The following is a 56,451-nucleotide window of genomic DNA, read 5'->3' as shown; positions in this document are numbered from 1 at the left end:
GCGATGGGCTTGTCGATGTCGACGGTCGGGACGTTGTGGTCCTCCGTCGCGATGGTGAGGTCGGGGCGCCGCAGCGGGCGGCCGGCGAGCCGCAGTCCGTCGAACGCCTGAGGACTCGTGACCTCGTGCACGAGGTGCAGGTCGATGTAGATCAGGTCCGGCTGCCGCGCCGAGCCTTCTCCTTCACCGCGCACGACCACGTGCTGATCCCACACCTTCTCCGCCAGAGTTTTTCCAGCCATCTTCTCCACCTGTCGTACGTGACGAACGCGGATTCCGGTTCTCGGGGCTGTGACCGGGCCGCGTATGGTGCCGTCCCCGCCCGCCGGTCCATGGGCTATGATTCCCATTATGCGAGACGGAGGTATCGACCTATGAGACAGCATAGCGGCATCGGGGTGTTGGACAAAGCGATGTCCGTGCTGCACGCGGTGGCCGAGCAGCCGTGCAACCTCAACGAACTGTGCACCCGCACGGGCCTGCCCCGCGCGACAGCACACCGGCTTGCCGTGGGCCTCGAGATCCACCGGCTGCTCACCCGGGACAGCGACGGCCAATGGCGTCCGGGACCGGGCCTGGCCGAGCTGTCCACCGGCGCAGGCGACCCGCTCGTCGAGGCCGCCTCGCTCATTCTTCCTCGGCTGCGCGAGATCACCGGTGAAAGCGTGCAGCTGTACCGCAGGGAGGGCACCCAGCGCGTGTGCGTCGCGGCCCTCGAACCCCCGACGGGTCTGCGCGACACCGTCCTCGTCGGCGCCCGCCTGCCGATGACCGCCGGGTCCGGCGCGAAAGTTCTGCTCGCATGGGCGGATGCGGCTACCCAGCGGGCGATCCTGCCGGACGCGGCGTTCGGCGAGCGCGTCCTCGCGGAGGTCCGCCGTCGCGGCTGGGCGCAGAGCGCCGCCGAACGCGAACCGGGTGTCGCCTCGGTGGCCGCGCCCGTGCGGGACGCGGCCGGAGCGGTCGTCGCGGCAATCTCGGTGTCCGGCCCCATCGACCGCATGGGCCGCAAACCCGGCGCCCGCTGGGCGTCGGACCTCCTCGCCGCCGCGGAAGCACTCCACAAGCGGCTGTGACGATTCCGCGGTCCGGGTTCGGCCGGGCGACGGCGGCGCGGTGGTGACATCCGGGCATGACCCATGACACAGTGCTGCCCATGGGCATCAAACAACGCGCACAGATCACCATGACCGACGACGAGATCGGCGAGTTCCTGAGTCACAGCCGGATCGCGAACATGGCGACGGTCGGGCCGTCGGGCACACCGCATCTCATCGCCATGTGGTACGCGCTGATCGACGGTGAGATCTGGTTCGAAACCAAGGCCAAGTCCCAGAAGACGGTGAACCTGCGACGTGACGACCGCATCACCGTGCTCGTCGAGGCGGGCGACACCTACGACCAGTTGCGCGGGGTGTCGATCGAAGGCCGCGCGAAGATCACCGACGATTACGACACCCTGTTCGCGGTGTGCCGCAACGTCTGGGAGCGCTACACCGGTCCGTACACCGCCGAGATGCTGCCTGCCGTCGAGCGGATGATGCACAAGCGCGTCGCGGTGCGGGTGGTGCCGGACCGGATCCGCTCGTGGGACCACCGCAAGCTCGGAATGCCGGCGATGCCCATCGGCGGCACCACGGCGCAGTACCTGTAGGGGTCGGGAAAATCGGGCGACAGGGACGCCCGGCCACGATAGATTCGGTCGAAGTCCAGACGGGCCGACCGGAGGGAGATGTCATGAGCGACACGTCCAAGGATCGGATCAAAGAGGAGTTCCGCGCGGCGCTCGAACGCAAGAACAGCCGCGCGAACGGGGGCACCGCCCACCTCGACGCGGGATCGAAGGCACAAGCCCCGCACGCGAACGCCGACCATCACCGGGAGTTTCGACGCAAGAGCGGATAGCCGGCTCCCACAACGAGAGAAGGACCCTCCGAGCATTGCTCGGAGGGTCCTTCGCTGTACCCCCGATGGGATTCGAACCCACGCTACCGCCGTGAGAGGGCGGCGTCCTAGGCCGCTAGACGACGGGGGCCTGGACTTGCTTGTGCAGTTGAACTTCAGAGAAGAAAACCCACCGATCCGAGGATCGCTGGGTAGTTCATGGTACCCCCGATGGGATTCGAACCCACGCTACCGCCGTGAGAGGGCGGCGTCCTAGGCCGCTAGACGACGGGGGCCTGAGAACTTCTTCTCCGGTTGCTTCCCGGAGGAAGCTCAGCCAGCTTAGCTGGCCGAGATGCTGTGGGCAAACCACCGCATCTCAGCTGGGGTACCAGGACTCGAACCTAGAATGGCTGAACCAGAATCAGCTGTGTTGCCAATTACACCATACCCCAATGGCTTGTTCCTTCGGCCTGCCCTGCGGGCGTTTGCGGCCTCCGTTCCGAACCGAGAAGAAGATTAGCACCAACCCCACCACGAACTACAAATCGCCTGGTCAAACCCCTGAAACGCCCGTCCGGACCGTCCGCGGGACTACCCTGCGGGCTCGGTCCGCCACTCTCTCGCCGGAGGGCGGCGGACCGAGCCGCGCCAGCAAGGCGTCAGGCGATACCGGCGCGGGCCGCGCGCAGGCGTGCCAGGGTCACGTCCCGGCCGAGCAGTTCCATCGACTCGTACAGCGGCGGACTGATGTGCGATCCCGACACGGCCACCCGGACCGGAGCGAACGCCTTGCGGGGCTTGAGACCCAGCTCGTCGATGAGAGCGGCCTTGAGCGCCTCCTCGAGGTTCGCGCTCGCCCACTCCCCCACGCCGTCGAGCGCGGCAACGGTGGCGTCGAGCACCGGCGCGGCGTCGGCACCGAGATTCTTGGCGGCGGCCGCCTCGTCCACCGTGAAGTCCGATTCGGGGACGAACAGGAACTTCAGCAGGTCCCACGCGTCGGACAACACGACGATGCGGGTCTGGACGAGTTCGGCCGCGGCGGAGAACCGCGCATCGTCGACATCGGCCGTGATGTGGCCGTGCCCGACGAGGAACGCCTTCAGCCGCGCCGCGAAGTCCGCGGGGTCGAGCAGACGGATGTGCTCGGCATTGATCGCGTCGGCCTTCTTCTGGTCGAAACGCGCGGGATTCGAGTTGACCTTCGAGATGTCGAACGCGGCGACCATTTCGTCGAGCGAGAACACGTCGCGGTCGTCGGCCAGGCCCCAGCCCAGCAGCGCGAGGTAGTTCAGCAGTCCCTCGGGGATGAACCCGCGGTCGCGGTGCAGGAACAGATTCGATTCGGGGTCGCGCTTGGACAGCTTCTTGTTGCCCTGACCCATCACGAAGGGCAGGTGCCCGAACCGCGGCGTGAAATCGGCCACACCGATCCGCTGCAGCGCCTCGTACAGCGCGAGTTGCCGCGGCGTCGACGACAACAGATCCTCGCCGCGCAGCACGTGCGTGATGCGCATCAGTGCGTCGTCGACCGGGTTGACGAGCGTGTACAGCGGGATGCCGTTGCCGCGCGTGAGCGCGAAGTCCGGGACCACGCCCGCCTTGAACGTGGTCTCGCCGCGCACCAGGTCGTTCCACGTGAGGTCGTGGTCGGGCATGCGGAGCCGCACCACCGGCTTGCGTCCCTCGTCGAGATAGGCCTGCCGCTGCTCCGGCGTGAGGTCGCGATCGAAGTTGTCGTAGCCGAGCTTCGGATCGCGACCGGCTGCCTTGTGCCGCTCCTCGACCTCCTCGGGAGTCGAGAACGACTCGTAGGCCTCCCCGGCCTCGACGAGCTTGGCGACGACGTCGAGGTGCAGATCCCGCCGCTGCGACTGCCGGTACGGCTCGTACGGTCCGCCCACCTCCGGACCCTCGTCCCATTGCAGACCGAGCCAGCGCAGGGCGTCGAGGATCGCCTGGTACGACTCCTCGGTGTCGCGGGCTGCGTCGGTGTCTTCGATGCGGAACACGAAGGTGCCGCCGTGGTGGCGCGCAAATGCCCAGTTGAACAGGGCGGTGCGTACCAGGCCCACGTGGGGGGTTCCGGTCGGGGACGGGCAGAATCGAACGCGTACTTCGCTGCTGGTCATGGCTCACTCTGGTCGAGGGATGAAAAGTCCCTACCAGGCTAGTCCTCCGCGCTCCGGCGGCAGAAGCGAAGTGCGGCGTCAGGCGCCCTTCGCGACGACGGGATTGGTGAGGGTGCCGATCTTCTCGACCGTCACCGACACCGTGTTGCCCGGCTCGATGGGACCGACACCTTCCGGCGTGCCGGTGAGGATGACGTCGCCCGGCAGCAGCGTCATCACCGCGGACACCCATTCGATGAGCTTCGGAATGTCGTGGACCATCAACGAGGTTCGGCTGCGCTGACGCTGCTTCCCGTCGACCTCGGCGGAGATCTCCAAATCGGAGGCGTCGAGGTTCGTCTCGATCCACGGACCGAGCGGGCAGAAGGTGTCGTGCCCCTTGGCGCGGGCCCACTGACCGTCCTGCTTCTGATGGTCGCGGGCGGACACGTCGTTGGCGATCGTGTAGCCGAGCACCACGTCGAGTGCCTTCGCCGCGGGAACGTCCTTGCAGGGCCGGCCGATGACGACGGCGAGCTCGGCCTCGTGGTGCACGAGGGAGGTGCTGGGCGGGATGACGATCGGCGCGCCGGGCCCGACGATCGAGGTGTTCGGCTTGAGGAAGATCACAGGCTCCTCGGGCACCTCGTTCCCGGATTCCGCGGCGTGCGCGGCGTAGTTGCGTCCGACGGCGACAATCTTGCTCGCGAGGATCGGGGCGAGCAGACGCACGTCGGCGAGCGGCCAGCTACGGCCGGTGAAGGTGGGTGTCCCGAAGGGGTGCTCGGCAATCTCCTTCGCGATCGCGGCATCTCCCTCCCCTTCGATGCTGACGAAGGCGACACCGTCCGGACTGGCAATTCGACCAAGGCGCATGACGCGCAGTCTATCGGTGTGCCGACGCTCACTCGGCGACAGCGCCGCTCCGGGTGTACCGTGAGCTCACTATTTCACACTTCGAGATTCTATTCCCAGATAGTGAGACTGCGATGGATGTTGTCGCCGAGATCGGCCGGAAACGGTGGGTGATCCTGGCCCTGGGTGTGCTCGCACAGACGGTGCAGGCCACCGTCGTCAACGGCACGGCCTTTCTGATCCCCACCCTGCACACCGAACACGGATGGGACCTCGCGCAGGCCGGAACCCTTGCCGGCGCACCGGTTCTCGGCGGCGTTCTCACACTCGTCGCGTGGGGTGCCGTGGCCGATCGGTACGGCGAACGGCACGCGCTCGCCGCGGGCCTGGGCGTCGCGTCCGTCGCGATGGCAGCCGCCGCGACCACCACGGCGCCTGTCGTCCTGGCGATCCTGCTGGCGGTCGCGGGTGCGGGCGCGGTGAGCGCCAACTCCGCGAGCGGACGCGTCGTCGTCGGATGGTTCCCACCCGCGCAGCGGGGACTGGCGATGGGCATCCGGCAGATGTCGGTTCCGCTCGGTGTGGCATTGGCCGCGATGGTGATTCCCCCACTCGCCCGCGACCACGGAATCGGTTGGGCGCTGGCCTTTCCCGCGATCATGTGCGGCATCGGAGCGATCGCCTGCGCGGTCGGGATCGTCGACCCGCCCCGGCCGGATCGGGATACCGCCGCCGACACGGGCCTGCTCGGGAGTCCCTATCGCGGCTCGTGGACGCTGGTCCGCATCCACGGGACCTCGATCCTGCTGGTGATCCCGCAGTACCTGGTGTGGACCTACGCACTCGTGTGGCTGGTCACCGACCTGGACTGGAACGAGACGAGCGCCGGGCTGGTGATCACGGCGGCGCAGTTCCTCGGCGCGTTCGGCCGCGTCGCCGTGGGTGCGTGGTCCGACCGGGTCGGCAGCCGTCTGGGACCGCTGCGGATCGTCACGATCTCCGTCGTCGCGTCGATGGCGGCGCTGGCCGCCGCGGCGTGGTTCGCCTCCCCCGTCGCGATCGTGATGCTGCTGGTGGCGTCGGTGACCACGGTGGCCCCGAATGGACTGGCCTTCACCGCGGTCGCCGAGTTGGCCGGGCCGTTCTGGGGTGGTCGCGCGCTGGGCATCCAGAACACCGGGCAGTTCCTCACCGGCGCGGCCGTCGGACCCGCCTTCGGTGCGTTGATCGGCGCAGTCGGTTTCCCGATCGCATTCGCGATCGCCGTGATCGCGCCGGCAGCGGCGGTGCCGCTCGTGCCGCGCGACGAGTGACGGGGATGTCCTTCCGGCGGTGGTCCCGCAGGAAGGACACACGCGTCAGAGTGCTGCTGCGATCCGGTCGCCGACCTCGGTGGTCACGACCGGGCCGGTGACGCGCGCGGCGAGGTCCGCCTCGACCGCCGCCTCGACGCGGGCCGCGTCGTCCTCACGACCGAGGTGACGCAGCAGCAGGGCCGCCGACAGGATCGCCGCCGTCGGGTCCGCGATGCCCTTGCCCGCGATGTCCGGGGCGCTGCCGTGCACCGGCTCGAACATCGACGGGTTGGTGCCGGAGGCGTCGATGTTGCCGCTGGCAGCCAGACCGATGCCACCGGTGACCGCACCGGCGAGGTCGGTGATGATGTCGCCGAACAGGTTGTCGGTGACGATGACGTCGAAGCGGCCGGGATCGGTGACCATGTAGATGGTCGCGGCGTCGATGTGGCAGTACGCCGTCTCGACATCCGGGTACTCGGCGCCGACCGTTTCGATCGCCCGGGTCCAGATCGCGCCGGCGTTGGACAGCACGTTCGTCTTGTGGATCAGCGTCAGGTGCTTGCGGCGGGTCTGCGCCAGCTCGAACGCGTAGCGCACGACGCGCTCGGCGCCGAACCACGTGTTGATCGACACCTCGGTGGCGATCTCGTGGGGCGTGCCGACGCGGATTGCGCCGCCGTTGCCGGTGTACGGGCCTTCGGTGCCCTCGCGGACCACCACGAAGTCCATGTCCGGGTTGCCGGCGAGCGGCGAGGCCGAGCCCGGGTACAGCCGGGACGGGCGCAGGTTCACGTGGTGGTCGAGCGCGAACCGCATGTTCAGCAGCAGGCCACGCTCCAGGACGCCGGGCCTGACCGACGGGTCGCCGATCGCGCCGAGCAGGATCGCGTCGTGTTCGCGGATGGCGGCGAGATCCGCCTCCGGCAGCAGTTCGCCGGTGGCGTTGTACCGGCGCGCACCGAGGTCGTACTCCGTGGTCTCGAGGTCGGGCACGAGCTTCCGCAGCACCTTCAGTGCTTCGGCCGTGACCTCGATACCGATGCCGTCACCGGGGATGACCGCAAGCTTCATGGGCTCTACTCACTTCCTTGTGCGACGGTGGCCGCGACCGTGCAGACGGTCGCGGCCACCGGGGGGTGAAGCAGGGAGGATCAGGACAGGTCGACCTGCGCGACGCGGGCGTCGAGCTGCTCGACGATCTGCGCGACCTCGGCGTCGCCGACGACGCGGTCCACACGCAGGATGACGGTGGCGCCCGAACCCTCGACGTCCTGGCTCAGCGCGGCGGCCTGGATGTCGATGGACGCGTTGCCGAGGATCGTGCCGAGGATGCCGAGCACGCCCGGACGGTCCTCGTAGTGCACGACGATGTTGTGGCCCTCGGCGCGCAGGTCGAAGCTGCGGCCGTTGATGTTGACGATCTTCTCGATCTGCTGCAGGCCGGTCAGTGCGCCCGCGACGGCGGTGACGGAGCCGTCGGCGGCCACAGCACGCACCTCGACGGCACTGCGATGTGTCTGCGCCTCGGTGTGCTTGTCGACCTCGACGCTCACGCCGCGCTGCTCGGCGAGCTGCGGGGCGTTGACGAACGTGACGGCCTCGTCGCTGCTCGCGGAGAACAGTCCGCGCAGAGCGGCGAGTCCGAGGATGTCGACGTTCTCGGCGGACAGCTCACCGCTCGCGATGACCTGCACGTTCTGCACGGCCTCGGGCGACAGGGTGCCGGCGAGCAGGCCGAGCTTGCGGACCAGCTCGAGCCACGGCGCGACCTCTTCGCCCACCGGGCCGCCGGAGACGTTGACGGCGTCCGGCACGAACTCGCCGGCCAGGGCCAGCAGCACGCTCTTGGCGACGTCGGTGCCGGCACGATCCTGCGCCTCGGAGGTGGATGCCCCCAGGTGCGGGGTCACCACGACGTTGTCCAGGTCGAACAGCGGCGAGTCGGTGCACGGCTCGGTGTTGAACACGTCGAGGCCGGCGGCGCGGACCTTGCCGGAGACGAGCGCGTCGTGCAGCGCAGCCTCGTCGATCAGGCCACCGCGGGCCGCGTTGACGATGATGACCCCGTCCTTGGCCCGGGCCAGGCGCTCGGCGTTGATCAGGCCGGCGGTTTCCTTCGTCTTGGGCAGGTGCACCGAGATGAAGTCGGCACGCTCGACGAGTTCGTCGATGTCGACCAGCTCGATGCCGAGCTGCGCGGCGCGCGCGGCGGGCAGGTAGGGGTCGTACGCGATGATGGTGGTCTCGAACGCGGCGAGACGCTGCGCGAAGAGCTGGCCGATGCGGCCCAGGCCGACGACACCGACGGTCTTGCCGAGGATCTCGGTGCCGTTGAAGCTGGAGCGCTTCCAGGTCTTCTCACGCAGGGTGCGGTCGGCGGCCGGGATCTGGCGCGCGGTCGACAGCAGCAGCGAGACGGCGTGTTCGGCGGCCGAGTGGATGTTGGAAGTCGGGGCGTTCACAACCATGACGCCACGCTCGGTGGCGGCGGGGATGTCGACGTTGTCCAGGCCGACACCGGCGCGGCCGACGATCTTGAGCTTCGTCGCGGCGGCGAGGACCTCGGCGTCGACGGTGGTGGCGGAGCGGACGAGCAGGGCGTCGGCGTCGGGCACAGCCGCGAGCAGCGCGGGACGGTCCGGGCCGTCGACCCAGCGCACCTCGACACCGTCTCCGAGCGCATCGACGGTCGATTGCGCGAGCTTGTCGGCGATCAGGACAACGGGACGGCCATTCTGGCTCACGTGCGAACTCCCTGTGGTTGATTGTTGGCGGGTGTCGACGACGCGCGCATCCCCTCGGCACGCGACACAGCCGTGACAGCGTCGAGTTTAGTGCCCCCGGCCCCGGTATGGGCGCACCGGCCCGGAGTTGTCCTACCAGGTGGTACGAAACGTCCCGGCCGTGTGGGGCGAGCCCGAATCGCACGTCAGCGGTGATTTCGGTTACACAGGCCGCGTATGACCGAGAAGCCGGGTTCGCGAAAATACCGTCGCGCGGTGCAGGATTCGGGACCGGTCCATCGATTGCCGTTCCCGCGCTACACTATTCATCGTTCCATCTCGTCCGCATCGCCGGATGCCCGCCGGTGTTCCCGAAAGGCGGTCACCGCGGCCCGCACGGTCGGATGAAAGTGCGACGCGTCGAACCGGTCTCCCACCCCGAACCGCACCAGCTTGTCCTTGATCGGTCCCTTCATCGCCGCGAACGCCAACCGGATACCTTTGTTCGCGAGATAGCGGTCGAGATCGACGAGTTCGTCGACTGCCGTGGTGTCGAGGCCGGTGATCGGCTCGGCCGCGATCACGACCCACTCGACGGGTGTCGGCGCGTGCGCGACCAGTTCCCGCACATGACGATCGAGAAGGTCGCCGTTGGCGAAGAACAGCGGTGCGTCGAACCTCACGAGCACCAGCCCGGGAATCCGATGCCCTTCGGGATGGCGAGTGATGTCGTGGAGGCCCGGAACCCCGTCCAGTTCCACCAGTTCCGTGCGATAGGGCTGCCACGCCCGCACGACGACGGCGAGCAGGGAAAGCCCGATGGCGACCAGGATTCCTTCGAGCACACCGACGAGCCCGACCCCGAGGAACGCCGCAACGGCCAGACCGGCCTCGACGCGGCTCATCCGCCACATCGTGACCACGCCCTTCACGTCGATGAGCGCCGCCGCCGCGACCAGCACAACCGCGGCGAGGGTCGCCTTCGGCAGATACGCAGTCAGATCCGGCACCAGCAGCACGAACGCCAGCACACCGACGGCACCGACGACACCGACCAGCTGGGTGCGGGCCCCGTTCTGCTCCGCGACGGGAGTGCGCGACGAACTCGCGCAGATCGGGAATCCGCCGAACACGCCGCTTGCGATGTTCGCGACCCCGACCGCCCGCATCTCCTCGCTGCCGTCCACATCGGCGCCGCGCCGGGCGGCGAACGTCCGGGACAGCACCCCGGTGTCGGCGAAGGCGATCAAGGCGATCGCCACGGCGGGGCCGAGCAGAGCAGCCACGTCGCTCCATCCCACCCCGCCGAAGGACGGCGCAGGCAGCCCGCGGGGCAGCGCTCCGACCATCGCGATGTCCTCGTCGAGACCCACCACGGCGGACAGCACCATCGCCCCGACCACCGCGACGAGCACGCCGGGAATCCGCACCCGCAGCACCCGGCACGTCACCATCACGACCAGGGAGCCGACGCCCACCACGGCGGCGATCGGGTCGATGCCGCCGGTGACCACCTCGCGGGCGATCGCGCCGATCCGGGCGATGCCACCGTCCGCATCGACCTCGATGCCGAGCAACGTGGGCAGCTGACCGATCACGACGACGAGCGCGATGCCGTTGAGGTATCCGATCCGGATCGGTTTGGACAGCAGGTCGGTGACGAAACCCAGGCGCAGGAAACCCGCGACGAGCAGGACCGTCCCGACGAGGACGGCGAGCACACCGGCCAGCGCGACGGCGCGCTGCGGGTCGCCGCCGGCGGCGGCGAGCGGCACCACGGCTGCCGCGATCAGCGGGGCCAGCGACGAGTCGGGTCCGAGCACGAGAACCCGGGACGGCCCCACGAGGGCGTACGCGAGCAGCGGCACGATCGTGGCGTAGAGACCCGTGTACGCGGGCAGGCCCGCCGCGGTCGCGTACCCCATCCCGGCGGGGATCAGCAGCCCGATCAGCGCGAGGCCGGCGGTGACGTCATACCGCAGCCACTCACGGCGGTAGGTGCGGGCGGTGACGACCCCGGGCAGGCGGCCGAGGCCCAGACTCCACGACATCGGCACATTATCCACCGGCACACGTTGTCCACCGGCACTCGACCGCTCCCGCCACGAACGCCACCGGCCCGGCACCCGAGAACGGGTGCCGGGCCGGCGACAGATGAAACCTGCTTACGCGGTCTCGGTGATCGGGCGATCGACCCAGCTCATCAGGTCACGGAGCTGCTTGCCGACGACCTCGATGCCGTGCTCGGCGTTCTCCTTGCGCAGGCCCTCGAGCTCCTTGTTGCCGTTCTCGACGTTGGCGACGAGACGCTTGACGAAGGTGCCGTCCTGGATGTCCTTGAGGATGTCCTTCATGCGCTCCTTGGTCCCGGCGTCGATGACGCGCGGGCCGGAGAGGTAGCCACCGAACTCGGCGGTGTCGGACACCGAGTAGTTCATGCGCGCGATGCCGCCCTCGTACATGAGGTCGACGATGAGCTTGAGCTCGTGCAGGCACTCGAAGTACGCCATCTCCGGGGCGTAGCCCGCCTCGACGAGGACGTCGAAGCCGGTCTTGACGAGCTCCTCGGTGCCACCGCAGAGCACGGCCTGCTCACCGAACAGGTCGGTCTCGGTCTCTTCCTTGAAGTCCGTCTTGATGACGCCGGCGCGGGTTCCGCCGATGCCCTTCGCGTAGGACAGAGCCAGGGCCTGGCCCTCGCCCTTCGGGTCCTGGTGGACGGCGATGAGCGCGGGCACGCCCTTGCCGTCGACGAACTGGCGGCGCACCAGGTGGCCGGGGCCCTTGGGGGCAACCATGCCGACGGTGACGAACTCCGGAGCCTTGATCAGGCCGAAGTGGATGTTCAGGCCGTGGCCGAAGAACAGCGCGTCGCCGTCCTTCAGGTTCGGCTCGATGTCGTTCTTGAAGATCGACGCCTGCGCCGTGTCGGGGGCGAGCAGCATGATCACGTCGGCCCACTCCGAAACCTCGGTGGGGGTTCCGACGGTCAGGCCGGCCTCTTCGGCCTTGGCGCGCGACTTCGAGCCTTCCTTGAGACCGATGCGCACCTCGACGCCCGAGTCACGCAGGCTCAGCGAATGCGCGTGCCCCTGGCTGCCGTAGCCGATCACCGCGACCTTGCGGCCCTGGATGATCGACAGATCGGCGTTGTCGTCGTAGAAAAGCTCGACTGCCACAGTTCCTACCTCTTTCAGCAATTGGGGTGTGTTCAGGCTAACGGGTGGCCGTGATCGACTTGGGACCACGTCCGACGGCGACGACGCCGGACTGCACGATCTCGCGGATGCCGTACGGCTCGAGCATCCGCAGAAGTGCGTCGAGCTTCGAACGGGTGCCGGTGGCCTCGATGGTCAACGACTCGGGCGAGACGTCGATCACCTTGGCGCGGAACAGGTTCACCGTCTCGATGACCTGGGTGCGGACGCTGGCGTCCGCACGGACCTTGATGAGCAGGAGCTCGCGCGCCACCGACGCCTCGCCCTCCTGCTCGACGATCTTGATGACGTTGACCAGCTTGTTGAGCTGCTTGGTGACCTGCTCGAGCGGGAACTCGTCGACGGTCACGACGATCGTCATGCGGGAGATGTCGGGCACCTCGGTTCCCCCGACGGCGAGGGATTCGATGTTGAATCCGCGCCGCGAGAACAGCGCCGCGACACGGGCCAGCACGCCCGGCTTGTCCTCGACGAGAACGCTGAGGGTGTGACTCGTGCTCACTGACGATCCTCTCCTGCTGCGGCATCGGTGGCCTGCTCGCGGTTCATGGCCTCGTGGATGACGGCCGGCTCGGCGGCCGACTCGTCGTCGTCGAACAACGGGCGGATGCCACGCGCCGCCATGATCTCGTCGTTGCTGGTACCGGCGGCGACCATGGGCCACACCTGGGCGTCCTTGCCGACGATGAAGTCGATGACGACGGGGCGGTCGTTGATGGCCTGCGCCTGGCGGATGGCCGGTTCGACGTCCTCTTCCCGCTCGACCCGGATGCCGACGCAGCCGAGGGCCTCGGCGAGCTTGACGAAGTCCGGGATGCGGACCTCCCCGTGGGTGCCGAGTTCGGTGTTCGAGTACCGCTGGTCGTAGAACAGTGTCTGCCACTGACGGACCATGCCGAGGTTGCCGTTGTTGATGAGCGCGACCTTGATCGGCACGCCCTCCACGGCGCAGGTGGCCAGTTCCTGGTTGGTCATCTGGAAGCAGCCGTCGCCGTCGATGGCCCACACCTCGGCCTCGGGCTTGCCCATCTTGGCGCCGAGGGCGGCCGGCACGGCGTAGCCCATGGTGCCGAGACCGCCGGAGTTCAGCCAGGTGCGCGGCTTCTCGTAGTCCACGAATTGCGCGGCCCACATCTGGTGCTGTCCGACACCGGCGCAGTAGATCGCGTCCGGGCCGGCGAGCTTGCCGACAGCCTGGATGACGTACTGCGGCGACAGCGTGCCGTCGGTGGGACGGTCGTAGCTCAGCGGGTAGGTACGACGGATGTCGTCGAGGTACGCCCACCACTGCGCGTAGTCGAGTGTGGTGCCGGTGGCCAGATCGGCGCGGATCGCCTCGACGAGTTCGACGAGGACCTCGCGGCAGTCACCGACGATCGGGACGTCCGCGTGCCGGTTCTTGCCGATCTCGGCGGGGTCGATGTCGGCGTGGATGACCTTCGCGTCCGGCGCGAACGAATCGAGCTGACCGGTCACGCGGTCGTCGAAGCGGGCGCCGAGGGTGACGAGCAGATCGCTCTTCTGCAGGGCCGCGACCGCAGCGACGGTGCCGTGCATACCCGGCATACCGCAGTTCAGGCGGTGGGTGTCGGGGAATGCGCCACGGGCCATCAGGGTGGTGACGACGGGAATGCCGGTCAGCTCGGCGAGCTCGAGCAGCTCGGCGGACGCATCGGCCTTGATGACGCCGCCACCGACGTACAGCACCGGGTTCTTGGCCTCGGCGATCAGGCGCGCGGCCTCGCGGACCTGCTTGCCGTGGGGCTTGGTCACCGGGCGGTAGCCGGGCAAGTGCATTTCCGGCGGCCAGCTGAACGTGGTCTGCGCCTGCAGGATGTCCTTGGGGATGTCGACGAGCACGGCGCCGGGGCGGCCGGACGCGGCGATGTAGAAGGCCTCGGCGAGGATGCGCGGGATGTCGGCGCCGTCGGTGACGAGGAAGTTGTGCTTGGTCACCGGCATGGTGATGCCGGAGATGTCCGCTTCCTGGAACGCGTCGGTGCCGATGAGCCCGCGGCCGACCTGGCCGGTGATCGCGACGATCGGGACGGAGTCCATCTGGGCGTCGGCGAGGGGGGTCACGAGGTTGGTGGCGCCCGGGCCGGAGGTGGCCATGCACACGCCGACCTTGCCGGTGGCCTGCGCGTATCCGGTCGCGGCGTGACCGCCGCCCTGCTCATGACGGACGAGGACGTGACGCACCCGCTTGGAATCGAACAGCGGATCGTAGACCGGCAGGATCGCACCACCGGGGATGCCGAAGACCGTGTCGACCTCGAGCTCCTCGAGGGCGCGGACGACCGACTGGGCTCCGGTGACCCGCTCGGGGGCGACCTGGCGGCGGTTTCCGGGCTGCGCTGCGGCGGCCGCGGGAGCCGGGGTGGACCCCGGCTTTCGCGGCGAGGGTTGAGGCCGTGCGGTTGGTGCGCTCACTGCGAATTCCTCTGATTCTGGCTCCGGGCAACAAAAAACCCTCGTCAGCATTTGCTGTACGAGGGTGGCGCGTCGTGGGCGAGTTGCAGTATGCGGCTCAGGCGACGACGCGCCGGCCGATTACGAGCAACTCATTCTGATTCACGCGCTAGACGGTAGGCGCGCGCGAGGCAGACAGTCAACTTGGTTCGGTCATCTGTCCCAGAATGTGAGATGCCTCGGCTGCAGTGCGAAGATGGTGAGGTGTCATCTCCCCAGCAGCCCGTGCCACCGTCTTCATCATCCCACACGCCGGAAACGACGACGCGCGTCATTCGGATTTCCCGGCTGTCGCTGCTCGCATGCGGCTTTCTGCTCCTCGCGGTGGCCTCGCCCGCGATGGCCTGGCCCGCGGCGTTCTCGTGGATGCTGGTGATCCCGTTCCTCGTCCTCGCGTGGATCCTGCGCGTACGCACCGTCGTCGGACCCGACGGCATCACCGCCCGCGCCACGTTCTCGACGACGCGCATCGGATGGGACGCCCTCGCGGGAATCCGCTTCCCCAAGCGCGGCTGGGCCCGCGCGACCCTCACCGACGGATCCGAAGTACCGCTGCCCGTCGTCACGTTCGGCCGGCTCCCCGAGCTCGCCGAGGCGAGCGGCGGGCGTATCACCGATCCGTACGCCGCGGCCGACGCGGCCCGCGCCGCCGAGGCAGCCGCCCGCGCCACCGAGTCGGATGACGCCACGAAATAGCACAACGGTAAATTCGTCAGTGCCGCACCCCGGCCCCTGCCCAGCCCGGCAGCCGGCCCGACCGCAGGCGCAGCCACCCGCCCCGTGAAGGAAGCCAGCACATGCCCCCGTTGAGGTCACGCACCACCACCGTCGGACGCAACGCCGCCGGTGCCCGCTCCCTGTGGCGCGCCACAGGTCTGACCGACTCCGATTTCGGCAAGCCGATCGTCGCGATCGCCAACTCCTACACGCAGTTCGTCCCCGGACACGTCCATCTGAAGGATGTCGGTGAGATCGTCGCCGACGCGGTCCGGGCCGCCGGGGGCGTCGCCCGCGAATTCCACACCATCGCGGTCGACGACGGCATCGCGATGGGCCACGGCGGCATGCTGTACTCGCTGCCGAGCCGCGAAATCATTGCCGACTCGGTCGAATACATGGTGAACGCGCACACCGCCGATGCGCTGGTGTGCATCTCCAACTGCGACAAGATCACCCCGGGCATGCTCAATGCTGCGATGCGCCTGAACATTCCGACGATCTTCGTCTCCGGCGGTCCGATGGAAGCGGGCAAGGCGGTCGTCGTCGACGGTGTCGCGCACGCCCCCACCGACCTGATCACCGCGATCTCCGCGTCCGCGAGCGAGTCGGTGAGCGACGATGGCCTCGACGAGGTCGAGCGCAGCGCCTGCCCGACGTGCGGGTCCTGCTCGGGCATGTTCACCGCGAACTCGATGAACTGCCTCACCGAGGCGCTGGGCCTGGCGCTGCCGGGCAACGGTTCGACCCTCGCCACCCACGCCGCCCGCCGCGCACTGTTCGAGAAGGCCGGCACGGTGATCGTCGAGGCGGCGCAGCGCTGGTACCGCGACGAGGACGCGTCGGTGTTGCCCCGCAACGTCGCCACCCCGGCGGCATTCCGCAACGCGATGGCACTCGATGTCGCGATGGGCGGTTCGACCAACACCGTGCTGCACACGCTCGCCGCCGCGCAGGAAGGCGAGGTGGACTTCGACCTCGAGACCATCGACGCGATCAGCCGCAAGGTGCCGTGCCTGGCGAAGGTCTCCCCGAACTCGGACTACCACATGGAGGACGTGCACCGCGCCGGCGGCATTCCCGCGCTGCTCGGTGAACTCCGTCGCGGCGGCCTGCTCGAGACGGACGTCCACACCGTGCACACCGCGAGCTTCGACCAGTGGCTCGACGACTGGGACATCCGGTCGGGCAAGGCCACCGACGAGGCGCTCGAACTGTTCCACGCCGCACCCGGCGGGGTCCGCACCACCGAGCCGTTCTCGACGGACAACCGGTGGGCGTCGCTGGACACCGACGCCGCCGGCGGGTGCATTCGCGACATCGAGCACGCCTACACCGTCGAGGGTGGTCTGTGCGTGCTGCGCGGCAACCTCGCCGTCGACGGCGCGATCCTCAAGACCGCCGGCATCGACGAAGACCTGTTCAGCTTCGAGGGCCCGGCCCTCGTGGTCGAGTCGCAGGAGGAGGCCGTGTCGGTCATCCTCGGCAAAGAGGTGCAGCCGGGCGATGTGGTGGTCGTGCGGTACGAGGGCCCCGCGGGCGGTCCGGGCATGCAGGAGATGCTGCACCCGACGTCGTTCCTCAAGGGCGTCGGCCTCGGCAAGGTGTGCGCACTGATCACCGACGGCCGCTTCTCCGGCGGCACGTCGGGCCTTTCCATCGGGCACGTCTCCCCCGAGGCCGCGTCGGGCGGTGTGATCGGTCTCGTCGAGAACGGTGACCGCATCCGTATCGACGTCGCCACCCGCACCCTCGAGGTGCTCGTCGACGACGAGGTGCTCGCCGAGCGCCGCGCGAAGATGGAAGCCTCGGAGAACCCGTGGCAGCCGGTCGGCCGCGACCGTGTCGTGTCGAAGGCCCTGCGGGCCTACGCGGCGCTCGCGACCTCCGCCGACAAGGGCGCTGTCCGCCAGCTCCCGTAGCTCGTCCCGTGCGTGGTTTCGGTAGCCCCGGCTACCGAAACCACGCACGAGTCAACGGACGAACAACCAGAGGCAGACGCCGCCGGCAACGCCGAGCAGCAGCGCCACGAACGACCCGATGAACGGGCGCGTCGCCCAGCCGCGTGCCCCGTCGACCGCGATCCGGCCGGGACCGGTCAGCACGATCGCCACCGCCGCCGCCCCGAGCAGCACCTCGTACTCCACGCCGGACTCGTCGGTCGCGAAGTACTGCAGTCCCGGTTCGAGGTGGTGTTTGAACAGCACCGCGTTGATCATGATCGCGACGACCGCGGTCGCCGCGAGCGGTGTCAGCAGTCCCAGCACCAGCAGGCCACCGGCCGCAACCTCCCCGATGGAACCGAGGATCGCGAGCAGCGCCGGATGCTGGTACCCGGCGTCCGTGACGGTCGACTCGAAACCGTCGAGTCCGGGACCGCCCCAAAGCCCGGTGAGTTTCTGCAGGCCGTGCACGAGCATGGTGCCGCCGACGACGAGCCGCAGGACCAGGAGACCGAGGTCGAGGGTGCCGCGGCGCGCCTTCGGTGGTTGCGCAGTGGTGGCCGGTTCCGATTCCACGTACGTCCCCGGCGCGACCGGCGGATCCGGCCGGTGGATCTGCTCGGTGGGCCGGGAATCGAAACCCCCGGCGGGCCGGGAATCGAAAGCTGCGCTGTCCAGGTCGAGATCGTCGTCGGATTCGAGCATCGACGAACGCGGACGGTTCAGTTCCAGCGTCGGATTTTCGTACGGCTCCGGCTCCGGTACGTGGTCTTTCGCCTTGTCGCTCACATGGTCCAGGGTAGGTCGCGCGGCGAGGAGCACCCGGGAACCGAGGAGACGCTCGGCGTGCCGGTAACGTTTGCGGCATGACGAGGGGTGCGCGGTTGAGGGGTTCGCGGCGACTGCCGGCATTGGTACTGGCGCTCGGCCTGTTCGCCACGGTCACCTCGTGCGCCCGGTTCGACGATGCGGCCTCGACACCGTTCACTCCGGAACCGTCGTTCGACGGTGGCGCCGACATCGGCCCGCTCGAACAGTCACCGTCCTCGTCGACGACCCCGTCCGTCCCGCCGGTCCCTCCCGGTCCGTGTGTGGACCCGGATCCGGCGGTCGTCGCCACGTGCCTCGACACCACCGGTGGGCTCGTCACCGTGCCGGACGGCAGTTCCGCGTTCGTGGCCGAGCGCCGCACGGGGCGGATCCTGCAGGTCGCACCCGGCGCGAAGCCGGTGGAGATCGCGACGATCCCGGTGGACGGCTCGGGCGACGGGGGCCTGCTCGACCTGGCGCTGTCCCCCACCTACGGCGAGGACCGTCTGCTGTACGCGTACATCACGACACCTGCCGACAACCGGGTGGTGCGCATCGCCGCCGGCGATGTCCCCAAGGATGTGTTCACCGGCATCCCGCGGGGCGCGAACGGCAACGCAGGTGCCCTCGAGTTCGTCTCCCCGACCGATCTTGCCGTCCTCACCGGCGACACCGGAAATCCCTCTGCGGCAATGAGTCCCGCGTCATGGGCGGGGAAGTTGCTCCGGGTGCCGTTGCCCGCTCCGGGTGGCCCGGCCCCCGCCCCGACGGTGGTGCTGTCGGGCATCGGAACCGCCGGCGACGTGTGCCGCGACCCGATCGGCAATCTGTGGGTCACCGACCGCACCCCGCTCGAGGACCGGTTGCAGCGGGTCGGGTCGGACGGGTCCGTTGCTGCCGCGCCGGTGTGGACGTGGCCGGACCGCCCCGGTCTCGCCGGATGCGCCGCCGGCCCCGATGCGGTGGCGATCTCGCTCACCGCCGGCAAAGCCGTGTCGGTGATCGCCACCGACCCGGGTACCGGCGCGGTCACCGCGGCCCCGGTGCTCGCGGTGCAGGATCGGTACGGGCGCCTGGGTGGCGCGTCGGCGGGTGCCGACGGATTGCTGTGGGTCTCGACCGTCAACAAGGACGGTGGCGAGCCGGGACCGAACGACGACCGCGTCGTGCGCATCCAGTTCCCTGCGGGCGGCGGCGGATTCGACTGACGCCGGGCGACCGGGGGTACTGCGAGCAGACTGCTCGAGGCTCCCTGACGTCGCGACGGGAAGCGCATCGGCGACGTCTCGGCCGCCCATAGCCACACGTCACCAAGACCCGAGCATCCAGGGTTCAGAACGCCAAGACGTGATCCGGGTCGTCGAGCGCCGCCCGCATCCGTCCGAGACCGCCGACCCGATCACCCCACCCAGCCACGCCACCGGGTCGATGGACAGGTTCTCGCCGCCTGCCACCCGCGCCTGGTCGCTTTCGACACCGTCGGCGAGCACCCGCTGCGATCCCCTGACCTGCTGCTCGATTGTCCGGAGGAACTCGACGAACCGGACCACCACGGTCTCGATCGCATGCTTCTGCTGGGCACCCAACTCGGCTATGCGCTCGTTCGTCGCGGCGACACACGATTCGGTTTCCTCGTACCGCTTTTCGTAGCGACTGCGCGCCGACTCGATCCGGCCATCGGCCTTCTTCAAATCCCAGACGCCCCTGCCGCCCAGTGCAACTCCCCTACCACCTGTCAGAGCACCGGCAGCGATGAGCGCCACCGGGATGAGCGGCAAGACCATTTCGTCCCCTTACTTCCCCTTCGTCGCAGCTACTGTGCCATCACGGGAGGACGTCGGCGCCGACTGCGGTGAACCTCTCCGCGATCGCGGCACGGTGGTTCTCCTCCTCGAGTTCGAGGACCTCATCCGGCCTTCCGTCCCCGACGGCCGCGAGTGCTTTCCCCGCATGCAACTACGGAACCTCGCCGTTGTTCGTATCCCCGGCCGGTTCCCGCAGCCACCGTCGCCGGTGTTCGCGCAGCTCGGTGTCCCGGCGGGCACGGTAGTGCGCCAATGCCGCGGCCAGCAGATCCCCGAGATGGTGCCGGTGGTTGACCCGCGGTGTCCGGTCCGGGTCGATGTGCGGGGCGGGATTCAGTCGGTGCGGCCCGGATACTCCGACTCTGTTGGTGCGACTCTCGTTTGCCAGCCGCCGGGTCCCTCGTGCACCAGCGCGTGGCAGGCGTCGCAGGCCAGGTCCTCGTTGCTGATGTCGGTGGGACCGTCGGCCTTCCACTCGGTGATGTGATGCACCGCGGTCAACGTCGCCGGTGCATCACGGCCGGGCCGGGTGCAGCCATGCGAGGCGACGATCAACGCCAGCCGCTGATCGGCCGAGGCGAGGCGTCTCGCACGTCCGAGGCGCAGCGGTGCGGGTGTCGCGGGCCGCAGCCTTCGCCAACGCGTCCCGGTCCAGGGACTCGGATTCGACATCCTCGAGCGGTGAGTCCGGGTCGTCCGGGTTGTTCATGCCCGGCCGGGCCAGTTTCGCCAGCACCGGTTCGAGCAGTGCGCGGGTTTCCGGATCGAGGAGCCCGGAGATCGGGGTCATGAGGTCGACACCCTGTTTGCCGATCCGCAGGCCGCGGCGGCGGCTTTCCTTCTCGTCGGGGGCGTCCCCGTCCGGGTTCAGATACGCGAGCAGATGCGCGCCGATCTTGGCGACCTCCTCGGGGGGTGACCGAGCAGGCAGCGTCGGCGGCGGAGATCCGCAGGGTGCCGATGAGGAAGTCGTTGATCGAGCGGCACCCGGGATCTTCGGGAACCCGTCGTTCGACCGCCTCGACGACCGCCCGGTGCCCGACCGCGGTGGCCTTGCGCAGGACGGTTTCGAAGCGCTGCTGGGAGAACTCGACCAGGTCGTCGCGGGAGAACCCGGTCATGTCGTCGTCGAGCAGGCCGTCGACGATCGCGTCGAGGGCGGTCAGCCGCACCTCGAGGATCTCTCCACCAGCACTGTTCGAAAGCATGTTCGAACCATAGCGGGAGGGTCTGACCGAAATGCCGAGAGCTCAACGACCCGCGTCGGCCGGACTCACCGGCTGCGTTCGATCGGATTGCCTCAGCAGGCCTGCAACCATCGGCAGGATCAGCACCGTGATCGCGCCCGCCGCGACGAGGATCGAGGCAGTGGCATTCGTCATCTCCCCCGCCGCGACTGCGACCCCCGTGACGGCCACGATGAGAGGCAGCCCCGTTGTCGAGTACAACGCGATCTGCAACTGTTCGGAGGTGTCGAAACCCGCGCCACGGTCCAGCCGGGTGGACACGAACACCGGCACGCCCCGAACAAGGATCAGCAGCACGAGGAACGCCCCGAGCACCCCGGGCGCGCCGACGACCGCGCGAACGTCGATGGCCATTCCGGATGTGACGAAGAAGATCGGAATGAGGAACCCGTAGGCAAGTCCGTCGAGTTTCGTCTCGAGCAGGGCGTCGCCGGTCGGAATCGCCCGACGCAGGATGAATCCCGCCGCGAACGCGCCGAGGATCACATCGAGGTCGAACACGACCGCGAGGGTGATGAGGCCGACGAGCAGCAACATCGTCAACCGGACCGACGTCTGGGCGGTGGTCATCGAGGTTCGGCGTACGAACGCCAGGAACTGGGATCCTTCCCGCAGGATCCGTGGGGGCAGCAGCGCCACGATCACGGCAACCACCGCGAACGCCGCCAGCACCAGCAGGGATCCGAGCGCACCGCGTGCCCCCAGCAGCGTCGCCATCGCGATCACCGGCAGCAGTTCGCCGACGGCACCGTGGTTGAGCACCGACCGCCCCAGCGGAGTGTCGACGAGCCCGCGATCCGCGAGGATCGGCAACAGAGTGCCCAGGGCGGTCGACGTCAACGCAATCGCCACGGCGATCTCGGCCCGCACGAGACCGGCCGCGCCGAGTGCCGCGACGGTCACCAGCGCCAGCGCCATGCACACGCACCACGTGATCAGTGCGCGACGACCACCGCGACCGCGCAGCTCAGCGGGGTCGATCTCGTAGCCGGCGAGCAGGAACAACAGGCCGAGGCCGAGTTCGCGGAGCATGTCGATCCCGCCGTCGACCTCGGCGAAGCCGAGCGCGTTGGGCCCGATGACGATCCCGGCGACCAGCAACAGCACCACTTCCGGTACCAGCCGGCGCGGCACGGCTCCCGCGATGAGTGGCGCGACCACGGCCGCCACGACGATCCAGAACAGGGAAGTGGCGACTGCGGCGTCCATGAACCGCTACGTTAGCGGCTCAAGATCAACTGCACGCGGCGATCACGAGTTCCTTGACCCGCGCCGGGTCGGCCTGGCCGCGCGTGGCCTTCATGACGTCGCCGACGATCTTGCCGGCCGCCTGGACCTTGCCGGAGCGGATCTTGTCGGCGATGTCCGGATTCGCGGCAAGCGCCGCGTCCACGGCGGCCTGCAGCGCCGAGTCGTCGCGCACGACCTCGAGACCGCGAGCGGCGACGACCTGCTCGGGTTCGCCCTCACCGGCGAGGACCCCGTCGACGACCTGCCGGGCCAGCTTGTTCGTGAGCTTGCCGTCGGCGACCAGCGCGATGACCTTCGCGACCTGCTCCGGCGTGATCGGCAGGTCAGCGAGCTCGACCTCGCGCGTGTTGGCCTGCTGCGTCAGGTACGCGACCCACCAGGAACGCGCCTCCGACGCGGGCGCACCGGCCTCGGTCGTCGCGATCACCAGGTCGAGAGCACCGGCGTTGACGAGGTCGCGCATCTCCTCGTCCGAGACACCCCATTCCTTCTGGATGCGGGCGCGACGCAGCCACGGCAGCTCCGGCAGGGTGCCGCGCAGTTCCTCGATCCACTCGGCGCTCGGCGCGACCGGCTCGAGGTCCGGCTCCGGGAAGTAGCGGTAGTCCTCGGCGGTTTCCTTGCGGCGACCGGGCGAGGTGCTGCCGTCACCTTCCTGGAAGTGGCGGGTCTCCTGGATCACTTCACCTCCGGCGACGAGGACCGCGGCCTGGCGGCGCATCTCGTAGCGGACGGCGACCTCGACGGACTTGAGCGAGTTCACGTTCTTGGTCTCGGTGCGCGTGCCGAACTCGCTCGCGCCGATCGGGTTGAGCGAGAGGTTGGCGTCGCAGCGCATCGACCCCTGGTCCATGCGCACGTCGGACACGTCGAGGGACTTCAGCAGGTCCCGCAGCGCGGTGACGTAGGCGCGGGCGACCTCGGGGGCGCGCTCACCGGCACCGACGATGGGCTTGGTGACGATCTCGACGAGGGGAACACCGGCCCGGTTGTAGTCCAGCAGCGAGTGGCTCGCACCGTGGATACGTCCGGTGGCGCCGCCGACGTGCAGCGACTTGCCGGTGTCCTCCTCCATGTGAGCACGTTCGATCTCGACGCGCCACGTAGTGCCGTCGTCCAGCACGACGTCGAGGTAGCCGTTCGTCGCGATCGGCTCGTCGTACTGCGAAATCTGGTAGTTCTTCGGCTGATCCGGGTAGAAGTAGTTCTTGCGCGCGAACCGGCCCCACGGGGTGATCGAGCAGTTCAAAGCCAGGCCGATGCGGATCGCGGATTCGACCGCAGCCTGATTGACGACGGGCAGCGATCCGGGCATACCCAGGCACACCGGACACACCTGCGTATTGGGCTCGGCACCGAAGGTGGTCGGGCAGCCGCAGAACATCTTGGTGGCGGTGTGCAGTTCGACGTGCACCTCCATGCCCATCACAGGCTCGAACTTCGCGAGCACGTCGTCGTAGGCGAGCAGATCATCGGACATGGCGGCAGTCATGGGCTCGATTTTAGACGGCGGGCCCCGACGCCCTCACCACCACTCAGCCGAACAGAACCCGCATCTCCTGGTATCGCTCCTGCGGCACCAGCTTGTGGTGCGCGAGCGCCTCGTCGAACCCCACTCGGGCAATGCGGGTTCCGTGCAACGCCACCATGTGTCCCCAGTCCTCGTCGGCGACGAGATCGGTGACGGCCATTCCGAGCCGGGTCGCGAGAACACGGTCGAACGCGGTGGGCACTCCCCCGCGCTGGATGTGCCCGAGCACGGTCGCGCGGGTCTCGATGCCGGTGCGTTCCTCGATTATCGGGGCCAGGATCTCGGCGATACCGCCGAGCCGCGGACGGTCGAATCCGTCGAGCCCCTTGTGCGAGTGCGCCTCGGTCATGTCCGGCAGTGTGAAGCCCTCGGCGACGACGACCATCGGGGCGCGACCCCGGTCGCGCACACTCATCGCCCACGCGCAGATCTGGTCGATGCTCTCCGGTTGCTCGGGAATGAGGATGGCGTGCGCGCCGCCCGCGGTCCCCGAGTGCAAGGCGATCCAGCCGGCGTGCCGCCCCATCACCTCGAGCACCATGCAACGTTTGTGCGAGTTGCCGGTGGTACGCAACCGGTCGATGGCGACGGTCGCGATCTCCACGGCCGTGTCGAAACCGAAACAGTAGTCGGTGCGGCCGAGGTCGTTGTCGATCGTCTTGGGGACCCCGACGATTCGGATTCCCTCTTCGAACAGCCGTTTCGACGCTGCGGCCGTCCCTTCCCCGCCGATCGCGATCACCGCGTCGACCCCGAGCTTGTCGAGGGTGCGGGCGATGTTCTGCGCCCCGCCCTCCGGTGTCTGATACGGCCCGAACCGGCTCGTGCCGAGGATCGTGCCGCCCTGGTTCGACAGACCCCGCACCGAACTGCGATCGAGCGGCACCGCGTCGCCCTCGACCAGACCGCGCCAGCCGTCGAGGAATCCGACGAACTCCTGGCCGTGCACGGTCTCGCCCTTCAGAACCGCGCCGCGGATCACCGCGTTGAGTCCGGGGCAGTCGCCGCCGCTGGTGAGTATCCCGACCTTCGTCATGTACACCTCCGCTGCAGAGCATCCGTGTCGCACCTGTCATCCTGCCCGCAACCGGCGTGAGCGTCATCTCGATCGGCAACCTCGCCCGCTGCGAAGTCTCACATCCCGACTGCGGCTGTGCTGAGCGGAACGCAACGCGGACTAACGACGAGGCAACACACCGGTCACCGCGGCCCAGGACACTTTCTCCGATCCCACAGGAGGTTGCCGTGTCCTATGTCCCGCCGGCCGAACTGGCCCGTGCAATGGTCGACGCCGGCCATAGCAAAGTCCTCACGTCCACCCGTGACACCCTGATCCGCGCGTTCATGGGTGGTGCGCTGCTCACGCTCGCAGCGGCGTTCGCGGTGACCGTGACCGTCCAGACCGGCAACGCCCTGCTCGGAGCAGCCCTGTTCCCGGTGGGTTTCTGCCTGCTCTATCTGCTCGGCTTCGACCTGCTCACCGGGGTGTTCACGCTCGCGCCGATCGCCTACCTGGACCGCCGACCGGGCGTGACCATCGGCGCCGTTCTGCGCAACTGGGGACTGGTGTTCGTCGGCAACTTCGCGGGTGCATTCACCGTCGCCGTCATCATCACGTTCGTCCTCACCTACGGGTACTCCATCCCACCCAACGACGTCGCCGAGAAACTCATGCACATCGGTGAGGGACGGACCCTCGGCTACGCCGAACACGGTGCCGCCGGCATGGCGACACTGTTCCTGCGCGGCGTGCTGTGCAACTGGATGGTCTCGACCGGCGTGGTCGCGGCGATGATGTCGAAGCATGTGACCGGCAAGGTGCTGGGCATGTGGATGCCGATCATGCTGTTCTTCTACATGGGTTTCGAGCACTCGGTGGTCAACATGTTCCTGTTCCCCTCCGGTCTGCTGCTCGGCGCCGACTTCACCATCGCCGACTACCTCGTGTGGAACGAGATCCCCACGGTCCTCGGCAATCTCGTCGGCGGTCTGGTGTTCGTCGGCCTCGCCATCTACACGACCCACGTCCGCGCCCGGCCGAAGCGGGCTGCAGTCGAGATCGCACCCGCACGAGAGACCGAAACGGTCTGAGCATCACCCGGGCACTACCAGCCCCGACTCGTAGGCCACCACAACTGCCTGCGCCCGGTCCCGCAGATGCAGCTTGCCGAGCACCTTGCCGACGTGTGTCTTCACCGTCTGCTCGGCGACGAACAACCGCTCTGCGATCTCCTGATTGGACAGGCCCTGAGCGATCAACTCGAGCACTTCCGTTTCCCGCGGGGTCAGCACGTCGAGTGCGGTGCTGCGACGCGGAGTCCGGCGGCGGGTCACGTCGGCAATGAGGCGGCGGGTGACCGTCGGCGCCAGCAGCGCCTGTCCTTCGGCGACGACCCGCACGGCCCGCACCAGTTCGTCCGCGGGCGCGTCCTTGAGCAGGAACCCGCTCGCGCCCATCCCGAGGGCCTCGTACACGTAGTCGTCGAGATCGAATGTGGTGAGCATCAAGACCTTCGAGCGTGGCTCGCGCCGGTCCGCGAGGATGTGGCGGGCCGCGTCGAGTCCGTTCATCTCGGGCATGCGTACATCCATGAGCACGACGTGGGGCCGTAGCCGCGCGACCTCGCGCACCGCGACCTTCCCGTCCTGGGCGTCCCCGACGACGCTGATGTCGGGTTGCGCGGCGAGCAGCGCGCCGAAGCCCTGGCGGACCATCGCCTGATCGTCGGCGATGAACACGGTGATGGGTGCATGCGGCTCGGTCATCGCCCCCAGCCTAGGCGGCGGGAACGCGCGGTAGCGACGCCGACACCTCGAATCCACCGTCGGGTCGCGGGTGCGCGTACAACCGGCCGCCGACCGACGCCGCCCGATCGGCCATGCCGCGGATACCGTTGCCGCCGCCGAGGTCCGGTTGCACCGCGGGTCGGTCTCCGTCGTCGTCCTCGGCAGCGCCGTTGCGCACCGTCACGTCCACCCGGTCCGGGCCGCACACCACCTGCACGGACACCTCCGACCCCGGCGCGTGCCGAGCGGCGTTGGCGAGTGATTCCTGCAAGATCCGGTAAACCGCGAGTCCCGCACTGTCGGACACCGACGCGGTGTCTCCCTCGACCCGGGCGGTGAGGTCGACCCCGGCGCGACGGGATGCGTCGAACAGTTCGTCGAGCCGGCCCAGTCCCGGCTGCGGGGCGTGCTCGGGCAGCGTGCCGTCGCTGCGCAGCACACCGAGCATGCCGCGAACTTCGTTGAGCGCCTCGCGGGCGAGCGCGCCGATCGATTCGAACTCTGCCCGGACCTCGTCGGAGACATCCGGCAGCCGGTACGGGGCGCTCTGCGCCTGCACCACGACGAGGGACATGTGGTGGGCGACGATGTCGTGCAGGTCGCGGGCGATGCGCGCCTTCTCCTCGAGCACCGCTCGACGAGCGCGTTCGAGTTCGCTGATCTCCTCCTCGCGGGCCAGCTGACGGCGGGACAGCACGAGCCAGCGCACGAGCAGCGCGAACGCCGCGATGGCGGTGATCCCGATCGCCCAGCCCCACCCGTCGTTGCCGGGAACGTACGCAAAGAACAACAGCACGGTTGCGAGCCAGACGACGAGCACGATGCGCATCTCCTCGCGCAGGCACACCGTGGCGAGCAGCGCGAGGAGCACGAGGATGTGCACGACCTGCCAGGGGTAGTCGTAGCCCGGGATGCGGTCGAACGCCCACGGCACGATCATCGCCGCGACCGCGGAGATCGCCCAGCCGAGCGCCGGCTGTGCGCGCACCAGCAGGAACGGGAACACGGCCAGCCCGGAGATGATCGGCATGAGCGGCGCCGGCACATCGTGGGTGAGCTGGAGTGTCGGCCACGCAATCGAATAGAGGATCAGCGTGGTCACGACGATCGCGATGTTCCACCAGCGGCCGCGCCCGTACCGGACCGATAGTGTCACGCCGTGATGGACACCTTCATGTACCAACGACTTCACGGTCTCCACGCTAGATTCCGCGGCGCCGACTGTCGTCATACCGTGGAGTGAGATCCGGCCCCTACCCCGGGACTACCCAGCCTGCCGCGAACCGGTCCGTCGTGGGATCCGGACACCGGTGTCGCATTCCTAGCGTCGGTGTTCATGATCATCCGATCCGCGAATGCCCGGGCCGCAACGACCGTCGGCGTCTTCGCCGCCCTCGTCTGTGTGGGTGCCGCCGGCTCCCCCGCCGCGGAGGTCCCGGCCGCCGCCGAACATGCCGCCGCGTCGGCCACCGTGGTCGCGCTCGGATCGGGTGACACCGACACCGCCGACGCCGCCTTCCCGCCGGATTTCGGAGCGCTGATGTACTACAGCCCGATTCGCGAGCTCGGGGTCGCGGGCGAGCGGCTCAGCGATCCGGACGGTTCGTGCTCGTCGCCGGTGCCCCTGCCCGCGGTGTTCGAACCGGCCTGCCGCACGCACGATCTCGGGTACGACCTGCTGCGGTTCGCCCGCGACTCCGGTGGCGAGCTCGGCCCGGATGCGCGACGCGCACTGGATCGGAATTTGACGCGGGACCTGCGTGCGGCATGCGCGACGGATCGGGATGCCACGCCCGGTTGTGCGATTGCCGCTGAGGTCGCCTCCGTTGCGGTGCGGGTCAATTCGTGGCGGCAACAGTACCGGGCGCCGAGGCCGGAATCACCGCTGCCGATGGTGCTCGGGCTGGCGGCGGTTGTCGCGGCCGGGGTCACGGGACCGCGGGTGTGGTCGTGAGCGGGGCGGTTCTCGAAACGGCACGGTCCCGGCACTTTTCGAGCTCGGTCCCGGACGTGCTGTCGTGTCCGCGCGTCTCGACGACGATCACGGTGACCGTTGCGGTGTGTGTCTCGCTGGCCCCGTCGTTGCTGCCGCGGCCCGCGGTGACGCAGGCGGTGTTCACGGCGTTGTCGGTGCTGTGCGGGCTGGGGCTGCTCGCGGCCGGGCGGGCGGTGCGCGAAAGAACTCGGGGCGCAGGGCACATCGCATCGACCGCGTACCGGCGCGGTGCGGTCGTCGTGTCGGCCGGTCTGTGCGCGACGGCGACGCTCGCGGCGAACCGGTGGCAGAACGGATTACGAGCCGCGATGGGCGTCGAACCGGTCGGTGTCGCTCACTGGGCGACGGCCGTAACCTCTGCCGCGCTGATCGTGGTCCTCACGCGAGTACTCGGCCCCCGCGGCCGCCGCGTCGGCCCGGTGCGCGCCGTCGCGGCGGCCGCAGTGATCGCCGCCGCCGGGTACACCGCCGCCACCGGCTTCGCACCGACGGCCACCGCCTCCATCCCGACCACCCCGCTCCCGGCCGGAGTGTCCGGCGCACCGCCGTCGCTGGTGCCGTGGGAAACCCTCGGTGAGCAGGGCCGTCGCTTCGTCGCCCTCGAATCGGACGAGTCCCCGATCCGAACGTACGTGGGCCTGGATTCGGCGCCGGATGCGCGGGCACGAGCCGCGCTGGCGGTACGGGAACTCGACCGGGCCGGAGGATTCGACCGCGGGCACGTCGTGGTCGCGGTGCCGACGGGCTCGGGCTGGATCGACGCGGCCGCGGTGACGGGCTTCGAATCCGCGTACGGCGACGACGTCGCGCTCGTCGCGGTGCAGTATTCGTCGGCACCGAGCTGGGTGACCTTCGTGCTGGACCGCGACGCCGCGGTCGACGCCGCCACGGCACTGGTGGTCGCGGTCCGCGCGCACCTGGACACCCTCGATCCGGAGCACCGCCCGCAACTGCACGTCTACGGGCAGAGCCTCGGCGCGGTCGGTGCCGGCGCCGCGTTCGACGGCCTCACCGCGCCCGGACCCTGCGAGGCAATGTTTGCCGGTCCGCCCGCGGGGTCGATGCGGGCGGAAGGCGGGACGGTGCTGGCGAATTCGTCGGATCCGGTGATTCGGTGGCAGCCGTCGCTGCTGTGGTCCGCACCGGACCTGTCCCGCGCCCGCGTCGATGCGCCATTGCCCGCGTGGCTGCCGGTCGTCGGCTTCCTGCAGACGACGGTGGATCTGCTGTTCGCGCTGGACGCGGTACCCGGTCACGGGCATCGCTACGGTCCGGACCAGGCCAGGTGTGCTCCGTAGCTGCCGTCCTCAGGTGTCGGTGGCCGCCAGGAAGTCCCCGATCGCCGCGGTCAGCTTCTCCGGCTGGTCCTCGGCCAGCAGCGTGTAACTGTCGTCGATCTCGACGAGGCGGGAGTCCGGGAACAGCTCGGCGAGACGGCGTCCGTGGTCGCGGGGCATCATCCGGTCCTCGGTCGCCCACACGATCAGCACCGGCCCGGTGAACTCCGCGGACTTCGCTGCGAGGTCGAGCAGTTCCCTCTTCGGCGGCGCCGACACCGCGTACTTCGCGGCATCGCGCCGCACCTCCCGATCGACCCTGGCCGGCCGGAACCAGGCGTCGTAGACCTCTTCGGGCACCGGCCGTTTGCTCATCCATCCCCACGTGCCGGGGCCGCGCCGTCCCAGCCTGGTACCCAATACCGTCATCAGCACCCGGAATCCGCCGGGCATCCGGGCCAACGGAAGCAGCAGCCTGACGGGTCCGGGTGGATAGTTGTCGAACGCCTCGCACGCGGTGAGCACGAGCCGCGACACGCGTTCGGGGTTCGCGACGGCGAGGAAGATCTGGGCGCCGCCCCAGTCGTTCTGGACCAGCGTGACCTCGCGCAGGTCGAGGGCGTCGAGGAATTCCCCGATCAGGCGGCCCATTCCGATCAGCGTCAGGTCCGCGTCCGGGTGCATCGGCTTCCGGTGTGAACCGAGCGGCCAGGTCGGCAGGATGCACCGGTATCGGCCACGCAATTCCCCGACCACGTGCCGCCACCCGGTCCCGTCCATGAGCAGCCCGTGGATGAACACCAACACCGGGCCGTCGCCACCGGTGTCCTCGTATTCGATGGTCCCCGCCGAAACTTCCACCTGGTTCACGCGATTCCCCCTTCGCGGACAATGCGTCCCATAATGGCAGACAGGGCGCAGTCACGCAGGCGGACACACGACGGGCCCGGAACCGTACGGTTCCGGGCCCGGCATGGCTGGTTCGAGTCGGTGGGGCTGGTTCGGGTCAGACCAGGACCGGGCCGCGCGCGGCCTCGAAGGCCGCACCGACGCGGTACAGGCGCTCGTCGGCGAGCGCCGGCGCCATGATCTGCAGTCCGACGGGCAGGCCGTCGTCGTCGGACACGCCGGACGGCACCGACATCGCGCAGTGTCCGGCCAGGTTGGTCGGCAGCGTGCACAGGTCGGACAGGTACATCGCCAGCGGATCGTCGACCTTCTCGCCGATCTTCCACGGCGTGAACGGGCTCGTCGGCGACACCAGGACGTCGACCTGCTCGTACGCCTTGTCGAAGTCCTGCGCGATGAGCGAACGGACCTTCAGGGCCTGACCGTAGTAGGCGTCATAGTAGCCCGACGACAGTGCGTAGGTGCCGATCATGATGCGCCGCTTGACTTCCTTGCCGAAACCGGCGGCGCGGGTGGCGGCCATGACCTGCTCGGCGCTCATGGTGCCGTCGTCGACGCGCAGGCCGTAACGCATCGCGTCGAAACGCGCGAGGTTCGAGGAGACCTCGGACGGCAGGATCAGGTAGTAGGAGGCCAGCGCGTACTCGAAGTGCGGGCAGGACACCTCGACGACCTCGGCGCCGAGCTTGGTCAGGGTCTCGACCGCCGCGTCGAACGACGCGATGACGCCAGGCTGGTAGCTGTCCGAGTGCAGTTCCTTCACGACTCCGACGCGCAGGCCCTTCAGGTCGCCGGCGGCGCCCTGACGGGCAGCCTCCACGACCGGGCGGACCGCTGCGTCGACGGAGGTGGAGTCGCGCGGATCGTGTCCGGCGATGACCTCGTGCAGGAGGGCGGTGTCGAGGACGGTACGTCCGCACGGGCCGCCCTGGTCCAGCGACGACGCGCACGCGACCAGTCCGTAGCGGGACACGGTGCCGTAGGTCGGCTTGGTCCCGACGGTTGCGGTGACGGCCGCCGGCTGGCGGATCGAACCGCCGGTGTCGGTGCCGATCGCGAGCGGCGCCTGGTACGACGCGAGCGCCGCGGCCGAGCCACCACCGGAACCGCCCGGGATGCGGCTGGTGTCCCACGGGTTGCGGGTCGGACCGTATGCGGAGTTCTCGGTGGACGAGCCCATCGCGAACTCGTCCATGTTGGTCTTGCCGAGGATCGGGATGCCGGCCTGCCGCAGCTTGGTGGTCAGCGTCGCGTCGTACGGCGCGACCCAGCCCTCGAGGATCTTCGACGCGCACGTGGTGGGCATGTCCGTGGTGGTGAACACGTCCTTGAGTGCGATCGGCACACCCGCGAGCGGGGAGACCGGGGCGTCGCCGGCAGCGACCGCACGGTCGACGTCGGCGGCCGCGGCGAGCGCCTGCTCACCGGCGACGTGCAGGAACGCGTGGTATTCGCCGTCGACCTCGCCGATCCGGTCGAGATGGGCCCGGGTGACCTCGACCGAGGACACCTCACCGGCGTGGATCCGAGATGCCAGGTCGGCGGCGGACAGGCGGGTCAGTTCGCTGCTCATTCGCCCTCTCCCAAGATCTGCGGAACCGAGAATCGGCCTTCCTCGACAACCGGTGCACCCGAGAGTGCTTCGTCCGGGGTCAGGCCCGGCACCACGACATCGGGGCGGGTCACATTGGTCACCGCGTTCGGGTTGGCCATCGGCGCCACGTCATCCGCAGCCACTTCCGACACCGCCTTCACGTGGCTGAGGATCGAATCCAGCTGGCCGGCGAACTCGTCGAGTTCGGCGTCGGACAGCGCGAGCCGGGACAGCCGGGCGAGGTGCGCGACCTCGTCACGGGAGATGGCAGGCACCTTCGGTGACCCCTTTCATGGAGAACGAACGTCGCATCCAGCGTAGTGCGTGCCCGGATCGGCCTCCTGTGCGGGCCGTCGAAGGCGGCCGAACCGTTTCCGATGCGCGAAACGCGCGTTCCAATCGTGTTTCACGCCCGTCCCCGACCGGCGGATTTGCGACAAAGCTGCCCGTTTCGTCCAAAATCCGTGCACCGGGAGGGTCGCGAAGGTGACAGGATGGTCGCAGTCGGGGGTCGCCTTGCGGCCTCGAAACAAGGTGCGCCGAATCCGGCATGCACTCGGATCGGCCCATAGGTGAAAGGACGCACGTGTCGTACCTTCTGCGTGTCCAGCTACCCGATCGGCCCGGTAGCCTCGGCGCGCTCGCCGTCGCCCTCGGATCGGTCGGCGCGGACATCCTGTCGCTCGACGTCGTCGAGCGCGGCGCCGACTTCGCCATCGACGATCTCGTCGTCGACGTCGAACCCGGCAAACTTCCCGACACGCTCATCACCGCGGCCGAAGCGCTCGACGGTGTCACCGTCGATTCCATCCGGCCGTACGCGGGCATGCTCGACACCCACCGCGAACTCGAACTGATCGATCAGGTCGCCGCCGCGCGCGACGGCCGCCTCCAGATCCTCGCCGACGGCGCGCCGCGCGTGCTGCGCGTCGGCTGGGCGACCGTGATCGCCATCGGCCCGAACGGCCCCTACCGGGTGGCGGGTAGCCCCGGTGCTCCGGAAACCCACGCGTTGAATCTGCCGTGGATGCCGCTCGAGAAGCCGCAACTGCTCGATCACGAAGCCGCATGGGTTCCCGCGGTGTGGCGGCAGATGGACACGACGCTCGCCGCCGCCCCGCTCGGCTCCCCCACCCGGGTGCTCATGCTCGGCCGTCCGGGCGGGCCGGAGTTCCGCCCGTCCGAGGTGGCGCGGGTCGGCTACCTCGCCGGCATCATCGGCACCGTACTGGGCTGATCCTGCGGGCCGGACCGGGTCAGACCAGGTCACGCACCATCGCGGTCAGCTGGACTCCGGGCACCGGCACCCAGTTGCGCTCTGCGACCGGAACGAATCCGTTCCGGTCGTAGATGCGCCGGGCATCGACCATGGCCGGTGCCGTCGAGATCACCACGGCGCGGTCCCCGCGCTCGTATGCGGCGTCGAGGGCGTACCGCACCAGCGCCGAACCGACGCCGCGGCGGCGGGCCTGCGGCGCGACCGCGAGCATCCGCAGTTCGAGTTCGCCCTTCTCGGCGATGTCCGACAGCCGCGACGTCGGTTCGGCGAGGGTCAGCGACCCGACGATCTCGCCGTCCGCAACCGCGACGACGACCTCGCCCTGAGCGTCGCGGGCGGCGGTGTCGCGCAGCCGCCCGACATACGGATCGTCGGGCTCGACGAAGCCGCCGCCGACGTACACGTCGACGGTGAGGTCGCCGACGGTCTCGTACTCGTCCGAGCTCACACGTCTGATTTCGATCATTTGTGCACTATGACAGCCGATCCCACGGGCGCCCAAAACGCCGGAGCGCGATCCTCGCCACACTCAGTCGTCTTCGTCGTCCCCTGCGGCGGTCACCGCGTCCGGGCCGAACTCGAGCAGCGTGCGGAACCCCGCTTCGTCGAGAATCGGAACTCCCAGTTCAGCAGCCTTGTCGGCCTTCGATCCGGGGGCGTCGCCGATCACCACGAACGCGGTCTTCTTCGACACCGACCCGGCGGCCTTGCCGCCGCGCAGGAGGATGGCCTCTTTCGCCTGGTCGCGGGAGAACCCGTCGAGGCTGCCGGTGACGACGATCGACAGCCCCTCGAGATTCCGCTCCACCGATTCGTCGCGTTCGTCCTCCATGCGGACACCCGCGGCCGCCCACTTGTCGACGATCTCGACGTGCCAGTCCACTGCGAACCACTCGCCGACGGACGCGGCGATCGTCGGGCCGACACCCTCGACGGCGGCGAGTTCGTCCACGGAGGCGGCCCGGATCCGCTCGAGGCTGCCGAACTCGGTGGCCAGTGCCCGCGCCGCGGTGGGTCCGACGTGCCGGATGGACAGCGCGACGAGCACGCGCCACAGCGGCTTGTCCTTCGCGCGTTCGAGATTCTCGAGCAGCCGCTCGCCGTTCTTCGACAGCGCACCCTTGGCGGTGCGGAAGATGGACGTGGTCATCAGGTCGTCGGGTGTGAGTGTGAACAGGTCGCCCTCGTTGCCGATCGCACCGGAGGTGATCAGTGCCGTCGACGCCTCGTAGCCGAGGGCCTCGATGTCGAACGCGCCGCGCCCGGCCACGTGGAACACACGTTCGCGCAACTGCGCCGGGCAGTACTGCTGATTGGGGCAGCGCACATCGACGTCGGATTCCTTCGCCGGCGCGAGAGGTGTTGCGCACTCGGGGCATTCGGCAGGCATCACGAATTCACGCTCGGTACCGTCGCGCAGGTCGACGACCGGACCGAGGACCTCCGGAATCACGTCCCCCGCCTTGCGCAGCACCACGGTGTCGCCGATGAGCACGCCCTTGCGGGCCACCTCGGACGCGTTGTGCAGCGTCGCCAACGACACCGTCGACCCCGCGACCGTCACCGGTTCCATGTACGCGAACGGCGTGACACGGCCGGTGCGGCCGACGCTCACGCGGATGTCGAGGAGCTTGGTGGTGACCTCCTCCGGCGGGTACTTGTAGGCGATCGCCCAGCGCGGTGCACGGGAGGTCGCGCCGAGGCGCCGGTGCAGCGACATCTCGTCGACCTTGACGACGAGGCCGTCGATCTCGTGCTCGATGTCGTGGCGGTGCTCACCCCAGTACCGCATCCGCTCGACGACCGCGTCGGCGCCCTGCACGCGGACGGTGTGCGGGGACACGGGCAGACCCCACGCCGCGAGCGCGGTGTACGCCTCGGATTGGGAGGCGGGTTCGAATCCTTCGAGGCGCCCGAAGCCGTGGCAGATCATGCCGAGCCGGCGCCTGGCGGTGACCGCCGGATTCTTCTGCCGCAGCGAGCCGGCAGCGGAGTTGCGCGGATTCGCGAACGGCGCCTTGCCTTCTGCGACCAGGCTCGCGTTGAGCGCCTGGAAGTCCTCGAGCCGGAAGAACACCTCACCGCGCACCTCGAGCACCGTGGGGACCGGGAATTCGTCGGTGCCCGTGATCCGTTCGGGGATGTCGTCGATGGTCAGGGCATTGAGCGTGACCTCCTCGCCGGTGCGGCCGTCGCCGCGGGTCGCCGCGCGCACCAGCCTGCCGTTCTCGTAGACGACATTGAGGGCGACACCGTCGATCTTGACCTCGCACAGATAGTGCAGGTCGTTGCCCGTCTCGGATCCGACGCGGGCGAGCCACCCACGCAGCTCGTCCTCGGTGAAGACGTTGTCGAGGCTGAGCATCCGTTCGAGGTGGTCGACGGCGGTGAAGTCGGTCGCGAAGCCGCCGCCGACGAGCTGGGTCGGAGAATCCGGCGTGCGCAGTTCCGAGTACTGCTCCTCGAGCGCGTTCAGTTCGCCCAGCAGCTGATCGAACGCGCCGTCGGAGATGGTCGGGGCGTCGCGCACGTAATAGCGGAACTGATGCTCGCGCACTTCCTCGGCGAGCTGTTGCCAGCGCTCACGTGCCTCGGGAGGTGCGGTGATGGCTGCGCTGGTCGATTCACTGACAGCGTCCGTCGATTCGCTCACAGCCCGCAAGCCTAGTCGAGGCCGCCGACAGTTCCCGGCCGCTCGGGTCGGGCGATCAGAGGGATTCCGGGTCCTCGGCGAACGCCGCGGCCACGTCGCGGGTCAGGCGCAGCGCCGCGCGCGCCCACGCCGGATCCGCACCGGCGAGCCCGCACGCGGGGGTCACGGCAACCGAGCGCAGCACCGTCCGGGGGAAGCCGAGCCGGTCGATCAGGGTCACCGCCGGTGCCGCGACCTGCCGCCACGTCGGCGGTGTGGCCGGCGCGGTCGCGGGGACCAGACCGAGCAGCAGGGTGGTGCCGGAGTCGAGAAGTTCGCCGATGCCGTCGAGGTCGGCGGCCGCCACCCGGGCGAGGTCGAGCGCGACCGCGTCCGCGGCGCCGGCCCGCAGCAGCGCGGTCGGAATGCTCCCGGCGCAGCAGTGCACGGCGACCGATCGCCGCGTCGCCTCGATCGTGGTGTCCAGCACGTGCTGGGCCTCCGGTTCGGGCACCGCGGCGACGGTTTCGAGAACCGTTCGGCCCTTCAGGGTTCCGGCCAGCACGTCCGGCAGGGCCGGTTCGTCGAGCTGGACCACGACCGCCGCGCCGGTCCGGCGAGTGACCTCGGCGGCGTGCCGGGACAGGCCCTCCCCCAGCGATTCCGACAGGTCGCGTACCGCACCGGGATCGGTGAGGACACGCTTGCCGGTGGTGAGTTCGGTGTGCGCGGCGAGGGTCAGCGGGCCCGCCGACTGCACCTTTACGGTGTGACCGGAGCCGAAACCCGCGTTTTCCCAAGCTTCTTCGAACGCGTCGAGATCCTGGCGCAGCAAGTCCTCGGCCCGGGCGGCGATCGCGCCGCGACGACCGGTGAGCCGATAGCCCGTGGTGGTGCCGTCGAGGTGCAGGTCCACGAGCAGCGCGCTCGCACGGCCGATCATGTCTGCGCCGAGACCGCGTGCGGGCAGTTCGACGAGGTGCGGGAGCGCGGCGAGTTCACCGAGGATCACCGCCGCGGACTCACGCGCGTCCGCACCGGGCCACGATCCGATTCCGGTGGCGGCGCCCGTCCAGCTTCCGGAACCTCCCGGGTCCGGGGTCACCGGGCGCCGGCCGCGGCGGCGATGGTCCCGCTGCCCACGACGATGTCCCCGGCCGGATCCGGGCGGTACAGCACGGCGGCCTGACCGGCGGCGACACCTGTGAGCGGTTCGCGCAGCGCGATCTCGATGCCGGTGCCGACGGCCTCGGCGACCGCGGGGGCGATGCCGCCGTGGGCGCGGACCTGCACGACGCATTCGATCGGGCCCTCCGGTGCGGCACCCGAGGTCCACACCGCGCGTTCGGCGGTGATCGAGCCCACCTGCAGATGCTCGGCCGAACCCACCTTCACGGTGCCGCTCTCCGGGTCGATCTCGGTGACGTAGCGGGGACGACCGTCCGCACCCGGTCCGGCGATGCCGAGACCCTTGCGCTGACCGATCGTGAAGCCGTGCACCCCTTCGTGTTCGGCGAGCACCGCACCGGAGTCCACGTCGACGACCTTGCCGGGCCGCACCCCGATGCGGGCACCGAGGAACGCGCGGGTGTCGCCCGAAGGGATGAAGCAGATGTCGTGGCTGTCCGGCTTGTTCGCGACGGCCAGCCCACGGTCGGCGGCCTCGGCACGGATCAGATCCTTGGGGGTGTCCCCCACCGGGAACATCGCCCGCGACAACTGCTCGGCGGTGAGCACCCCGAGGACGTACGACTGGTCCTTGTCCGCGTCGACGGCGCGGCGCAGCACCCCGTCCTTCAACTGCGCGTAGTGCCCGGTCGCGACCGCGTCGAAGCCGAGCGCGACGGCACGGTCCGCGAGCGCCGCGAACTTGATCTTCTCGTTGCATCGCAGGCACGGGTTGGGAGTCTGCCCCGCCGCGTACGAGGCGACGAAGTCGTCGATCACGTCTTCCTTGAATCGATCGGCGAAATCCCAGACGTAGAAGGGTATTCCAAGCACATCGGCGGCGCGCCGGGCGTCACCGGCGTCCTCCTTCGAGCAGCAACCGCGCGAGCCCGTGCGCAGCGTGCCCGGCGCAGTCGACAACGCCAGGTGCACACCGACGACCTCGTGTCCGGCATCGACGGCGCGGGCCGCGGCCACCGCCGAGTCCACACCGCCGCTCATCGCCGCGAGAATCCTCATCGTCCGTCACCTCCACGACCGGCAGCGCTCGCCAATCCGGCGGCGCGCGCCCGTTCCACCACCCGCGGCAGAGCCGCGATCACCGCGTCCACGTCGGCCCGAGTCGAGGTGTGCCCCAACGAGAACCGCAACGATCCGCGTGCGGTACGCGGATCGGCACCCATCGCGAGGAGCACATGGCTCGCCCGGGCGACACCGGCCGTGCACGCCGACCCGGTGGAGCATTCGATTCCTGCCGCATCCAACAACATCAGCAGCGAATCCCCTTCGCAGCCGGGGAAAGTGAAGTGCACGTTACCGGGCAGCCGGTCCGCGCCGCGAGGTCCGTTGAGGACCGCCCCGGGGACCGCATCCTCGATTCCGGCGACGAGCGCAGCGCGCAGCACACCGAGTCCGGCGGCGGTCGCCTCGAGGTCGGCGGTCGCCGCGCGCAGCGCCGCGGCCATGCCGACGATGGACGCGGTGTCCTGCGTACCCGAACGAATGTCGCGTTCGTGCCCCCCACCGTGGGCGAGCGGCACGCACGGCACCTGACGGCCCAGCAGCAGCGCACCGACACCCTGCGGGCCCCCGAACTTGTGCGCCGCGACGGTCATTGCGGACAGACCGCTCGCCGCGAAATCGACGGGTAGGTGCGCCACGGCCTGCACCGCGTCGCTGTGGATCGGCACGTCGAACTCGGCGGCCACAGCAGCGAGTTCGGGGATCGGCATCACGGTGCCGACCTCGTTGTTGGCCCACATGACCGTCACCAGCGCGGTCTCGTTCGCATGCTCGGCCAGTGCGGCCCGCAGCGCCTCCGGGTGGACGCGACCGTCCGCGTCCACGGGCAGCCACGTCACCTCGGCGTTCTCGTGTTCGACAAGCCACTCGACCGCGTCGAGCACGGCATGGTGCTCGACTGCGCTTGCGATCACCCGATTCCGTCGCGGATCCTGCGCGCGACGGCCCCAGAAGATGCCCTTGACCGCGAGGTTGTCGCCCTCGGTGCCGCCGGAGACGAACAGCACCTCCGACGGGCGGGCGCCGAGATCGGCGGCGATGGATTCGCGAGCCTCCTCGATGCGGCGGCGCGCGGCGCGCCCGGAACCGTGCAGCGACGAAGCGTTGCCGACCGTCGTGAAGACCTGCGTCATCGCCTCGATCGCCGCAGGCAGCATCGGCGTGGTCGCGGCGTGGTCGAGGTACACGGTCTTCGGGGAGCCGGATGCGCCGGCGCTGGGCAAGGTCATGACCGGTCCAGGATAGCGGGTGCCGCGTCGGGGTCTCGCCCGCTCGCTACCCGGCGACCGCGACCGTGGCCGACGTCGCGACAGCGAGCGTGACCGACGTCGCACTCGGCTCGCCGCGTACCGCACGTTCGCACCGTGCCGCCAGGTCGTGACGGTCGGTGCCCGGAGGTTGGAGCGGTGCGAGCACGACGTCGGCGACGGTGCCGCGGTGGCGCAGCATCCGGCGGATCGCCGCGCCGATCGTGTCGTCCCCGACGAACGCGGGGGCGGTACCGACGGCGCCGGTGCCGTCGAGGTAGCGCAGGCGCACGGGCTGAACGGGGCATTCGGCGTCGACGGCGGCCTGGAACAGCGCGGCGCGGAATCGACCGTGCGCCCGCCCGCACCACGTGGTGCCCTCGGGGAAGACCGTGACCCGGTCGCCGAGCTGCAGTCGCGTGCGGATCCGCGCGACGACCTCGGGCAGGTCCCGCAGGTTCTCGCGCTCGATGGGGATGACCCGCATGCGCCGGGCGAGGGTGCCGAGCGCGCCCCATCCGAGTAGGTCGGCGCGGGCAACGAACCCCGACGGTGCGATCGCGGTGAGCACCAGCACGTCGGTCCACGACACGTGCGGCGCGACGACGAGGACGCCCGTCTCGCGTCCGGTGTCGCGTTCGCCGCGGTGTCGCAGGTCGGTGACCGTCAGCCGCAGGCCGGCACAGCGCAGCAACGCCCGCGAGCAGCGCTGCACCAGCGCGATGCGGGCGGCAGCGGGCAGCAGACGGCCTGCGGCGAGGGCCGGCGCCCCGGCCAGGGCGACGAGCACGACGAGCCACCGCCCGGCGTATGTGAGAAGACTCACACGGTCGGCGTGGCGCGGCAGGCACCCCGTCCCGCACGGGCTGTGCGGCATCCAGGGGTGGGCTCGGGCGCTCACGCCGGGACCGCCGCCCGGTCGGCCTGTTCCGCGGCGCTCCGCAGCCTGGACAGGTAGCGTGCGTCGGCGTCGTGGAGGCTCAGCAACGCCACGAAGTCCGCGACCCCGAAGTCCGGGTCGTGGGCGGGTTCGCCGCAGATCCGGGCACCGAGCCGGAGATAGCCGCGCAGCAGCGGCGGCAGTGCGGCTCGGCCGGACGGGTCGGTGGCCGGTACGGGGCGCAGCGGGCGCACCCGCCGCTCGGGTGTCGCGGCGTGCCGGGCGAGGAGGAGGTCGCGCACCGCGAGGACGTTGGCGCCGGGCTCCTCACCGGGCTGCGCGCACATCGGAACCGACACGCAACCGAAGACCCAGGTGTGGCCGGTCAGTTCCAGATATCGCAGGATGCCCGCCCACATCAGGGTCAGCACGGTCCCGGAGCGGTGTGCCGGGTCGACGCAGGCCCGGCCCATCTCGACCGCGCCCAGGCCGTGGGGGTCCAGGACGGTCAGGTCGAATTCGGTGGCGGTGTAGTAGCCCCCTGCGGCGCGTGCGGCGTCGGGCGGCAGCATGCGATAGCAGCCGACCACGGTGCCGGTCTCGTGGTCGTGGACGAGCAGGTGGTCGCAGAACTCGTCGAACCGGTCCTCGTCGAGGTCACCGGAGCCGGCAGGCAACCGGAACCCGGGTTCGGCGGCGAACACGCGGCGGCGCAGGCGTTGCGCGGCCTCGCGGTGTCCGGGATCGGTGGAGACGGTCAGGGAATAGCGCGGTCCGGAGAGCACCGGCACGGAGTGGAAACGCGGAGGGGCCAACACCGACGTTGTGGTCATGGTGCAGGTGTATCGGACGGGTGCGGCCGCCCGGCACCATCACGATGACGCCGGAATGCACCGGCGGTGAACACCTTTCGTCGGCACCATCGGATACGGCGCAGCCCCGCTCCGGCATGCCGGAGCGGGGCTGCGATCGGGCTACGGGATCAGCCCTTGTGCTTCTTGACCTCTTCGGTCAGCTGCGGAGCGACGTTGAACAGGTCGCCCACGACGCCGAAGTCCGCGATCTCGAAGATCGGGGCCTCTTCGTCCTTGTTGACCGCGACGATGGTCTTCGAGGTCTGCATGCCGGCGCGGTGCTGGATGGCACCGGAGATGCCGAGCGCGACGTACAGCTGCGGCGAGACCGTCTTGCCGGTCTGGCCGACCTGGAACTGCCCCGGGTAGTAGCCCGAGTCGACGGCGGCACGCGAGGCGCCGACGGCGGCACCGAGCGAGTCGGCCAGTTCCTCGACGACCGAGAACTTGTCGGCCGAGCCGACGCCGCGGCCACCGGAGACGACGATCGAGGCCTCGGTGAGCTCGGGGCGGTCGCCGCCGACGACGGGCTCACGCGAGGTGACCTTGACGGCGGACTCCTCCTGAGCCGGCACCTCGACGGCGACGCGCTCGGCGGCACCGGCCTGCGGCTGCGCCTCGACGGCACCCGGGCGGACGGAGATGACCGGGACCTCACCGTTGGCCTTGGCGTCGACGGTGAACGCGCCACCGAAGATGGAGTGGACGGCGGAGCCGTCGGCCTTGACGTCGATGACGTCGACGAGCAGGCCGGAGCCGATGCGCGCGGCGAGGCGGCCCGACACCTCCTTGCCCTCGACGCTCGCGGCGGTGAGCACGGCGGCGGGACCGGCGGACTCGACGAGCGAGGCCAGCACGTCGACCTTCGGGGTCACCAGGTAGCCGTCGATGTCGTCGGACTCGGCGGCGTAGACCTTGGCGGCACCGGCCGCGGCGAGCGCGTCCTGCAGCTTGTCGGCGGTGCCGGCGGGACCGGTGACGACAGCGGCGGGCTCACCGAGCGCACGCGCCGCGGTGATGAGCTCGATGCTGACCTTCTTCAGCGCGCCCTCGGCGTGCTCGACGAGCACGAGTACTTCTGCCATTGCTTCTTTCTCCCTTGGTATGTCTGCTGTGTTCGCGGGGCGCGGATCAGATGATCTTGTTGGAGACGAGGTAAGCGGCGATCTTGCTGCCGCCGTCGCCCTCGTCGGCGACGCGCTCGCCAGCGGTACGCGCGGGCTTGGGGGTGACGCCGGTGACGGTGGAGCCGGCGTTGGCGACGCCGAAGATCTCGGGATCGAGACCGATGTCGGCGAGCGTGAGGGTCTGCACTTCCTTCTTCTTCGCGGCCATGATGCCCTTGAAGGACGGGAAGCGGGGCTCGTTGATCTTCTCGGTGACCGAGATGATGGCCGGGAGGGAGGCCTCGAGGCCGAAGACGCCCTCGTCGGTCTCGCGCTCGCCGGTGGCCTTGCCGTCGGCAATGGTGAGCTTGCGCAGGTGGGTCAGGTGCGGAAGGCCCAGGTACTCGGCGATGATGGCCGGAACGGCGCCGACGCGACCGTCGGTGGCCTCGTTGCCGGCGATGACCAGCTCGACACCCTCGATCTGACCGAGCGCAGCAGCCAGGGCGTACGCCGTCTGGATGGCGTCGGAGCCGTGGAGGGCCGGGTCGTTGAGATGAATGGCCTTGTCGGCGCCCATGGACAGCGCCTTACGGATGGCGTCGGTCGCGCGGTCGAGACCGGCGGTCAGCACGGTCACCTCGCCGCCGTCGCGCTCCTTGATGAGCAGTGCCTCTTCGACGGCGCGCTCGTTGATCTCGTCGAGCACGGCGTCCGCGGCCTCGCGGTCGAGGGTGTAGTCGCCGTCGGTGAGCTTGCGCTCGGACCACGTGTCGGGGACCTGCTTGATCAAAACGACGATGTTCGTCATGGGTCTACGTCGACCTCCTGTTGTATCGCTGCCTTTGGATCGGCGAGGCGCTGCCTGAACCGAGCACTCGTGTTGTTTCGCACGGGGTGTGCGTTAGATTACCTCACGCTAAGTTACCCACCAGTAACTTGGCAAGAGATCCGGTTCACCATAACCACACGAAGGGAACGAGGCGCTTGTGATGTGGACCACGCCGAACGGGGAAGTAAGTGATACGTCTAGTCTCGGGACGGTGACCGACTCCACCGTCCGCCCGGACGAAGCGCAACAACTGCCCCTCACCGGTGAGCGAACCGTCCCAGGCATCGCCGAGGAGAACTACTGGTTCCGCCGCCACGAGGTGGTCTACCGCGAACTGCTCGCGCGGTGCACCGGTCGCACAGTCCTGGAGGCCGGCTGCGGCGAAGGCTACGGCGCCGACATGATCGCCGACGTCGCGCAGCGCGTCATCGGGCTCGACTACGACGAGAGCGCCGTCGCACACGTGCGCGCGCGCTACCCGCGCGTGGACATCCGCCAGGGCAACCTCGCCGACCTTCCCCTCGACGACGAATCGGTCGACGTCGTCGTGAACTTCCAGGTCATCGAGCACCTGTGGGACCAGGCGCAGTTTCTGCGCGAGTGCCACCGCGTCCTCGTCCCCGGCGGCGAACTGCTGGTGAGCACCCCGAACCGGATCACCTTCTCCCCCGGCCGCGACGCCCCGCTCAACCCGTTCCACACGCGCGAACTCGACGCCGCGGAACTGACCGAGCTGCTCGGCGAGGCCGGTTTCCGCGTTGAGCTGATGACCGGCGTGCACCACGGCCCGGCGCTGCGCACGCTCGACGTCAAGCACGGCGGCTCGTTCATCGACGCCCAGATCGAACGCGCCCTGGCGGGCGAGCCGTGGCCCGCCGACCTGACCGCCGACGTCGCGGGCGTCGGCGCCGGCGACTTCGTCCTCGATCCCGAGAACATCGACGCGAGCCTGGATCTGGTCGCGATCGCGGTGAAGGATCCCGCGCGGTGACCACCCGCGAACCGGGCATGTTCGCCCTCGTGCTGCACTCGCACCTGCCGTGGCTCGCCAACCACGGGCGCTGGCCCGTCGGCGAGGAATGGCTTTACCAGTCTTGGGCCGCAACGTATCTGCCGGTCACGGACGTACTGCACCGGCTCGCCGCCGAAGGGCGCACCCGGCTGCTCACCCTCGGGGTGACTCCCGTACTCGCCGCCCAGCTCGACGATCCGCACTGCCTGACCGGCATGCACCACTGGATCGGCAACTGGCAGTTGCGCGCGCACGAAGCCGCCGGCATGTCCGAGCAGTCCTACCGCGACCTCGGCGCACGCGAGCACCGCCTCTCGGCCGCGGCGCTGGACCAGTTCGAAACCCGTTGGCGCCACGGCGGTTCCGCGGTCATCCGCGGGTTGATCGACGCCGATGCGATCGAACTACTCGGCGGCCCGCTGGCGCATCCGTTCCAGCCGCTGCTCGACCCGCGGCTGCGCGCGTTCTCACTGTCGGAGGGCCTGTACGACGCGCAGGCCCGCTGGCGACACACGCCCCGCGGGATCTGGGGCCCCGAGTGCGCCTTCACCCCCGGCATGGAGACCGGCTACGCCGCCGCGGGTGTCCAGCACTTCATGGTCGACGGTCCCGCCCTGCGCGGCGACACCTCCCTCGGCCGCACCGTGTGGGACTCCGACGTGGTGGCCTTCGGCCGCGACCTGCAGGTCTCCTACCGCGTGTGGTCACCGAAATCCGGCTACCCGGGGCACGCCGCGTACCGGGATTTCCACACCTACTGCCACGACACCGGTCTCAAGCCCGCGCGGGTCACCGGCCGCACCGTGCCGTCGCACGAAAAAGCGCCCTACGACCCGGATTTCGCATCGGCGACCGTCGACAAGCACGTCGCCGACTTCGTCGACACCGTGCGCAAGCGCCTCCGCAGCGAATCGAAGCGGATCGGCCGGGACGCGCTCGTCGTCGCCGCGTTCGACACCGAACTGTTCGGTCACTGGTGGTACGAGGGACCGCTGTTCCTGGAACGGCTGCTGCGGGCACTGCCCGACGCCGGCATCGAGGTCGGCACCCTCGCCGACGCCCGCGACCGCGGTTACGTCGGCACCGCCGTCGAACTCCCCGACTCGTCGTGGGGATCCGGCAAGGACTGGCGGGTGTGGGCCGGCGAACAGGTCCAAGACCTCGTGCGGCTCAACGACGAGGTCGTGCGCACCACCCTCGACATCCTCGACAAGGAGCGTGCCACCGCCGCACCCGGCCTGCCCGCGCTGCGCAACCGCGTCCACGACCAGATGCTGCGCGAGGCGCTGATGGCGGTCTCGAGCGACTGGGCGTTCATGGTCAGCAAGGACACCGCCGCCGGATACGCCCGCGACCGCGCGCACAAACACGCGCACGCGCTGCGCGAGATCGCCGACGCACTCGCGTCCGGCCGCCACGACGCGGCCGCGCGTCTCGCCGACGGCTGGAACCGCGCCGACAACCTGTTCCCTGCACTCGACGCCCGCCGACTGCCGAACGGAGAACCGACATGAGAATCCTCATCGTCTCGTGGGAATACCCGCCGGTCGTCGTCGGCGGACTCGGACGCCACGTGCACCACCTGGCCACCGAACTCGCCGCGGCCGGCCACGAGGTCGTCGTGCTGTCCCGGCGTCCCACCGGCACCGATCCGTCCAGCCACCCCACCATCACGCACATCGCCGAGGGCGTCCTGGTGGTCGCGGTCGCCGAGGACCCGCCGCACTTCGACTTCGGCGAGGACATGCTCGGGTGGACCCTCGCGATGGGTCACGCGATGGTCCGCGCCGGCGTCGGCCTCAGCAAGGGCGGCATCGGCGACGGCTGGACCCCCGACGTCGTGCACGCACACGACTGGCTGGTCGCACACCCGGCGATCGCGCTCGCCGAATACTTCGACGTGCCCCTCGTGTCCACGCTGCATGCCACCGAGGCAGGCCGGCACAGCGGCTGGCTGTCCGGGAAGATGAATCGCCAGGTGCACTCGGTGGAGTGGTGGCTGGCGAACGAATCGGATTGGCTCATCACGTGTTCGGCGTCGATGCGCGACGAGGTCGCCGAACTGTACGGGCCGGATCTGCCGTCGATCTCGGTGATCCGCAACGGCATCGACGTCACCACCTGGTCGTACCGCGACCGCGAACCGCGCACCGGCCCGGCGCGGCTGCTGTTCGTCGGGCGCCTCGAATACGAGAAGGGCGTGCAGGATGCGATCGCGGCGCTGCCGAAGATCCGGCGGTCGCACCCGGGGACGACACTCGTCGTCGCCGGTGAGGGAACCCAGTTCGAATGGCTGCGCGAGCAGGCACGCATCCACCGGGTCGCGCGGTCGGTGACCTTCCTCGGCAACCTCGACCACACCGAACTGCTCGGCTGGCTGCACGGCGCCGACGCGATCGTGCTGCCGAGCCGGTACGAACCGTTCGGGATCATCGCGCTCGAGGCGGCCGCCGCCGGAACCCCGCTCGTCACCTCCACCGCGGGCGGTCTCGGCGAGGCCGTCGTCGACGGTGTCACCGGCCTGTCGTTCCAGCCGGGCGACGTGGCCGGGCTCGTCTCGGCGGTGCGGGAGCTGCTCGACGAACCCGACGCCGCTCAGGAACGCGCCCGCGCGGCCCGCGCGCGGCTCACCGACGACTTCGACTGGCGGCAGGTCGCCGAGGAGACCGCGCAGGTGTACGCGGGCGCGAAGCGGCGGGTGCGCCATCCGCTGGCACGCCCGACCATCCCGCAACGTCCGCTCCCCGACCGAGGCTGACCCGCGTTCCGTGCGCGTTTCCGGTAGTGGGTGCTACCGGAAACGCGCACGAGGCCGTCAGGCCGGGGTGAGCGACGGCTGCAGGTCCGCCCACCGACGGACCTGCTCCAATTGCGCCGCGAGCGCAAGCAGCAGCCCCTCTCCGCCGAGCGGTGCGACGAACTGCACGCCGAGCGGCAGACCTGTCCCCGTCCGGTACAGCGGCACCGAGATCGCCGGGCGCCCGGTGATGTTCGCGAGCTGCGTGTAGGGGGTCCGGCCCAGGTTGTCGTCGACGATCGAGTCCAGGACGCCACCGAGCCGGGCAAGACGGCCGAGCCGGCCCGCGACGATCACCCGGCTCAGCATCCGGATCATCGGCGGGGTGGACAATTCGCCGACCCGCACCGGTGGCGACGCCAACGTCGGCGTGAGAAGCAGGTCGTAGCGCTCGTGGAACGCCATCAACCGCTGCGTGTAGCCGTTCCACCGTTCCAGCGCCGCAAGATAATCCGGCGCCGACACCGACCGGCCGACCGCCGCGAGGACACGGGTGTCGAGTTCGAAACCGTCCGGGCCGCAACCGGTCCGGCAACGGGCGTCGTCGACCTCCTGCGCGAGCGAGGCGAACCACATCGTCAGGAAGTCCGTCGCGAGGCGCCGCTCGTCGACGCCGGTCTCGGCGGGTTCGACGTGGTGCCCGAGCTCGTCGAGCAACGCGATGGCGTCGTCGACGGCCGCGACCGCTTCCCGGTCGACCGGGGTGCCGAGCGGTGACGCGGTCGCATAGCCGATGCGCAACTGCCGCGGCGGACGGCTCGCGACCGTCGCATAGGACTCCTCGGCGCGGGCACCGAGGTACGGACCGGTCGGATCGGGGCCGGCGATGACGTCGAGCATCGCCGCCGCGTCCCGCACCGTGCGGGTGACGACGCCGTTGGACACCGCCCCGTGCATCAGCTCCCCGACCGCCGGGCCGCTGGGCACCACACCGCGTCCCGGTTTGAGCCCGACGAGCCCGCAGCAGGCGGCGGGGATCCGGATGGACCCGCCGCCGTCGTTCGCGCCGGCCGCGGGCACCACCCCTGCGGCGACCGCCGCGGCCGAGCCGCCCGACGATCCGCCGGGCGTGTGCGCCGGGTTCCACGGGTTACGGGTCGGCCCGTTCGCCTCGGGTTCGGTGATGTTCTTCGCCCCGAACTCCGGGGTGTTCGTCTTGCCGAACACGACCAGCCCCGCATCGAGCCAGCGGTCGACGACGAGCGCGTTGCGCGCCGCCGGGAGCGCGGCCAGGGCACGGCTGCCACTGCCGGTCGGGGTGCCCACCACGTCCTGCGCGAGATCCTTCACCAGGAACGGCACCCCGGCGAAGGGACCGGTGAGGGAACCCCGGGCGCGGGTTCGGGCGCGCTGGTCGAGCCGGTACACCACCGTGTTCAGCACCGGATCGACCGCATCCAGGCGCGCGATCGCCGCGTCGAGCAGTTCCTCGGCACCGACCTGACCGGTGGCGACGAGCTCGGCCAGTCCCACCGCGTCGTAGCGGCGATAGTCGGAATAGTCCATCGCGCAGCTCCCCTCGTGCTCCGTCGACGACGGTTATCGGCTCAGGATCCGGTGTCCGCGGCTTGCGGCAGGTCGCCCAGCTTCTTGCGGGCGATGTCTTCGAGCGCGGCAATGTGCTCGGCGCGTTGCGCTGCAGCGGCCTCCCAGTCTGCCCGGCGGTTCTTCACGGCCTTGGCCGGGGAACCGACCGCGATGCTGAAGTCCGGGATGTCGCCCTTGACCACGGCGTGGGCGCCGAGCACGCAGCCACGTCCGACTCGGGTCCCGCGCAGCACAGTGACCTTCGCGGCGATCCACGTGTCGGGTCCGATCCGTACCGGGCTCTTGACGATGCCCTGGTCCTTGATCGGGAAGGTGACGTCCTCGGTTCGGTGGTCGAAGTCGCAGATGTAGCACCAGTCCGCGACGAGGGTCGACGCACCGATCTCGATGTCGAGATAGGTGTTGACGACGTTGTCCTTTCCGAAGACGACCTTGTCGCCGATACGCAGCGATCCCTCGTGACAGCGGATGGCGTTGCCGTCACCGATGTGGACCCACTTGCCGATCTCGAGCCGGGACAGTTCCGGGGTGGAGTGGATCTCGACGTTCTTACCGAGGAAGACCATGCCGCGCAGGATCACGTGCGGGTTCGCGAGCTTGAACTTCGCGAGGCGGTAGTACCGCACCAGGTACCACGGTGTGTACGCCTTGTTGGCCAGCACCCACCGCAGCGAGTCGACGGTCAGGAATTTCGCCTGGTCGGTGTCCCGCCGACGTGAACCACGCCACCTCGTGCGCAACGGTGCGCCCCACATGCTCGTCATAACATGCCAGCCTACGGTCAGCCTCGTGCGGAAAGCACGGGACCCGGCCCGATAGTCTGACGGATCGAATCCTTCGGGCCTGAGGAGAGATGTGTGATGCGGGGTGTCCTGCGGACGGCAGTGCTGACGACGACGGCAGCACTCGCGCTGAGCGGATGCGGAAGCGGGGACGAACCGATCGACATTCTCTCCGCCGGGGCGTGGCCGGGCCGCTATTCCGACGCCCACAACAGCAGCGCCTCCGCCGCGGACGGACTCTCCGATGTGTCCGTCGCCTGGACTCGGTCGGTCGGCGGCACTGTCGGCTCGCCGCCGTCGATCGCCCCCGGCGGCCAGATCTTCGTCAGCGCATCCACCGACACCGGCTGCAATCTGTTCGCCTTCCAGATGGACACGGGCCGCAAACGCTGGTGCACGCGTCTCGCGCCGGGTGTCGAGGTGGTCACGCCCGTCGCCGACACCGTCGCCAACGTCTACGTCGGCGAGGAAGGCGGGCTGTACTCGTTCAACGAACACGGACAGCGGCGCTGGCGCATCCCGGTGAGCGGCACACCGCGCAGCGTGCAGTTCACCGGCGACGGAAACCTGCTGGCGGTCACGCACTTCGGGCAGGTGAACGTGGTCGACACGCAGACCGGGAAGCTGGCCGCGCCGATCTACGACATGGTGCCCGTCCCGGGTGTGGGGGACGGCACGAACGTGCCCCGGCAGGCTCCCGGCCACGGGCTGGCCGCATGCTTCGGCGGCTCCCCCGACTGCCCGGTCGCGACGACCCCCGCGGTGGATGTCGCAACCGACCGCATCTTCGTGACCCTGTGGCGCCCGGGCGCGGACCGGGCCGCGCTGGTCGCGTTGCGCTACACCGGCGGCGACGACGCGCACATCGCCGAGGAATGGTCGTCGGAGGACCTGCCGGGCGGCGCGGTCACGAGCCCGGTGCTCTCCGCGGACGGTGCGACGGTCTACGTGCACGACGGCGACGGCACCCTGTGGGCGATCGACGCCGCGACCGGCTCGCCGCGCTGGAGCCACGATCCGGGATACATCACGTCGACAGGTCCCGCGGTGACCGCCGACCGGACGATCCTGCTCGCCGGAGGCGGTGCGGACGGTCCGCTCGTGGCGCTGCGCGACGCCGGGGATCACCCCGAACCGCTGTGGCAGCGTGACGATGTGCGCCAGCTCGGTGCCGTGGCCGCTGCCGCGAGCGGGGTGGCGTACACGGTGGTGCGGGCACCCGACGGCCTCGCCGCGCTGGTCTTCGACACCTCCGACGGCACCACGCTGGATCTCGAATCCCTGCCCGGGGCATCCGGTTTCGCGGTCGGCACCGCGATCGGACCGGACGGGGAGCTGCTGGCGACCACGCTGCTCGGGGACCTGTACATCCTGCGCTGACCGCCTCGAACGGCCGACGCCACGGCACCGGCGCCTGCGCACCGGTGCCGTGGCGTCGGCAAAACACGTCAGGATGCCAGAACCGTCAACTCGATACCGCCTCCCCGGCGGATCGTGTTGTAGATCGGGCAGGTCGAGACGAACCGGTCACGCAACACGTCCGCGGCGGCCTGATCGACCCCGCTTGTGGTGATCGTGAACCGTGTGAAGTCGTACCGGGTCGGGTCCTCACCTCCACGGGCGTGCGATGCCTCGACGCGAATCCCGGTGAGCGGCAGTCCCAGCTCCTGGGCGTTCGCCTCGACGTTCGCCATCGCACAGGATGCGAGGGCCGACAGGAGCAGCTCCCCGGCCTGGATGGACTCACCAGGGCCGAATCGCGAGTCGGTGACCAGGTGGTTGGCGCGGGCGTCGATCACGAACCGGCCGGGTACCCCCGCAATGGTGTGCCCGGACACGGCGGCGACGTTCGATGCGGACACATCGACGGCACCGGCGCTCATCAGGCGACGCTCGCAGGCCGGGGGATCCGGTTTTCCCACTCACGTGCGGCGGGACGACCGAGTCCGAGGTTCTCCCGCAGGGTGCCGCCCTCGTACTCGGTGCGGAACAGGCCACGCTTCTGCAGCTCGGGGACCACCTGACGGGTGAAGTCCTCGAAACCACCGGGCTGGTAGGGAGCCTGCACCATGAAGCCGTCGCAGGCTCCCCCGGTGAACCACTCTTCGAGACCGTCCGCGACATCCGTTGCGCTACCGATGAATCCGCCTTCGACCCGGCCACCGTACTGCTTTCCGAGCTCACGCAGGGTAAGCCCCTCGCGTTCGGTGATCTCGCGGACCTCACGGTAGTGGCCCTCGACGCCGGGAACTTCGACGTCGGGGAGCCGCTCGTCGAGGGGGAACGTGGACAGGTCCACGTCCAGGTGGTACGCGAGGGTCGAGAGCCCGCCCAGCGGGGGCACCAGCTCGAACAGCTCCTCGAAGATCTGCCGGGCGATCGCGCCGGTGGCACCGACGATCGGTGCGATCGACGGCAGGATCTTCACCTGACGGGGGTCGCGGCCGTGGGCGGCGGCCCGTTCCTTGATCTCCCGGTAGAAGTCCTGCGCCGACTCGAGCGAGGCGTGACTGCAGAAGATCACGTCGGACCAGCGCGCAGCGAAGTCCTTGCCCTTGGCGGAGGCTCCGGCCTGGATCACCACCGGATAGCCCTGCGGCGGACGGGGCACGTTGAGCGGCCCCTGGACGGTGAACCACTCCCCCTTGTGGTCGATCGCCTGCACCTTGGCGGGGTCGGCGAACAACGGCGCCTCGGTGTCGAGGATCAGCGCGTCGTCTTCCCAGCTGTCCCAGAGCTTCGCCGCGACCTCGAGGAACTCGTCGGCGCGCTCGTAGCGCTTCTCGCGGGGAAACTGCTCGTCGCGGTTGAAATTTCGCGCCTCGGATTCCTGGAACGAGGTCACCACGTTCCAGGCCGCGCGTCCCCCGGTGAGGTGATCCAGGCTCGCGAACGAGCGGGCCACGGTGAACGGCTGTGCGTACGTGGTGGATACCGTCGCAGCGAGCCCGAGGTGCCGGGTCACGGCCCCCATCGACGACAGCACGTGCAACGGGTCGAGACGCATCGATCCGAGCGCACCGTTGCGCAACTGGGTGTCGGTGCTCGAACCGAACCGGTCGGGTACCGACAGGATATCGGCGAAGAACGCGAGGTCGAACCGGCCGTCCTCGAGGGTGCGGGCGATGTTCTGGTAGTAGTCCGCGGACAACCATCCGGGCACCGAGGCCGGGAAACGCCAGCCGCCGGGGCGGCCGGGACCGGCGGTGATGAACGCGGCGAGATGCATCTGGGGATCGGTCATGGTGCTGCTCATACCTACTTCGAGAGTTCCTGGTCGATGACGGACTTGATCGAGTCGAACCGCGGATCCTGCAGCCACGACGTGACGTCGACCTGCTCGGGGTAGATGCCGAGCCGGTGGAAGTTGTCGGCGAGATCCTGGGTTCCCGCAATCGCGCCGGCACCGACCGAGGTGAACTGTCCCGCGCCGGAGTACGAGAGGCGGCTCGTCTCGACCAGATCCCGGTACACCGCGGCCTCCGTCGCGCTCCCCCCGAAACCTCCCAGTCGTGTGAACTCGTCGACGGCGGCTGCGGGATTGGCCTCGATCCAGCGCTGCGCGTCGCGGACGTTGCGGACCAGCGCCGCCGCGACCTCGGGGTGGTTGTTCGCGAACGACTCGCTCGCGACGAAGAAGGCGTAGTCGTAGGTCTTCACGTCGGGCAGGGTCGCGGCGCCGTGCTTACGCTTGGCGAGCTCGGCCGTCGGCTGCCACGTGATCCAGGCATCCACCTTGCCCTGCGCGAACGCCGCCTCGGCATCCGCCGCGGCGAGGTTGACGTACTCGATGTCGTCGAGTGTCAGACCAGCGGATTCGAGGTACTTGACCAGACTGTACGTGCCGGTCGTGCCGCGGTGGTCGGCGACCTTGCGGCCCTTCAGGTCTGCGGCGGACCGGATGCCGGAGCCCTGAGGAACCAGAACGTCCACCTCGTTGCCCGGCAGCGGGTACGCCACCAGCGGGACGATGGGAACCCCGCCGCCGATCGCGTAGATGACTGCGGTTGCGGTGGCGAAGGAGAAGTCGACGCTGCCGGACTTGATCGCCTCCATCACCGGCAGGGACGCCGGGAATCCGGTTGGCCATTCCACGGGCACGCCGAGATCGGCGGCGACGTCGAAACCGCCGAGGCTGTTGCGCAGTACTGTGCCCGGTTCGGCGTTGCCGTCGCCGATCAGCGCGTACCGGACCCGGGTGAGGGGTCCGTCCTCGTCGGCTGCGGCGTCGGAGCTGCACCCGGCGAGGGACAAGGCGGTCAGGCCGAGCACACCGGCGCCGGTGGCCTTGAGGAAACCGCGTCGGCTCAGCGACGAAGAGGTCAGGGGTGACATAGCGGGGGTGAAACCTTCCTACGGACGGATCGGGAGAGCTGGGGCAGGAATGCAGGGCTCGATCAGGAGTGCAGGGCTCGATCAGGAATGCAGGGCTCGATCAGGAATGCAGGGCTCGATCAGGAATGCAGGGCTCGATCGGCCTCGAGGAGTCCGTCGAGGAACTCCTCCTTCCAGGCCGCGAGCCGGGCGTCACCGCGATGGCGGGGGCGGGCCTGATCGATCCGGAGTTCGCGCGTGATCCCGGATTCGGTGAGCAGCAGCACCCGGTCGGAGAGGATCAACGCCTCTTCGACGTCGTGCGTGACGAGCAGGACGGTGCGGGGACGCTCGGCGAGCATGCGTTCGAGCAGTTGCTGCATCGTGACCCTAGTGATCGCGTCGAGAGCACCGAACGGCTCGTCGAGGAGCAGCACGTCGGGCCGGTGGAGCAGAGCCCGGGCGAGTGCGACGCGTTGCCGCTGGCCGCCCGACAGTTCGGAGGGCCAGGCGTTCTCCCGACCGGCGAGTCCGACCTCACCGAGCAGCGCGGCTGCCTCGTCGCGTCGTCCCCGGGTGCCGAGCTGGACGTTGTCGAGGACATTGCGCCAGGGCAGGAGGCGGTCTTCCTGGAACATCATGCGGGAGACGACGGGCCGGTCGCCTGTCGGCTCGACGCGGCCGGCGGTCGGCTGCTCGAGTCCGGCGAGAATGCGGAGCAGAGTGGATTTGCCGACGCCGCTGGGTCCGAGGAAGGTCACGAACTCGCCCGGCGCGATCGACAGGTCGATGTTGCCGAGGATTCGCTTGTCCTGGTAGTGGTGCCCGACGTCGAGCAGGTCGAGTCCGACGAGGTCGCGGGACATCAGCGGGTTCCCTTCCGATAGTTCGGGTTCCAGCGGAGAACCCGCGCCTCGGCCAGCCGGATGAGTTGATCGGCCAGGAGGCCGGCGAGCGCGTAGAGCACGATCGCGAGGACGATCCTGTCGTTGCGGAGGAGGTCGCGGCCGTTCTGGGCGAGGAAACCGATGCCTTCGCTGGTCGCGATGGTTTCGGCGATCACGAGCGTCAGCCAGGCCACGCCGAGCGCGTAACGGATGCCCGTCAGGATCATCGGCATCGCGCCGGGCACGATGACCTGCCGAATCAGCTCGCCGCGCCCGAGCCCGTAGGAGCGGCCGAGCTGCACGAGCTTCGGGTCGACCGTGCGGATACCCGCGACGGTGTTGAGGTAGACGGGGAAGATAACGCCGAGGATCACGAGCATGACCTTCGGCAACTCGCCGATTCCGAACGCCGCGATGAGCAGCGGGACGAGTGCGAGATGCGGCAGGGCACGCAACATCTGCAGCGTCCGGTCGACGAGCCCCTCGGCGATGCGCGAGAGGCCGACGGCGAAACCGAGAACGAGCCCGATCGCGGCGCCGATCGTGAAGCCGATGACGATGCGTCGCACGCTCACCATCAGATGGGTTTGCAGTTCTCCCTCGCTCCAGAGAGTCCGGGCGGTCTCGAGAACCTTGCTGGGCGGCGGCAGGATCGACGCTGAAACGAGTCCGGTCGACGAGGCCCACTGCCAGCCGAGCAGCACGAGGACCGGCACGACCCACGGCAACAGCGAGGTCGCGCGCGGTGTCCGGATGGCGTGTCGGCCACGTGACGGCTCGGCAGGGGGTGCGACGGTCGGTTCGACGGAGATCGTGAGCTCAGACATGGCCGGTCGCCGTCGGTGTGGGGGTGGTCGTGTTCATCGTTCTCCTCGCGGGCAGCAGTGCGACGAGAACGATAAATACAAACGACAACATGCGACGACGGTTGTATACACATGAATTCAAACCCTTCCCATCCGTGCGGCATCCTGGTATGCGTTGTCGATCGAGTTTCTGCCCGCCCCAACGAGGAGATCCGCCGGTGGACGACGACAGATCGCCGTACGCACAACTGCGCGAACGCATCACGAGCGGCGAGTGTGTGCCCGGGACCATGCTGGTGCCCGCGACCGTCGGCACCGAGATGGGACTGTCGCGCACTCCGGTGCGTGAAGCATTGCAGCGACTCGAGTTCGACGGCCTGGTGATCAAGGTCACGCGCGGCTACATGGTGCGCGAGCGCACCGAAGAGGAGGTGCTCGCCATCTGCGATGCCCGGATCGCGCTGGAATCCGCTGCGGCCTTCAGCGCAGCCACGAGGCGATCCGAGATCGACCTCGCCCGGCTCACCAGCCTGTTCGACCGGGCCCTCTCGGCCTCGGACCCGGCCAGCGCGTTGCGCCTGCACAACGAGTGGCACACCGCGCTCCGCAACGCCGCCCACAACGCCACCATCGCCGAGTTGATGGAACGCCTCGATGCGCAATTGGCCGCCTACGACGCCGAGGAAGCGAAGGCGCCCGGCAATCTCGACGCGATCGAGACCGAGCACCGCGCCATCCTCGACGCGATCGTCGCGGGGAACGGCGAGCAGGCGCGCGCCCTGATGACCGCTCACCAGGAGCGCACGCGCGACCTCCGGATCGCAGCGATGGCCGCCCGCTAGGTGTAGTTCCCA

The 56,451-nt window shown here is 69.4% G+C and carries 54 protein-coding genes and 3 tRNA genes (1 of these 57 only partly in view); 16 read left to right on the top strand and 41 right to left on the bottom strand.

Translation table 11 applies throughout. The features are described 5' to 3' along the window. Positions 1–251: the beginning of a 3-isopropylmalate dehydratase large subunit gene (leuC, locus tag RZ1_RS13720; RefSeq protein WP_072812653.1), read on the bottom strand. It extends 1,177 nt beyond the left edge of the window; 251 of the gene's 1,428 nt are visible here — the first part of the coding sequence; it begins with the start codon at positions 249–251; its stop codon lies off the left edge, out of view. A gap of 123 nt (positions 252–374) precedes the next feature. Between leuC and RZ1_RS13715 the strand changes: the two genes are divergently transcribed. From RZ1_RS13715 to RZ1_RS30535, 3 genes are all read left to right on the top strand, one after another. After that, the gene (locus tag RZ1_RS13715) at positions 375–1,076 is read left to right on the top strand and encodes an IclR family transcriptional regulator (protein ID WP_072812651.1); all 702 of its coding nucleotides are present in this window, start codon (positions 375–377) and stop codon (positions 1,074–1,076) included. An 80-nt stretch (positions 1,077–1,156) separates the two neighbouring features. Beyond that, complete coding sequence (locus RZ1_RS13710; RefSeq protein WP_072812649.1) at positions 1,157–1,654, top strand: pyridoxamine 5'-phosphate oxidase family protein; 498 nt, start codon at positions 1,157–1,159, stop codon at positions 1,652–1,654. Between the two features lie 83 nt (positions 1,655–1,737). Beyond that, on the top strand, positions 1,738–1,905 hold the full coding sequence (locus tag RZ1_RS30535) for a DUF5302 domain-containing protein (protein WP_169917950.1): 168 nt from the start codon (positions 1,738–1,740) through the stop codon (positions 1,903–1,905). 57 nt (positions 1,906–1,962) lie between these two features. Here RZ1_RS30535 and RZ1_RS13705 read toward each other — a convergent pair. The 5 genes from RZ1_RS13705 to RZ1_RS13685 all read right to left on the bottom strand — a co-directional run bounded on the left by RZ1_RS13705 (position 1,963) and on the right by RZ1_RS13685 (position 4,874). Continuing rightward, positions 1,963–2,035, bottom strand: a tRNA-Glu gene (locus RZ1_RS13705). Between the two features lie 69 nt (positions 2,036–2,104). Continuing rightward, positions 2,105–2,180 (bottom strand) — tRNA-Glu (locus RZ1_RS13700). Between the two features lie 87 nt (positions 2,181–2,267). Next, positions 2,268–2,339: transfer RNA gene (locus RZ1_RS13695), tRNA-Gln, on the bottom strand. A gap of 207 nt (positions 2,340–2,546) precedes the next feature. After that, on the bottom strand, positions 2,547–4,019 hold the full coding sequence (gene gltX / locus RZ1_RS13690; protein ID WP_072812647.1) for a glutamate--tRNA ligase: 1,473 nt from the start codon (positions 4,017–4,019) through the stop codon (positions 2,547–2,549). Positions 4,020–4,097: 78 nt separating this feature from the next. Beyond that, positions 4,098–4,874 (bottom strand): fumarylacetoacetate hydrolase family protein, encoded by a 777-nt coding sequence (locus RZ1_RS13685; protein WP_072812645.1) that lies wholly within the window; start codon positions 4,872–4,874, stop codon positions 4,098–4,100. A 113-nt stretch (positions 4,875–4,987) separates the two neighbouring features. Between RZ1_RS13685 and RZ1_RS13680 the strand changes: the two genes are divergently transcribed. Further along, positions 4,988–6,166: an MFS transporter gene (locus RZ1_RS13680; RefSeq protein WP_072812643.1), complete on the top strand. Its 1,179-nt coding sequence runs from the start codon at positions 4,988–4,990 to the stop codon at positions 6,164–6,166. A gap of 45 nt (positions 6,167–6,211) precedes the next feature. Here the strand turns inward: RZ1_RS13680 and RZ1_RS13675 are convergent, their stop codons facing one another. The 6 genes from RZ1_RS13675 to RZ1_RS13650 form a co-directional block, all read right to left on the bottom strand. Then, positions 6,212–7,222, bottom strand: coding sequence for a 3-isopropylmalate dehydrogenase (locus RZ1_RS13675; protein ID WP_072812641.1), 1,011 nt, complete (start codon positions 7,220–7,222; stop codon positions 6,212–6,214). A gap of 80 nt (positions 7,223–7,302) precedes the next feature. Beyond that, on the bottom strand, positions 7,303–8,895 hold the full coding sequence (gene serA / locus RZ1_RS13670) for a phosphoglycerate dehydrogenase (protein ID WP_072812639.1): 1,593 nt from the start codon (positions 8,893–8,895) through the stop codon (positions 7,303–7,305). 305 nt (positions 8,896–9,200) lie between these two features. Continuing rightward, positions 9,201–10,925: a SulP family inorganic anion transporter gene (locus RZ1_RS13665; RefSeq protein WP_072812637.1), complete on the bottom strand. Its 1,725-nt coding sequence runs from the start codon at positions 10,923–10,925 to the stop codon at positions 9,201–9,203. A 114-nt stretch (positions 10,926–11,039) separates the two neighbouring features. Continuing rightward, positions 11,040–12,053, bottom strand: a complete 1,014-nt coding sequence (gene ilvC / locus RZ1_RS13660; RefSeq protein ID WP_072812635.1) for a ketol-acid reductoisomerase — start codon at positions 12,051–12,053, stop codon at positions 11,040–11,042. Positions 12,054–12,090: 37 nt separating this feature from the next. Next, positions 12,091–12,594: an acetolactate synthase small subunit gene (ilvN, locus tag RZ1_RS13655; RefSeq protein ID WP_072812633.1), complete on the bottom strand. Its 504-nt coding sequence runs from the start codon at positions 12,592–12,594 to the stop codon at positions 12,091–12,093. After that, on the bottom strand, positions 12,591–14,525 hold the full coding sequence (locus RZ1_RS13650) for an acetolactate synthase large subunit (protein WP_072812631.1): 1,935 nt from the start codon (positions 14,523–14,525) through the stop codon (positions 12,591–12,593). The genes ilvN and RZ1_RS13650 overlap by 4 nt, the downstream gene beginning before the upstream one ends. A gap of 264 nt (positions 14,526–14,789) precedes the next feature. Here RZ1_RS13650 and RZ1_RS13645 point away from each other — a divergent pair, with 264 nt between their 5' ends. Both RZ1_RS13645 and ilvD read left to right on the top strand, forming a co-directional pair. Beyond that, positions 14,790–15,260, top strand: coding sequence for a PH domain-containing protein (locus RZ1_RS13645; RefSeq protein ID WP_072812629.1), 471 nt, complete (start codon positions 14,790–14,792; stop codon positions 15,258–15,260). Positions 15,261–15,361: 101 nt separating this feature from the next. Continuing rightward, positions 15,362–17,203 carry a dihydroxy-acid dehydratase gene (gene ilvD / locus RZ1_RS13640; protein ID WP_072812627.1) on the top strand — a complete coding sequence of 614 codons (1,842 nt, stop codon included), beginning with the start codon at positions 15,362–15,364 and terminating at the stop codon, positions 17,201–17,203. A gap of 51 nt (positions 17,204–17,254) precedes the next feature. Here the strand turns inward: ilvD and RZ1_RS13635 are convergent, their stop codons facing one another. Further along, positions 17,255–18,013 carry a DoxX family protein gene (locus RZ1_RS13635; protein WP_072812625.1) on the bottom strand — a complete coding sequence of 253 codons (759 nt, stop codon included), beginning with the start codon at positions 18,011–18,013 and terminating at the stop codon, positions 17,255–17,257. A 77-nt stretch (positions 18,014–18,090) separates the two neighbouring features. Between RZ1_RS13635 and RZ1_RS13630 the strand changes: the two genes are divergently transcribed. Next, positions 18,091–19,242: a PQQ-dependent sugar dehydrogenase gene (locus RZ1_RS13630; RefSeq protein ID WP_072812623.1), complete on the top strand. Its 1,152-nt coding sequence runs from the start codon at positions 18,091–18,093 to the stop codon at positions 19,240–19,242. Positions 19,243–19,341: 99 nt separating this feature from the next. Here RZ1_RS13630 and RZ1_RS13625 read toward each other — a convergent pair whose 3' ends face one another. From RZ1_RS13625 to RZ1_RS13600, 7 genes are all read right to left on the bottom strand, one after another. Continuing rightward, the gene (locus tag RZ1_RS13625; protein ID WP_072812621.1) at positions 19,342–19,818 is read right to left on the bottom strand and encodes a hypothetical protein; all 477 of its coding nucleotides are present in this window, start codon (positions 19,816–19,818) and stop codon (positions 19,342–19,344) included. A gap of 40 nt (positions 19,819–19,858) precedes the next feature. Beyond that, positions 19,859–19,990 (bottom strand): hypothetical protein, encoded by a 132-nt coding sequence (locus tag RZ1_RS31670; RefSeq protein ID WP_280522824.1) that lies wholly within the window; start codon positions 19,988–19,990, stop codon positions 19,859–19,861. Between the two features lie 182 nt (positions 19,991–20,172). After that, entirely contained in the window at positions 20,173–20,331 is a 159-nt protein-coding gene (locus tag RZ1_RS31340) for an HNH endonuclease (RefSeq protein ID WP_238072097.1), read from the bottom strand. A gap of 22 nt (positions 20,332–20,353) precedes the next feature. Next, positions 20,354–20,710 (bottom strand): DUF222 domain-containing protein, encoded by a 357-nt coding sequence (locus RZ1_RS31335; RefSeq protein WP_238072099.1) that lies wholly within the window; start codon positions 20,708–20,710, stop codon positions 20,354–20,356. Positions 20,711–21,089: 379 nt separating this feature from the next. Next, positions 21,090–22,295: a cation:proton antiporter gene (locus RZ1_RS13610; protein ID WP_072812616.1), complete on the bottom strand. Its 1,206-nt coding sequence runs from the start codon at positions 22,293–22,295 to the stop codon at positions 21,090–21,092. Between the two features lie 25 nt (positions 22,296–22,320). After that, positions 22,321–23,829 carry an Asp-tRNA(Asn)/Glu-tRNA(Gln) amidotransferase subunit GatB gene (gatB, locus tag RZ1_RS13605; protein WP_072812614.1) on the bottom strand — a complete coding sequence of 503 codons (1,509 nt, stop codon included), beginning with the start codon at positions 23,827–23,829 and terminating at the stop codon, positions 22,321–22,323. Positions 23,830–23,872: 43 nt separating this feature from the next. Beyond that, complete coding sequence (locus RZ1_RS13600) at positions 23,873–24,904, bottom strand: 6-phosphofructokinase (RefSeq protein WP_072812784.1); 1,032 nt, start codon at positions 24,902–24,904, stop codon at positions 23,873–23,875. A gap of 209 nt (positions 24,905–25,113) precedes the next feature. On the opposite strand from RZ1_RS13600, the gene RZ1_RS13595 reads away from it, so the two are divergent. Further along, on the top strand, positions 25,114–25,959 hold the full coding sequence (locus RZ1_RS13595; RefSeq protein ID WP_072812613.1) for a formate/nitrite transporter family protein: 846 nt from the start codon (positions 25,114–25,116) through the stop codon (positions 25,957–25,959). A gap of 3 nt (positions 25,960–25,962) precedes the next feature. Here RZ1_RS13595 and RZ1_RS13590 read toward each other — a convergent pair whose 3' ends face one another. Both RZ1_RS13590 and RZ1_RS13585 read right to left on the bottom strand, forming a co-directional pair. Beyond that, positions 25,963–26,634 carry a response regulator gene (locus tag RZ1_RS13590; protein ID WP_072812611.1) on the bottom strand — a complete coding sequence of 224 codons (672 nt, stop codon included), beginning with the start codon at positions 26,632–26,634 and terminating at the stop codon, positions 25,963–25,965. A gap of 10 nt (positions 26,635–26,644) precedes the next feature. Continuing rightward, positions 26,645–27,811 (bottom strand): sensor histidine kinase, encoded by a 1,167-nt coding sequence (locus tag RZ1_RS13585; protein WP_238072098.1) that lies wholly within the window; start codon positions 27,809–27,811, stop codon positions 26,645–26,647. Positions 27,812–27,991: 180 nt separating this feature from the next. On the opposite strand from RZ1_RS13585, the gene RZ1_RS13580 reads away from it, so the two are divergent. Further along, the gene (locus tag RZ1_RS13580; protein ID WP_072812782.1) at positions 27,992–28,609 is read left to right on the top strand and encodes a phospholipase A2 family protein; all 618 of its coding nucleotides are present in this window, start codon (positions 27,992–27,994) and stop codon (positions 28,607–28,609) included. Then, entirely contained in the window at positions 28,606–29,949 is a 1,344-nt protein-coding gene (locus tag RZ1_RS13575; RefSeq protein ID WP_083583687.1) for an alpha/beta-hydrolase family protein, read from the top strand. Before RZ1_RS13580 ends, RZ1_RS13575 begins: the two co-directional genes overlap by 4 nt. A gap of 9 nt (positions 29,950–29,958) precedes the next feature. On the opposite strand, the gene RZ1_RS13570 is transcribed toward RZ1_RS13575, so the two are convergent. From RZ1_RS13570 to gatC, 3 genes are all read right to left on the bottom strand, one after another. Continuing rightward, positions 29,959–30,798, bottom strand: a complete 840-nt coding sequence (locus RZ1_RS13570) for an alpha/beta fold hydrolase (protein WP_072812606.1) — start codon at positions 30,796–30,798, stop codon at positions 29,959–29,961. 136 nt (positions 30,799–30,934) lie between these two features. After that, positions 30,935–32,410, bottom strand: a complete 1,476-nt coding sequence (gene gatA / locus RZ1_RS13565; protein WP_072812604.1) for an Asp-tRNA(Asn)/Glu-tRNA(Gln) amidotransferase subunit GatA — start codon at positions 32,408–32,410, stop codon at positions 30,935–30,937. After that, positions 32,407–32,706 (bottom strand): Asp-tRNA(Asn)/Glu-tRNA(Gln) amidotransferase subunit GatC, encoded by a 300-nt coding sequence (gene gatC, locus RZ1_RS13560; protein WP_068156706.1) that lies wholly within the window; start codon positions 32,704–32,706, stop codon positions 32,407–32,409. Before gatC ends, gatA begins: the two co-directional genes overlap by 4 nt. Positions 32,707–33,017: 311 nt before the next feature. On the opposite strand from gatC, the gene RZ1_RS13555 reads away from it, so the two are divergent. Then, positions 33,018–33,668, top strand: coding sequence for an ACT domain-containing protein (locus RZ1_RS13555; RefSeq protein WP_072812602.1), 651 nt, complete (start codon positions 33,018–33,020; stop codon positions 33,666–33,668). Positions 33,669–33,687: 19 nt separating this feature from the next. On the opposite strand, the gene RZ1_RS13550 is transcribed toward RZ1_RS13555, so the two are convergent. From RZ1_RS13550 to RZ1_RS13510, 9 genes are all read right to left on the bottom strand, one after another. Then, on the bottom strand, positions 33,688–34,176 hold the full coding sequence (locus RZ1_RS13550) for a GNAT family N-acetyltransferase (protein WP_072812601.1): 489 nt from the start codon (positions 34,174–34,176) through the stop codon (positions 33,688–33,690). 63 nt (positions 34,177–34,239) lie between these two features. After that, positions 34,240–36,363: an NAD-dependent DNA ligase LigA gene (gene ligA, locus RZ1_RS13545; RefSeq protein ID WP_083583680.1), complete on the bottom strand. Its 2,124-nt coding sequence runs from the start codon at positions 36,361–36,363 to the stop codon at positions 34,240–34,242. A gap of 55 nt (positions 36,364–36,418) precedes the next feature. Then, positions 36,419–37,447 carry a uroporphyrinogen decarboxylase/cobalamine-independent methonine synthase family protein gene (locus tag RZ1_RS13540; protein WP_072812599.1) on the bottom strand — a complete coding sequence of 343 codons (1,029 nt, stop codon included), beginning with the start codon at positions 37,445–37,447 and terminating at the stop codon, positions 36,419–36,421. Beyond that, positions 37,444–38,529, bottom strand: coding sequence for a tRNA 2-thiouridine(34) synthase MnmA (gene mnmA / locus RZ1_RS13535; RefSeq protein ID WP_072812596.1), 1,086 nt, complete (start codon positions 38,527–38,529; stop codon positions 37,444–37,446). Before mnmA ends, RZ1_RS13540 begins: the two co-directional genes overlap by 4 nt. Beyond that, positions 38,526–39,761 carry a cysteine desulfurase family protein gene (locus tag RZ1_RS13530; protein ID WP_072812594.1) on the bottom strand — a complete coding sequence of 412 codons (1,236 nt, stop codon included), beginning with the start codon at positions 39,759–39,761 and terminating at the stop codon, positions 38,526–38,528. Before RZ1_RS13530 ends, mnmA begins: the two co-directional genes overlap by 4 nt. A gap of 46 nt (positions 39,762–39,807) precedes the next feature. Then, positions 39,808–40,656: a lysophospholipid acyltransferase family protein gene (locus RZ1_RS13525; RefSeq protein ID WP_169917954.1), complete on the bottom strand. Its 849-nt coding sequence runs from the start codon at positions 40,654–40,656 to the stop codon at positions 39,808–39,810. Positions 40,657–40,676: 20 nt separating this feature from the next. Further along, on the bottom strand, positions 40,677–41,492 hold the full coding sequence (locus RZ1_RS13520; RefSeq protein ID WP_072812590.1) for a GNAT family N-acetyltransferase: 816 nt from the start codon (positions 41,490–41,492) through the stop codon (positions 40,677–40,679). 149 nt (positions 41,493–41,641) lie between these two features. Continuing rightward, positions 41,642–42,598: an electron transfer flavoprotein subunit alpha/FixB family protein gene (locus RZ1_RS13515; protein ID WP_072812588.1), complete on the bottom strand. Its 957-nt coding sequence runs from the start codon at positions 42,596–42,598 to the stop codon at positions 41,642–41,644. 46 nt (positions 42,599–42,644) lie between these two features. Further along, positions 42,645–43,430: an electron transfer flavoprotein subunit beta/FixA family protein gene (locus RZ1_RS13510; protein ID WP_072812587.1), complete on the bottom strand. Its 786-nt coding sequence runs from the start codon at positions 43,428–43,430 to the stop codon at positions 42,645–42,647. Between the two features lie 181 nt (positions 43,431–43,611). Here RZ1_RS13510 and RZ1_RS13505 point away from each other — a divergent pair, with 181 nt between their 5' ends. Genes RZ1_RS13505 through RZ1_RS13495 form a run of 3 tightly spaced genes read left to right on the top strand, consistent with a single transcriptional unit; the run spans position 43,612 to position 47,221 of the window. Next, complete coding sequence (locus tag RZ1_RS13505) at positions 43,612–44,442, top strand: class I SAM-dependent methyltransferase (RefSeq protein WP_083583678.1); 831 nt, start codon at positions 43,612–43,614, stop codon at positions 44,440–44,442. 17 nt (positions 44,443–44,459) lie between these two features. Further along, positions 44,460–45,977, top strand: a complete 1,518-nt coding sequence (locus RZ1_RS13500; protein WP_072812779.1) for a 1,4-alpha-glucan branching protein domain-containing protein — start codon at positions 44,460–44,462, stop codon at positions 45,975–45,977. After that, a complete protein-coding gene (locus RZ1_RS13495; RefSeq protein WP_072812583.1) occupies positions 45,974–47,221 on the top strand; it encodes a glycosyltransferase family 4 protein in 1,248 nt (415 codons plus the stop codon). The genes RZ1_RS13500 and RZ1_RS13495 overlap by 4 nt, the downstream gene beginning before the upstream one ends. 57 nt (positions 47,222–47,278) lie before the next feature. On the opposite strand, the gene RZ1_RS13490 is transcribed toward RZ1_RS13495, so the two are convergent. Together RZ1_RS13490 and RZ1_RS13485 are read right to left on the bottom strand one after the other, a co-directional pair. Continuing rightward, on the bottom strand, positions 47,279–48,766 hold the full coding sequence (locus tag RZ1_RS13490; protein WP_072812582.1) for an amidase: 1,488 nt from the start codon (positions 48,764–48,766) through the stop codon (positions 47,279–47,281). A 41-nt stretch (positions 48,767–48,807) separates the two neighbouring features. Beyond that, positions 48,808–49,572 carry an acyltransferase gene (locus tag RZ1_RS13485; RefSeq protein ID WP_072812580.1) on the bottom strand — a complete coding sequence of 255 codons (765 nt, stop codon included), beginning with the start codon at positions 49,570–49,572 and terminating at the stop codon, positions 48,808–48,810. 96 nt (positions 49,573–49,668) lie between these two features. On the opposite strand from RZ1_RS13485, the gene RZ1_RS13480 reads away from it, so the two are divergent. Next, positions 49,669–50,970, top strand: coding sequence for an outer membrane protein assembly factor BamB family protein (locus RZ1_RS13480; RefSeq protein WP_072812578.1), 1,302 nt, complete (start codon positions 49,669–49,671; stop codon positions 50,968–50,970). Positions 50,971–51,038: 68 nt separating this feature from the next. Here RZ1_RS13480 and RZ1_RS13475 read toward each other — a convergent pair whose 3' ends face one another. From RZ1_RS13475 to RZ1_RS13455, 5 genes are all read right to left on the bottom strand, one after another. Further along, on the bottom strand, positions 51,039–51,473 hold the full coding sequence (locus RZ1_RS13475) for an OsmC family protein (RefSeq protein ID WP_072812576.1): 435 nt from the start codon (positions 51,471–51,473) through the stop codon (positions 51,039–51,041). Beyond that, complete coding sequence (locus RZ1_RS13470) at positions 51,473–52,834, bottom strand: LLM class flavin-dependent oxidoreductase (protein WP_072812777.1); 1,362 nt, start codon at positions 52,832–52,834, stop codon at positions 51,473–51,475. The genes RZ1_RS13475 and RZ1_RS13470 overlap by 1 nt, the downstream gene beginning before the upstream one ends. A 14-nt stretch (positions 52,835–52,848) precedes the next feature. Beyond that, on the bottom strand, positions 52,849–53,925 hold the full coding sequence (locus RZ1_RS13465) for an NrtA/SsuA/CpmA family ABC transporter substrate-binding protein (RefSeq protein ID WP_072812575.1): 1,077 nt from the start codon (positions 53,923–53,925) through the stop codon (positions 52,849–52,851). 119 nt (positions 53,926–54,044) lie between these two features. After that, entirely contained in the window at positions 54,045–54,770 is a 726-nt protein-coding gene (locus tag RZ1_RS13460) for an ABC transporter ATP-binding protein (protein ID WP_072812573.1), read from the bottom strand. Further along, positions 54,770–55,618 (bottom strand): ABC transporter permease subunit, encoded by an 849-nt coding sequence (locus tag RZ1_RS13455; protein WP_083583677.1) that lies wholly within the window; start codon positions 55,616–55,618, stop codon positions 54,770–54,772. Before RZ1_RS13455 ends, RZ1_RS13460 begins: the two co-directional genes overlap by 1 nt. Positions 55,619–55,815: 197 nt before the next feature. On the opposite strand from RZ1_RS13455, the gene RZ1_RS13450 reads away from it, so the two are divergent. Further along, the gene (locus RZ1_RS13450) at positions 55,816–56,439 is read left to right on the top strand and encodes a GntR family transcriptional regulator (RefSeq protein ID WP_238072238.1); all 624 of its coding nucleotides are present in this window, start codon (positions 55,816–55,818) and stop codon (positions 56,437–56,439) included. The last annotated feature ends 12 nt before the right edge of the window (positions 56,440–56,451 follow it).

Source organism: Rhodococcus zopfii NBRC 100606 = JCM 9919, assembly GCF_001895025.1.
In the GTDB taxonomy this organism is placed as follows: Bacteria; Actinomycetota; Actinomycetes; order Mycobacteriales; family Mycobacteriaceae; genus Rhodococcus; species Rhodococcus zopfii.
This window is presented reverse-complemented; position numbering and strand designations above follow the sequence as displayed.

What these genes read in the sequence shown, in the direction of transcription:
- RZ1_RS13715 (WP_072812651.1), top strand. Translation starts at nt 375, where the DNA reads ATGAGACAGCATAGCGGCATCGGGGTGTTGGACAAAGCGATGTCCGTG.
- RZ1_RS13710 (WP_072812649.1), top strand. Translation starts at nt 1,157, where the DNA reads ATGGGCATCAAACAACGCGCACAGATCACCATGACCGACGACGAGATC.
- RZ1_RS30535 (WP_169917950.1), top strand. Translation starts at nt 1,738, where the DNA reads ATGAGCGACACGTCCAAGGATCGGATCAAAGAGGAGTTCCGCGCGGCG.
- gltX (WP_072812647.1), bottom strand. Translation starts at nt 4,019, where the DNA reads ATGACCAGCAGCGAAGTACGCGTTCGATTCTGCCCGTCCCCGACCGGA.
- RZ1_RS13685 (WP_072812645.1), bottom strand. Translation starts at nt 4,874, where the DNA reads ATGCGCCTTGGTCGAATTGCCAGTCCGGACGGTGTCGCCTTCGTCAGC.
- RZ1_RS13680 (WP_072812643.1), top strand. Translation starts at nt 4,988, where the DNA reads ATGGATGTTGTCGCCGAGATCGGCCGGAAACGGTGGGTGATCCTGGCC.
- RZ1_RS13675 (WP_072812641.1), bottom strand. Translation starts at nt 7,222, where the DNA reads ATGAAGCTTGCGGTCATCCCCGGTGACGGCATCGGTATCGAGGTCACG.
- RZ1_RS13665 (WP_072812637.1), bottom strand. Translation starts at nt 10,925, where the DNA reads ATGTCGTGGAGTCTGGGCCTCGGCCGCCTGCCCGGGGTCGTCACCGCC.
- ilvD (WP_072812627.1), top strand. Translation starts at nt 15,362, where the DNA reads ATGCCCCCGTTGAGGTCACGCACCACCACCGTCGGACGCAACGCCGCC.
- RZ1_RS13630 (WP_072812623.1), top strand. Translation starts at nt 18,091, where the DNA reads ATGACGAGGGGTGCGCGGTTGAGGGGTTCGCGGCGACTGCCGGCATTG.
- RZ1_RS13625 (WP_072812621.1), bottom strand. Translation starts at nt 19,818, where the DNA reads ATGGTCTTGCCGCTCATCCCGGTGGCGCTCATCGCTGCCGGTGCTCTG.
- RZ1_RS13610 (WP_072812616.1), bottom strand. Translation starts at nt 22,295, where the DNA reads ATGGACGCCGCAGTCGCCACTTCCCTGTTCTGGATCGTCGTGGCGGCC.
- gatB (WP_072812614.1), bottom strand. Translation starts at nt 23,829, where the DNA reads ATGACTGCCGCCATGTCCGATGATCTGCTCGCCTACGACGACGTGCTC.
- RZ1_RS13600 (WP_072812784.1), bottom strand. Translation starts at nt 24,904, where the DNA reads ATGACGAAGGTCGGGATACTCACCAGCGGCGGCGACTGCCCCGGACTC.
- RZ1_RS13590 (WP_072812611.1), bottom strand. Translation starts at nt 26,634, where the DNA reads ATGACCGAGCCGCATGCACCCATCACCGTGTTCATCGCCGACGATCAG.
- RZ1_RS13580 (WP_072812782.1), top strand. Translation starts at nt 27,992, where the DNA reads ATGATCATCCGATCCGCGAATGCCCGGGCCGCAACGACCGTCGGCGTC.
- gatA (WP_072812604.1), bottom strand. Translation starts at nt 32,410, where the DNA reads ATGAGCAGCGAACTGACCCGCCTGTCCGCCGCCGACCTGGCATCTCGG.
- RZ1_RS13550 (WP_072812601.1), bottom strand. Translation starts at nt 34,176, where the DNA reads ATGATCGAAATCAGACGTGTGAGCTCGGACGAGTACGAGACCGTCGGC.
- mnmA (WP_072812596.1), bottom strand. Translation starts at nt 38,529, where the DNA reads ATGAGGATTCTCGCGGCGATGAGCGGCGGTGTGGACTCGGCGGTGGCC.
- RZ1_RS13530 (WP_072812594.1), bottom strand. Translation starts at nt 39,761, where the DNA reads ATGACCTTGCCCAGCGCCGGCGCATCCGGCTCCCCGAAGACCGTGTAC.
- RZ1_RS13525 (WP_169917954.1), bottom strand. Translation starts at nt 40,656, where the DNA reads ATGCCGCACAGCCCGTGCGGGACGGGGTGCCTGCCGCGCCACGCCGAC.
- RZ1_RS13520 (WP_072812590.1), bottom strand. Translation starts at nt 41,492, where the DNA reads ATGACCACAACGTCGGTGTTGGCCCCTCCGCGTTTCCACTCCGTGCCG.
- RZ1_RS13515 (WP_072812588.1), bottom strand. Translation starts at nt 42,598, where the DNA reads ATGGCAGAAGTACTCGTGCTCGTCGAGCACGCCGAGGGCGCGCTGAAG.
- RZ1_RS13510 (WP_072812587.1), bottom strand. Translation starts at nt 43,430, where the DNA reads ATGACGAACATCGTCGTTTTGATCAAGCAGGTCCCCGACACGTGGTCC.
- RZ1_RS13505 (WP_083583678.1), top strand. Translation starts at nt 43,612, where the DNA reads ATGTGGACCACGCCGAACGGGGAAGTAAGTGATACGTCTAGTCTCGGG.
- RZ1_RS13500 (WP_072812779.1), top strand. Translation starts at nt 44,460, where the DNA reads ATGTTCGCCCTCGTGCTGCACTCGCACCTGCCGTGGCTCGCCAACCAC.
- RZ1_RS13495 (WP_072812583.1), top strand. Translation starts at nt 45,974, where the DNA reads ATGAGAATCCTCATCGTCTCGTGGGAATACCCGCCGGTCGTCGTCGGC.
- RZ1_RS13490 (WP_072812582.1), bottom strand. Translation starts at nt 48,766, where the DNA reads ATGGACTATTCCGACTATCGCCGCTACGACGCGGTGGGACTGGCCGAG.
- RZ1_RS13485 (WP_072812580.1), bottom strand. Translation starts at nt 49,572, where the DNA reads ATGACGAGCATGTGGGGCGCACCGTTGCGCACGAGGTGGCGTGGTTCA.
- RZ1_RS13480 (WP_072812578.1), top strand. Translation starts at nt 49,669, where the DNA reads ATGCGGGGTGTCCTGCGGACGGCAGTGCTGACGACGACGGCAGCACTC.
- RZ1_RS13475 (WP_072812576.1), bottom strand. Translation starts at nt 51,473, where the DNA reads ATGAGCGCCGGTGCCGTCGATGTGTCCGCATCGAACGTCGCCGCCGTG.
- RZ1_RS13470 (WP_072812777.1), bottom strand. Translation starts at nt 52,834, where the DNA reads ATGACCGATCCCCAGATGCATCTCGCCGCGTTCATCACCGCCGGTCCC.
- RZ1_RS13465 (WP_072812575.1), bottom strand. Translation starts at nt 53,925, where the DNA reads ATGTCACCCCTGACCTCTTCGTCGCTGAGCCGACGCGGTTTCCTCAAG.
- RZ1_RS13460 (WP_072812573.1), bottom strand. Translation starts at nt 54,770, where the DNA reads ATGTCCCGCGACCTCGTCGGACTCGACCTGCTCGACGTCGGGCACCAC.
- RZ1_RS13455 (WP_083583677.1), bottom strand. Translation starts at nt 55,618, where the DNA reads ATGTCTGAGCTCACGATCTCCGTCGAACCGACCGTCGCACCCCCTGCC.